Source organism: Candidatus Eisenbacteria bacterium, assembly GCA_026388185.1.
Taxonomy (GTDB): domain Bacteria; phylum Eisenbacteria; class RBG-16-71-46; order JAFGJU01; family JAFGJU01; genus JAPLKG01.
In genome coordinates this window covers 173,014-230,684 of record JAPLKG010000011.1, presented here as the reverse complement: position 1 = coordinate 230,684, position 57,671 = coordinate 173,014, and the positions used below count along the sequence as shown (strand labels likewise).

Genomic DNA, 57,671 nt, shown 5'->3' with positions numbered 1-57,671 from the left:
TCCCAACGTAAGCGGCCTTGTGTTCAACTACCTGGACGCGAACAACGACCCGCTTAGCCCTCTGCCACTGACAACTTTGTTGGCCGCCCAGGTCCGGTCGGTTGCGATATCAATCACGACACACGCTCGAGAGGGCGAGCAGATCACGTTGACTACTACGGCGGCACTGAGGAATTCGTAGAGGCCGTTGTTGACATTCTAAGTCATTAATCCCAGGCGGGAAACACCATGAAGCACTCACTTTCGAATAACAAGGGAATCGCCATGGTAACGGCACTTGCGTTCATTACCTGCCTCGCGCTCTTGGCGGCGATCATCATAGCTGTGGCGATCTCGGAGAAGAAAATTACTTCCAACGAGTACGCACACGGAAGGTCCTTCTATTCCGCGGACGCGGCCGGCGAGGCGGCAATTAACTGGCTGAGGGCACAGAGCTCGCCCCCTGGCATTGTCGACGAGGACGACCACGTGTTTGTTCCGGTAGGCTACTCCAACCTGAGCCAAGATCACAGATATCAATTCAGAATCACGTATCTTCGGAAAACGACCCGACCGGGTTGGGGCGCCGAATACAAGGATTTCGAATACAACATCGAAGCTGTGGGCGCAAGCAGTCAGGAAAGCGAGAGCCAAATCGTCGTTCAAGCAAGCAGACTATTCAAGGAGGGATACTGATCATGCCTTTGAAACCCCGGCCGACCACCGCCGTATTGCTCCTGGCTCTGATCGGATTTGCGCTCGTCATCTGGAGCACTCCCTACCAACCGGTGCTGGCCTCGTGCGAGTATCCGCTGTTCATCCAGACCGGCGGACTGGATGCAAACGTGCTATTCATTTTCGACAACTCCGGCAGCATGAACGAGGCCATGTTCCATCCCGACTACGATCCCAACACGAACTACTCAGGCAGGTTTTCCGGACCGACCACCTACTACGTCAGTTCCAGTGGCTCGTACAGACCCAGGGATTTCCACTACGGGTGGCCCACTACGCCGGCCGCCTATCTTGTGACCAGTGACGAGGGAGAGTCGGGACGATACATGGGGAACTACTTGAACTGGATCTTCTACCATGCTTCGACTGCACAGCGTGGCGGGATTCCCCGCATGACTCGAATACAAGTCGCAAAAGCCGCCGTGGCCGATATTATCAATGAAACAGATGGTGTCCGATTCGGCATAATGAAATTCAACTACGACACCGGTGGCACGATGGTCGCCAACATCGGAACGGCCAAGGCCACTCTGCTGACGAGGCTCTATGACATAGGGGGAACGGCTTGGACCCCGACCGCTGAATCGATGGTCACCGCGCTCGACTACTTCAAACAGAGCGGTTCGAGCGCCCCCATTCAGGCCTGGTGCCAGCACAATTTCGTGATCGTCGTCACCGACGGGTTCCCGACAATGGACAGGAACTTGCCGAGCTACATCGGCGACTACGATCACGACGGACTGGATCCTGGAAACTGTGCCAGTATAGGCGCTCCTTATGATGAATCGAACAAGTGCTCACACTATATGGACGACGTCGCGCTTTACCTTCACAACAATGACATGCGGCCAGACCTGGACGGAAACCAAAATGTAGTAACGTATACGATTGGATTTAATGTTGACGCAGGACTCCTCCAGGAGACGGCCAACGACGGAGGCGGCCTCTATTTCAACGCGAACAACCCCGAGGAGCTCGCAAACAGCCTGACAGAAACAGTGGCGGACATCGTCACCAGAATGTCTTCCGGAACAGCCGCTGCGGTGGTCTCCACTGAAAGCGCATCCAACAGGCAGGTGTACAGGGCGAAGTTCAAACCCGGCGAATGGCAGGGACATCTCGAGGCCTTCGACTTGCCGTACGACGAGAGCGATTCCCCGGTCTGGGACGCAGGGGTACAACTTCAGAGCCAGAGTGCAGACGCACGGAATATCTACACTTCGATCGACGGAACCAGCAAAATGGAATTTAGTGTCGGGAACGTGGCTCAGTTGAAGCCCTATCTGAGCACAACCACCATAGACACTGCCACCTATATTGTTCGGTACATCCGTGGAACCGATCTTTCGGGATATCGAGTTCGGGGAGGTTGGAAACTTGGGGACGTCGTGGATTCTTCTCCGGTTATCGTGGGGGCGCCCTCGTATTTCTACAATTTTCTGAGCTACAGCACCTTCAAGATCAGCAACTCTGGCAGGGACGAGGTGATATACGTCGGCGCAAACGATGGGATGCTCCACTGCATACGGACTGCAGACGGGAACGAAAAATGGGCGTACATCCCCAAGAACCAGCTTCCGAACCTAAGGGAACTCATGAACCGGCGCTACTGCCACCAGTTCTACGTAAATGGGACTTCGAAGGTGGTCGATGCATACGTGAATGGAAGTTGGAGAACGATTCTCATCGGGAGTGAAAGAGAGGGAGGCGACGGTTACTTCGCCCTTGACGTAACCGTCCCGACCCCGGAGGGCTTCTCACTCCTCTGGGACGTCTCCGTGCCCATGGTGAACGAATCGTGGGGAGTGCCGGAAGTGGCACGCTCCAGCAGTCTCGGTCAATTCGTTGCGTTCGTGGGATCCGGTCCTGATGAGACTGCCAGAGAAGGCTACCTGCTCGCCCTGAGCCTGCAGAATGGATCCACCCTGTGGTCAAGTCTTCTCAGCACCTCGACAAGCACGAACTTGGTCACGTCCCCCGTCAAAGTTGACGTGGACTCCGACGGTTATGACGATCTAATCTATGCTGGAGATCTGGCGGGTAACTTGTGGCGCATCGACCTTCGCACGACTCCCTGGTCGAAGACTGTGCTCTTTAGCTCCAGCCAACCAATTCAGGCGAAACCAATCCCTACGGTCACGGCGACGGGCAACGTTCTTCTGTACTTCGGGACGGGCAGGTTTGTGGAGCCGGCTGATCTCTCGAATACCAGTCAGCAGACTTTCTACTGCATTATCGACAATCACAGCGGCACAACGGTAACCAGGGCCAATCTGGCGGACCAGACGTCTTCCATCCATACCTTGAGCAGCACCAGTCGCGGATGGTTCATCGACCTTGTGAAGGCGTCGGGAGAGAGAGTCAGCAAGGCGTGTGTGTTGGCCGCGGGCGTCGTCTACTTCACATCATTTCAGCCCGTGTCCACGCCGTGCCTTGCCGGCGGGACGTCGTGGCTGTACAGTCTCGACTTCGAGGACGGTTCGGCGCCCGATAACGAGAATGGTACGGAAAACAACACCACGGCGGGACGTGTGAAATCCATTGGTAGCGGCATCTTCTCCGAGCCAGTGTTTGACCTGCCGAGTGAAACCATCATTCTTCAGAACACGTATGCCGAACTGACCTCGGAAGACGCCGTGGGAGTTTTCCAGCATATCGTCGTCCATTCTTGGCGTGAGGACTTTCAATAAGGAAGGAATTCAGTATGAGAAACCAACGAGTGTTCGTCTTGGTTCTGCTCGCCGCGACCGCTGCGGTCTTGACCCTCGCGGCCGGAGCGTACGCGTCAAGCAATATGCTGATGTACGGGAAAGAGAAACTGGTCGGGAAGTCGGCAGGCGCGTTTTTCTTGACCTCGGGGACGTACACCGGCAGGATTGACGGTGACATATGGCTTGACGGGAAGGAGTTCTCGATTACTCGGAGTACGACAATCTACATCATCGGCGAGGGACTGCGACAAACAGGGACGCCCGTATCGAATGTCAGCATACTCCTGAGCGGTTTCGAGGAGAACGGGATTTCGAGGGTGAAGATGGTAGTAGTTCGCCCGGACGACTCTGTGCTCAGAGAAGACTACCGGAAGGCGGCAATCCCGGAAAAAGCCATTCCAAGCGGAGTGAATCCGAACACGGGCACGCTTGCTGCGGAAACCCCCAGATGAGGCTTGTCGCCCGGTCCGTTCAGCCAGGGGCGAATCGTTCTTCGCCAGTGATCGCGCCTCATCTATGACCGGCGGAGTGTAACGTGAATAAACTCAATGGTGCCATCGCTCCTGCCTTTCCTCTGTTCCTCTGTCTCCTGTTCCTGTGCTGCTCTGGACAGGGGCAGAAGACGAGAAACGAAGAAGGGGCCAGCCCCACAACTGTGCTCGAGACCGGCAGAATCTATCCCGGACAGGCTTACGCCAACAACCACCTCGAAGTCCGGTTCAGGACCAATCCCCGAACCAAGTTGCCCGACGTCATCTACACGTGGAAACGAAATGGTGTGATCGTCCCCGGCGTGACCGGAAACTCGCTCGAGCCGGAGAATGTGCATAAAGGTGATCAGATATCGGTCGAAGTAGCCCTTCTCGACTCGACCTTTCCACGGAAGGTTTTCCGCCTCCCCGCGGTCACAATTCTCAATACCCCCCCGCAAATTCTCGAGGCGTCGCTTGCCCTGGAAGGCAGACAACTACCAAGTATTTCTGTGATGCCAAGATGCCTGGACGTAGACAACGACCAGATTGCCTACTCCTACCGTTGGTTCAAGAACGGAAGAAAAATGAACGGACAAGCGAGCGCGACGCTGAACCCCTCGGTCGTTCAAAGAGAAGATGAGATCTACGCAGAAATCATCGCGAGCGACGGAGAAACCAGTTCTCCACCTTTTAGGACTGGGCCTCTCAAACTTGAGAACCACGCGCCCAGCATCACTTCGTCTCCACCGACGTCCACGTCCGGGGCTCTACTCATTTACCAGGTCGTGTGCGAGGACGCGGACGGCGACCACATTACCTACGAGCTACTCTCCGGGCCGCCGCACATGAGCATCAACGATAAAGGGAAGATCGAATGGACCGTGCCAAGTGGGGAGGAGCGCAAGCCGACGTATGACGTCAGAATAGGGGCGACCGACGGGCACGGTGGAGAGGCCATCCAGAGCTTTACCTTTTCGATTCCGATCCCGGAACCCAAACAGTAGAGCGTCCGTCCGCAGTCTGCCTACCTCGTCTCTCCCATCGCGATTTTCTGCGCGCCCGGGGCGAGAAGGCGGCGTTGGTTCATTCGCCAAACCTCCGGTAGAACCAAGTCTTCACCAACTGGGTCAGCACTACGTAGCACGGCAGCATGATCGCCAGCAGCAGCCAGTAGAGCTGCGGCAGCGGGACAAAGCCGAGCGTGCCGGCCAGGGGCGAAACCGTCAGCCAGGCGCCCACAGCAACGATGATCAGGGAGGTGGCGATCAGCGGCCAACTCGCCCGGCTTTGGATGAACGGAATCCTACGGGTGCGAATCACGTGGATGATCAGCGTTTGGCTGAAGAGCGACTCCACGAACCAGCCGGTGTGGAACAGGGCCGGGTTGTGCCGGGCCTTGAACACGGCCAGCATGATGAAAAACGTCAGGTAATCGAAGATCGAACTGATCGGACCGATAAACAAAATGAAGCGTTGGATTTCGCCGATCGTCCATTTGCGCGGCTTGGTCAGCCAGTCAGCGTCCACCTCGTCGGTGGGGATAGCAGTCTGTGAGAAGTCGTAGAGCAGGTTGTTGGTGAGCACCTGGATTGGCAGCATGGGCAGGAAGGGCAGGAATGCGCTGGCCCCCACGACGCTGAACATATTCCCGAAGTTGGAGCTGGCCGCCATCTTGATATACTTGATAATGTTGCCGAACACGCGCCGGCCTTCCAGCACACCCTGCTCCAGGATCAGCAGGCTGTTCTCCAGCAGGATGATGTCGGACGACTCCTTGGCGATGTCCACCGCACTGTCCACCGAAATGCCCACATCGGCGGCTTTGAGGGCCGGCGCATCGTTGATGCCGTCGCCCATGAAGCCCACCACGTGCCCTTTGCTCTGGAGCGCCTTGATGATGCGCTCCTTGTGGGCCGGGGCCAGCCTGGCAAAAACGCTGGTGACGCTGGCGGCTTCGGCCAGCGCCGCCTCGCTCAGCGTCTCGACCTGCGAGCCGAGCAAGATCTGTTCGACCGGCAGGCCCACTTCCCTACAAATATACGCGGTGACGATCTCGTTATCGCCGGTCAGGATCTTAACGTCGACCTTCAGGCCGTGCAGCCGCTGCAAGGCCTCCGCGGCGGTCTCCTTGGGCGGGTCGAGGAAGGCGAGAAAACCCAGGAGGATCAGATCGGACTCATCCTTGACCGCGTAAACAGGCTCATCGGAGGAGCCGGGCATTTCTTTGTAGGCCAGGGCGACCACCCGGAAGCCTTGACCGTTCAGCTGGTCCACCATCTGCCGGCGGTGGGCATCATGCTCGGGCAGAACATCGAGAACCTTCCCGTTGATTACCACCCGGGTGCACAGACCCATCACTTCATTCACGGCGCCTTTGCAGATCAGCGTGTTCAATCCGGTTTCATCTTCCACCACCACCGACATCCGCCGCCGCACGAAGTCGAAGGGGATTTCGTCGATCTTGCGGTATTTTTCTTTCGCCTTCAGGCGTTCTTCCAGTTCCTCATGGGCAAGGATCGCCTCGTCGAGTAGATTCTTTAGTCCGGTATGGTGATAGCTGTTCAGGTAGCCGTAGTACAGCACCTTATCGCTAGGCTCGCCGCGCACGTCCAGATGCTTTTCGAGCACGATTTTGCCCTGGGTGATGGTGCCGGTCTTGTCGGTGCAGAGTACGTCCATCGCTCCGAAGTTCTGGATGGCGTTCAGGCGTTTGACGATCACTTTCTTGCGCGCCATCGCCAGGGCGCCCTTCGACAGGTTGACGGTCACGATCATGGGCAGCATCTCGGGGGTCAGCCCGACTGCCACCGCCAGGGCAAACAGAAACGCTTCCAACCAGTTGTGCTTGCTCAGCCCGTTGATCAGGAAGACCGCCGGCACCATCACGGCGATGAAACGGAGCATCAGCCAGGTGAACTTGTTGACGCCCCTGTCGAAGCTGGTGAGCTGGCGCTGTCCGACGATGCTGGCCGCCAGCGAGCCAAAGTAGGTGCGGTCTCCGGTGTGGATGACCACGGCGGTCGCGGAGCCGCTTTCCACGTTGGAGCCGAGAAAGCAGAGGTTGGGCAGATCGAGCGGGTTCTGCACGTCCGCCGGCGCAGGGTCGGCCTTGCGTTCCACCGGCAAGGCCTCGCCGGTGAGCGCCGCCTGGTTCAGGAACAGGTCCTTGGCGGCGAGCAGCCGCGCGTCGGCCGGCACCATATCACCGGCGGCCAGGTGGATGATATCGCCCGGCACCACCAGCTTGAGCGGCATTTCCACTTCCGCCCCGCCGCGCACCACCGTCGCCGTGTTGCTGACCATCGCTTCGAGCTTCTCAGCCGCGTTGTCGGCGCGTAGCTCCTGGGAGAAACGCAACACCACGCCCAGCAATACCATTACGAAAATGACCGCCATCGCCCGCAGGTCACCGGTCAGATACGACAGCACACCCAGCGCGACCAGCAGGATGACCAACGGATTCTTGACGTTATTCAGCAGGCGCCGCACGGGGGACTGGCGCTTTTCGCGGGCGATCTCGTTCGGCCCGACCTGCTTCAATCGCGCATCGGCTTCCGCCTGGCTCAAGCCTTCCAAGCGCGATGCCAGCTCCTGCAGGAGGGTCGCGGTATCGACGCGCGCCTTTGCCAACAACTGAGCGGAGATGGTGGGCCCGTTCGCGCCGGCGGGATGACCTGGACGCTGAGACGGAGTCGGCGTTGGTTTCGGAGAATCCATGCCTACCTCATCAATGCCCTGATGAACCGACTTTCCCGAAATCAATATATCCCAGCTCAACGTCCACGGCGATCAGTTGCACGTGAATCCGGTCGCCGACATCCACGCCCTCGAACTCGCGCACCACTCTTTCTTCAACAGGGATGGTAAGCAACCTTGCCCAGGTGCCTTTATCAGAAGCACCCGTGACAATGGCGTCAAACTGTTCGCCGATCCTGGATTCAAGGAGGAGCGCGGCCGCGGATTTGCCGACCTGTCGTTCGACCTTGTTGGCGGCATCATCTTCTTCGGTGAAGTGTTTGGCCAGCACGTCCAGTTCGGCATAGCTATACGGCGCAGCTCGGCCGGCAATGGCGGCCTTCAATAAGCGTTGCGTGATCAGATCGGTGTGTGGCGTCTGAGGCATGGTAGTTTCTGCCGTCGCGGTTGAGCCGCAGGCCGAGTTGCCGGCCGCACAAAAACTGCAACAAGAAAGGCGCCCGAGGAAGGGGGAACCAAGGGCGCTCTTTCTTGTTGTTTGCGGCTACTTACTGAACTCTCCTCAATTCCACCCTGCGGTTCAGGGCCCGACCTTCGGCGGTCTTGTTGTCAGCCATGGGCTTGGTCTCGCCGTAGCCCTTGAAGGTCAGATTCTCAGCCTTAACACCTTTGTAGATCAGGTAATCGCGCACTGCCTCGGCTCTACGGATAGAGAGCGCTTGGTTGTAGGCGTCCGAACCAACCCAGTCACAGTGTCCGGCGACTTCCACCTTAACATCCGGCCTCCTTTTCATACTGGCTGCCACCAGGTCAAGGAGAGAATCGGCTCTGACGGACAGTATGGATTTGTCGAATTCAAATTTCACGCCGTGGAGCACTATCGGCTTGTCCGGAGTCGGGATGTACTCGACGAAAGTCTCATAGGAAACGCTTTCCTGGCAGCGGTTCCCCTTCGAATCGGTGACCGTCAGCCGGGCCGTATAGTTCCCCGCTTTCTCGATACGTTGGCTGGGATTCTGCTCGCTGCTGGAGCGCTCCTCCCCAATATTCCAGTTGTAGGTGTAGGGCGGGCACCCTCCGCTGACCGTAGCCCCAAACTGCACCGTCAAGGGGACCGGCCCGTTGGTGGGATTGGCCGAGGCCGTGCAGGTCAATGGTGGGCAGCCGACCATTATGGAAGAGACGCTTTCCTGGCAGCGGTTCCCTTTCGAATCGGTGACCGTCAACCAGGCCGTATAGTTCCCCGCCGTCTGGTAGGTATGCCGGGGGCTCTGGTCGCTGCTGGAGACGCCATCCCCAAAATCCCAGCTGTAGGTGCCGGGCGGGCAGCCTCCACTGGCCGAACCGTCAAACTGCACCGTTAGGGAAGGACTCCCGCTCATCGGATTTCCGGAGCCCTGGCAGGACAATGGCGGGCATTCTTTCTTCCCGCCAAAATACAAGGTTAAGCCGGCATACAATTCGCCTATGCCTTTGGGCAAGTCTAATTGGCCGGGATCTGACCCCACAATGTCTCTTCCGTCCTTAAAGTTGGTCAAGAGATGGGACAGGTAACGAAACTTTGCGCCGAAGTCAAAAGACAGCCATTCGGCAGGAAAAAATTCCAGTCCCGCCCCCCCCATAAGATAGAGTTCCTGGTCTTTCATATAGTAACACTCTGAGTCAGTATCAAGGGGAGGGATGCCGGTGCCGATCAGGGAAGGGTCCGCCGAAATCAAGGTATTCCAATCCTTATCGGTCCACCTCCAGATATAAATGCCCGGGCCACCGAAGATGTAGGGAGACCAATTTTTCTCCGGCATAAAATGATATTCGACCACCGCTCCAATCACATAAGCCCGCTGCCGGGGCCCGTCGGTCACGTTGTCGAAGGTGAACCCGGCTCCGTCCTCCAGCTTGGAGCCGTCGCTCAGGTCGGCCAGGTAGGTTTGCATAATCTGCCCTTCCAGGCCAATAGCAGCCTTGCTGGTCAGGCCATACTTTAGTCCCAGGTTAACCCCTTCACCCACGGTCCAGAAGTCGGAGTGGTCGGTCAAGCCGAGCTTATAGACTAGACCGTGAAGGCCTAGTCCCAGTTTCCCGGTCTGATCCATGCCTTGCGCCGGGGCGACGGCTAACACCAACCACATAGATAACACCACTATACTTAATAAACAGGTCGTTCTCTTCATTTTCCCACCTTCTTGGTCTTGGTTTTCAAGGATACGTTCTACCATCGTTTCAGACCGCACAACTTTGTTTCTCCCTTACGGCATGGTAACCACATTGGCGTCTAAGGTAACCGCTCCATTCCGTGCAAATACTCTGCCATCCACAGTTGCGCCGGTCGCCAGCGTGACTGCGTCAAGGGCCAGTATGTTCCCCCTGAAGACCGAAGTTGTTCCAAGAGTCGCCGCGCTGCCTACCTGCCAATAGACGTTTTTGGCCTGTGCGCTGCCGGCCAGGATAACCTGTCGACCGGACGTCACGGTAAGAGCGGATGCAATCTGGAAAATGAAGAGAGCATCCGCGTTGCCTCCGGCGTCGAGAGTGAGATTCCCTGACGATATCGCAAGCGTAGAGCTGGATGCATAGGTGCCAGGGTAGATGGTTTGCCCGCCTATGTTTCCGGCCACAGTTGCAACTGGTGGTCGTCCCTGGAGGTAGAGATACGCGGTGGTCAAGCACAATTTAGCATCGTTTGCGGCAGTATCATTGATGTGTAAGGTCCCGGTGTAAGTTCCCGGAGGAAATCCAGTCATTGCAGAACCCGGACTCAACCCAACATCTCCGGTAATCGCTGTGCCACCGGTGTTGGTAATCGTCGTGCCGGCCAGAATCGCAAAATCGGCCGCGCACCCAAGGATAGTGCTGTCGCTGGGAGGAGTCCCCGGAGTTGTGAAGGTATCGGCGGAGGCCGAGCGCGTGCTTGCGTTTTGCGAACAGTCTAAGGCCTCAACGGAGTAGATATAAGTCATGCCGGGAATAAGACCGGTGTCCCGGAAGGTGGTGTCTCTGGTGTTGCCGGCCAGAACCAGCCCTCTGTAGACGTTATACGAGCACACCACCAGGTTGTCGGTCGAAGCAGTCCAGGTAACTTCGACGGTGGTTGAGTCCACTTGCGTGACCGTCACGTTGGTAGGCTCACTGGGAGGAACGGTTTCCGACTTGACGCTGTTGTCCGAGCAGCCCGCCAGCCAGCCTACCGTTCCGAAAGCCAAAAAAGATAGTGCCAAAGCGCAAAGAGCGCTACGAATTAAAGACTTCTTCATTTCTCCTCCTTCTGCCCGAGCGGGGCGCCGCATCGAAGAAATCAACCGCAGAATGATTCCTACGCTCCAAAGCATTTCTCCTTGACCTCCTTCCGTGACATGGGGACGATCCGAATCAAATGCCCCGTATTCCCCTGCCGCCTGACGAATCCGTGTCTCTTGCGCAGGATCATTTCACCACAATTTTGATCAGCGTTCCCGCGCTCACATTGTCCGCCAGTTGCATTCCGTTCAAAACGGCCTGATTTTCCAATTCGTCGTCTGCCGTACCGAATTGTTTCAAAATCGCTTTCAAACTGCCCGCTTTGGTGACGGTTTTGACGATGAGCTTCTCCGGTGTTACGTTGATTTTGGATGAGTCGTCCAGATTCTTGAACCCGCCCAATGTTCTGGAAAATGTCGGCGAGTATTGTGAGTATTGATTCCATCTGGTCATTCCGTGAAAGGCATAGACGGCTTTCCCTTTGGCTATGAAGTACGACAAGACCTGAAGTGAGTCCTGCCCGGAGATCAGACGCGCAACTACTTTCTCAGTTTGAAACCCGTTGACGACGAGCCGTCCCCTGGACTGCACAGTCGCATTGGCTTCTTGCACGAAATGATCTGCGGCCTCGGAGATCGAAGCCGAACTGTCCTGCATCAGCAGGATGACGGCGTCCTGTTTATCCGAAACGATCTGGACCTGCAAAGGCGTATTGTTGACCTGCCATCCGCTTGGGACCGGGAAGGTGAATCTCATGGTCGGATGGTAAAACGCGCCGCCTTCCACGTATCCCTGAAGCGGATCTTCGCCGAAAATGATTCCGTTGACCGCCCTCAAGTAATTATCACGCCTGATCGCATACTGGGTCAGAGTGAGTTTCTGGCGCCATTCCACTGTCTTGTTGTTGACCGCCGTCACCCGGTTCCCCGGATCGGGATGGGTCGAAAACCAATCCGGCAGACCGCCGCCCGCCGAATTGAGTCTTTCCAAAGTCTGAAAGAATGCAGCCATCCGATAGGTGTCGTAGCCCGACTTGCTGCCGTATTCGACGCCGAGATCGTCCGCCTGACGCTCGTCATCCCGGCTGAACTTGAGAAACAGCATGCTCGAGCCGAGCTGGGCCAGTCCGGCGTATTTTCGGAAGTCTTCCGAAAGGATCACGCCGACATTTAATCCGAGCTGGGCAACCTGCTGGCGGCTCATCTGCTGGGCAATGTGCCTGGCGTTCTCGTGGCCGAGTTCATGCCCGATGACCCCGGCCAGCTCGGCCTCGTCGTTCATGTAAGTCAGAATGCCTCGCGTCACGTACACGTATCCACCCGGCACGGCAAACGCGTTGACGACAGGCGTGTCCAGCACCTTGAAATGGTACTCGTTATTCGGCCGCTGCGTGTTCTTGGATATGCTCTGACCGACCCGGTTGACGTAATCCGACAACGCCGGATTCTCATAGAAACCGTATGTCTGACCCACTTCCTGATCGGCCTGTCTTCCAAGGGAAATCTCGTCCTGTTCCGTAACCAGCATGAATTGTTTCTTGCCCGTGACGGGATTAATCGCGCAGGAGAGCGGGACCAAAAGAAACATGAGGATTTTTGCGACGATGGATATGGCATTGCGGCTGGCCATCTTGTGCCCCCCTATTCTCAATGAACGGAATTGCATGCGAGATGTGTCGAAGTATGCAAAATGGCGACTCGTGACCTCATCGATTGCATCAGTCTAAATGTTCCAGCCCCGTTGTGCAAGCATTTCGCACAACGCTGAATCACTTGAGAAGCTTGCTGCATTCCCATCCGGAATGGCTCTGTGTGTGCTTTGAGCGTCCGAAGCGCGGCGGGCGGTAGAACACGTCGACCCCCTCGCTCATCCCCGGCAGCACGTAAGCAGGGTCTTCGGCGCAATCGCAGTGCTCAATGGATACCGGTTTCTTCCCTTTCAATGTGGTCAAGGCACGATCGTAGACACCGTCGACGGAGTCCAGGAATCCACGCACGCGGTCCACATCATACACGACAACGGTGATCGCCGTCTGAATATCTTCTGCCAGCCGGTCGAATGCATGCCGAGCGAACTTCTTCGCGAACGCAGACACGTCTCCGTCTGGCAAACCCACATCCAACCGCTCCAATGGATATAGATCGAAGTAAGAGAGGTGAAGATTGTCGGGAGAAGCAACGACGTATCGTGCGTACGGTGCAAGCGCGGCGACGGTGTGAGGCGTGCCGCTGAAACACGTGGAAAGGACGACGAGATCGAACTTCGTGGAATCACGCGTTATGCGTTTCAATCCGCCGGCAAGGTCATCTATCGTGAAGGTCCAATCCGAGTACGATGCATCATAACCCCCGCCCCCGAATTCAGGGATTTCGTGACCAAAGTAGAGGAACAGTCTCACCAACTGAGGTTGCTCTTCCGCGCGGAAGCGGTCATAAAGCTCCACCTCGGGATCGAAGCGCGATTGTCCCTGATCGCGCCAGTACGATTCTTCGGCGAGAAGCCGTCCGTGCCGGTAGTAATAAAATGTTCCGTCACGGACAGGAAAAAAAAGCAAGAAGTGCCTCCTGTGTCTTTCATGAAAGATGAACACCTCTGCCTGCGTGTTCCGTTCCGCGACCCTCTTCGCTCTCGCCAGAGTTTCTTGATCTGCTCTGTACGCATTGCCGCGGGTATCATGATAGAGGTAGCCACTGTCGCCGTGGATGATACACACGATTGAGTAGCGGGGGGGGAGCCCACTCTCCTCCCCAAGCAGGGTCGCACGGCGAGCAGGACGGATGGAGCTGCACGAAGACAGAAACAACGCGAGCGCCACACAGCCGACGCCCCCTAGGAGCATCGGGTACGCATGCGTGACGCTCGCCAAGAATCGGTTGGGCGGACTTTGCATACCGGCAGCCCAAAGTGATCGCTCTATGCCGAGACTACGTGATGAGGATCACAATGATTATGATCAAGAGCAGTACGACCACACTGATGGTTATCGTCTGCTCGGCCTGCTCCATGTCTTGCACGACGAAATCAGAGAACGCATTGAGTTGCTCATCGGGCACACGATCGTAGCCATTACTACCCACGAGCTCATTTTGTCTCTCTTCAAGGGTGACCCTGAAGCGATCAATCCCGACGCGATCGTCTTTCGAAATCAGCCGCGAGCTTTCAACCCTGTTCAACGCCTCGGACATATTTTGAAGTCCCTCGTTGAGGATTGCACGCTTCTGCGATGGGTCGGCCGTTGCCTTCACTTTGCAGGCAGTGTCGTTGAAATACTTTTGAAGATTGTCTTGTCCCAGCGCATTTCCCACGTGAACCAGGGCGAACATCATGACGAACGCCATGACGATCAATCGTGACGTTGTTCGTGCTGACATGGCTCCTCCTTATCGTGAAGCTGAGAAGAAATGGAGTTGAAAAGAAACCTACTGATTGCCTGCACCGCAATGACGCTTCTACACTCCTTTCAAGATATTGTCCGGCGTTCTGGCATCAGTGACGGCATTCGAAAAGAAAACTAGCAGGGATGATTTCAATAGTCAATAGCTCGTAGGCGAAATTAATTAGGTTCGCCGTTCTTGGCGGCTTACTTCTTTTTGCCCCTGAAGAGGTGCCACAACCAGCCCCCAGCGCCTTTCGCTGCCTGGCCCGTCGCCTCCCCACCTTTCTGCCCAAGCGTAGCCAAGCCCTTGGCCATCCCGCCGAGGTCGAGCCCCAGGACCCGCGCCGTCGCGAACGCCAGCCGCGTGGTGAAAGTCTCGTTCAGGGAGAATTGCGGGTCCTTGATGTTCCCTTCCAGGACGAAGTTCACCGTGATTCTGTTTTCATTCTTCATAAGAAAGGCCATTACGGCCTGTCGGGGAAGACCCATGAAGGTGCCGAGCGGGCCCTTGGCTGGGGTGAGCTCCAAGTCCGAGATCGTGATCTTCCCGGGCGCCCTCAGCCGGTTATTGCTCACGTCCGACTGCAGGTCGAGGTCGACGCTGCCCTTCTGAACCCCCATCTCGCCAACCTTGATGAGGTAGGGCTGGAGCACCAGCAGGTCCACGGACCGGAGCTGCGTCTTCACAGAGGAGTCGTTGGTGCTGCCCTCGACCCATCCCGCGACGTCGGCCTGCCCGTCCCGCCGGACGCCTTTCACCACACCTGCGAGTTCAAACCAGCTCTTCCCCTTCCGCCCCGGGGCCACCACGTTCCGCACGGTGACCCGGACCTTCTCCAGCCGGATCTTCAGGGGAGGCTCGGCTACCGTGGCATCGAAGATCTCCACCACCGCGTCCTGCAGGGTGATGTGCCCGATGGTCACCCCCGGGAAGGCAGCGCCGGGGGCCGACAGGGTCCCCGCTTGGCCCTCCCCGACCGCCCTAGCCAGCAGGCCGGGGACCACCAGAAATCTCCCGTCCTTGGTCCGGAGTGCTGAAAGATAGGGCTTGACCATGGTGATGGCGCGGATCTGGTACTGTCTGGAAAGGATGCTTCGCAGGCTGGGAACGATGGACACACGCTCTGCCCGCAACGCGTCGACCGCCGGCCACCCGCTCGGACCCTTGATCCGCAGTTCCTCCACCTTAACGCTGGACCAGCCCACCCGAATGCTCTTGATCTCGCTGTCCGGCGGCAGGGCTTCCACCACCCTGCCCTTCAGGGCACTGACAGCCACGCGAAACCCTACGATGCCGCCCACGATAAGGACGACGAGCACCAGCAGGGCGATCAGCGCCCACCGCTTTCGTTTTCTAACGTCCATCAGGATCTCCGTTCAGCTATGCAGATCGGATCGCCGCCGCGTCGGACAGTTCGCCAGAATTCGGACCGAATATCCGGTCCGGCCAGGCAACATGTGGGAACAAAGCTGAGCGGACTCTCATGTCCACTCAGCTTTGTGATTGACTACAGACCGAACAGGAACCCGACTGTGACGACAGTGAAGTTACTATCCAGGTCCTCGCTGCCTGGGATTTCCTTAAAATCGTAATTCAGGAAGACGTAGCGAACGTCGGCCGTCAATTTGAAACTTGGACCGACGGGTACTTCCACGCCACCGCCAAAATGCCAGCCAAATGCCTGCGTTGTCTCGTCGTCAAACAACGGGAGCCTGTCCTGGTCATAATCGAAAGTGGTGTTGTACCAGCCGGCGCCAATAGCCCCATACACAATGGGGAGTGGGTAAATCAAACCGGTTACCATCACCGGCCAGCTACGGACCGTCAAGAGTTCATCCGCATATGTTTCCTGACGGTAGTTGATGGACGCCTCGACACCAATAACCGGCGTCAATTTCAACCGACAGGCTGCTCCACCCATAAATTTACCCTCGTCGGCATCCTGGACTTTATAGTAGCCCACCTGCGGGCCCAGACTTATGCTCTGCGCATTCACCTGGGTAACCACCAACGTGATTAACCCCAATATCAGCAAAGTTTTCTTTCCCATAGAATTTCCTCCGTCAAGTTGTCGCCGCGTCTCTATATGCGTCGACCTTGAAGTACACGAATCACTATCACCACGAGCGCGATGACCAAGAGAACGTGAACGGCTCCGCCAAATGTGTGTGCGGTGACGAGACCAAGTAGCCAGAGAATCAGCAGAATGACCCCTACAGTCCACAGCATCTTTGTTTCACCTCCTTCTATGGCATGACGACGATCCTAATCATGTGCCCAGTACCCTCGGTCTTGTAGACGACGCCCATGCCGCCTTCGCCGAGGTTCTCGAGGATTCTGTCCCTAATGGGAATTTCGATTTCGTTTCAGCTAGAACCGATACCCCATCATGAAGGAAAATCCGTAATGCTTGAATTGGTCGACCGTTATCGTCTGTGGTGACCCGTTGATTTCGAACTCGGCGCTCTCGATGATGTTCGCAAATCCGCGCTGGTAGCGGGCATCGAAGGTGAGTACCCCATAGCTCGTTTCATAGTCCAATCCCGCGCCCGCGACAATACCAAAATCAGTATCGTTCGTGAACCTGGAGATGTCAATGTTCGTCGCCAGCCATCCTGCAGAGATCTTCAGATTTGAATCCACCACGAAACCCAAGCTCGGACCCGCGAAAATGCAGGGGCGAAGTCTCGCGCCGGGAAACGTGTACTTCACCAGCACCGGCAGCTCCAGGAAATCGATCATCGGCGTCGCGTCCACGTCAATGAATCCGTCATAGAGGTTGCCCTTGAAGCCCTTCGGTGTGTAGAGCAACTCGGGCTGGAGGCTCAAGGCGTCGTCGAAGGCGTAGTTCAGAAAGACTCCTCCGGTGAAACTGATTCTATAATCCTGCGCATCGCCCCACTGTTCGGGGATGCCGGTGACATTGGAGGTGATGACGCCTCCTTTTACTCCGACGGACACTTCACCCGCGGCCGAAGCTGCAGCGGTCCCTGCCAGGAGTACGACCACGACAATCAGTTTTTCAAGCATCTTCATGATTCGCTCCCTCCTTCAAACCTTGTGATTGGTCTCTCGCTCAGCCGGCGGGTCTCTTCAGATGATGCTGCCCGAAAGCGCGCTTCATCTTCTGAGGGCATGCTCTTGGGTCCAGACACACGGATGAGCTGCTGACTTGAGTGATCGGACGTGGCCTTGATACTACAACGGCGATCGATCTAATTCAAGTGGGGATGCTAGAGTGCGTTGAGGCGCCCCTCGCGGCGGCTACCAACGGCTTGTGGTGTCCATGCACGATAGATTATACTGCAACCGCCCTCGGACTTGAGAAGCGCACGATGCGCTTCCCGAGATCCGACTTGACGATGTTGATGGAACGGACGGCGCGTCGCCGAACGACATCGCCATGATAATCCTGACGACCATGCTGGGAACCTGAAAGGAGAGACGTTGATGAACCTCGTGACGCGTATCAATCTGTTGCTATGTCTGGTGTTGTTGGTTGCGGTTTCTGGCTGCGTGACGCTACAGGGGAGCGTGACCGATATTCTGAAGGGGGATTCAAGCGGTAGCGGAACGCTTGATGAATCCACTGTCATCGCGGGCATCAAGGAGGCGCTGCGGATCGGAACGCAGAACACCGTGCTGTCTACGTCTAAGGTGGATGGATACCTTGGGAATGCACTGATACGGATTGCCATTCCGACGCAGATGCAGTCCGTGACCTTGGCCCTGCGCACAGCGGGACTGGGTAGCCTGGTCGATGAGTTGGAGGTCGGAATGAACCGGGCTGCCGAGCTCGCGGCCGGAGAGGCCCGAGACATTTTTTGGAATGCTATCACAGGCATGACTGTCTCGGACGCGTTTGGAATCCTCAATGGAGGCGACAACGCGGCCACCGAGTATTTCCACGATCGGACCTATGCCGCTCTGCGCACGCGCTTCCACCCCATCATCCAGCAGAAGATCGAAGAGGTTGGACTCTCGCGTGTCTACAGCCGAATTGCGGACGCCTACAACAGCCTTCCCCTGGCAGGAACGCCGCGTCTGGTCGATCTCGACGAATACGTGACCGACGAGGCTCTGACTGGGCTGTTCACAGTTCTGGCAACGGAAGAGCAGAAGATCAGACAAGATCCCTTGGCCCGGACAACCGATCTGTTGCGTAAGGTCTTCGGAAGCTAAGATCTTCCGAGGCACACATCGCCCTCAGGGGAGTGCGTCGAGACCAAGCCTGCGCAGGATCTCTACAACTTTCTGCGAGCTGCGTATGCGAAATAGAAAAAGTACTTCTTCCATGACGCTTCGGTAGATCCGAACTCATTCGCTCCATGGAAGTAATCAACTAGAGTTTCCCTCATGCGAGAGATTTCTCTCAGATGCGAGGGAGTGTCGGAACATTCTAGAGAGAGATCGATCAATTCGAGGGCGCGCTCGAATGCGAGGGAGCTGTATTCGGCGTTGTTCTTCGCTCGCCATGAGAGGGCGCGTTCCACCTCCCCACCGATGTTCGCCATTCGCTCCAGGGACGATAGCTCCTTCCAGCGCCCGGCCGCGAGATCCTTGTGCTGACAGCTCATAGCCGAATCCTCTTCGCGATGACACGCATTATTCTCTCGCGCGTCTGCGCGCTCTCAACGCATCGACTTCTATTTCCTTGAGAGGGGCGCACATTAATGAGGGAATCAAATTCGACGAAATCATCGCCTTCCATCTCCGGATACAGATTGATTCCCCACAGACTCCGTTGCCTCGACCCATGCTCGATGAGCAAGGACTCCAGATCGGCATGAAGCTCTGCATCAACTGCGAGAAGCTCTCTATCCACGTCAACGACGGCCTTCACCATGTTGCCAAACATGCCCGAGGCCATGCGCCCTAGCTCGTCCCTTTCTAATTGCTCGCTGACTATCTTCACGATAAGCACTCCCTGTGCGCAATTGAAACCCCGCCCAGAGTTAAGGCCTCCTGTTCAGAGTGGAAACACCTCCGCAGATTATAAGCGAATCCTCAGCCCTCCAACCCCATCTTCTTGAGCAGTTCAGAAAATCTCGCGTCCGAACGAAGGCCGTCCCAAGCGGGGTCCATTTTCAAATAGAGGAATCCGCCCTCCCGTTTCTGATAAGCTTTTTCAAGCCATTCAAATGCTTTGTCCTTATCCCCAAGTCCACAATAGACAAGGGCAATACCCGAAGACACTGAATACGCTTGCTTCGAGAGCCCAAGCAATTCATTGAGTATTCTTGCAGCCTCACCCTTATTTCCGCTTCGTGCATAAGCGTATCCAAGCTCAGATAGTCCAAAAGGACTACTTCCAAGAAGTGCTCTTGCCTTCTGAGACTCTGCAATAGCTTCGTCGAATCTACCTTGCGCTGCATATACGGAACCCAGACAGGAATGAGCAACGGCAAAGTTTGGGTCGAGCTCGAGTGTCTTCTTGTATTGAGCGATCGCTTCGTCATATTGCCGCAGGTAGTACAGAACTTCTCCCACATTCGAGCTGATGACAAGCGAGAGTGGATCAAGCTCCTGCGCTCGTTTGATCTCCGCGAGGGCTTCATCTAACCTGCCGCGGTGGCGTAACAGATGGGAGTGCCAATGACCGGCTGTTGGGTTGCTGGGATCGAGTTCAATTGCTCGCTTAAACTCACGCTCTGCACCTGCCCAATCCCACTCAACCTCGCTCTTAATCATCCCTAAAACAGCGTGAGCTTCCCCGAGTGTGGGATCAAGCTCTAAGGCTTTTCTTGCCGCACCTTCTGCCTCCGATATCATCTCCTTCGGCGGGATTACGGCATGCTCTGGAAGGACGACATATGTCGAAGCCAACCCAGCATATGCCAGAGCATAGTTTGGGTCTTTCTCAATCGCCTGCCTGAAGTACCCAATCGCCTTCTTGAGTCCCTCCTCCGTCCTTCTGTTCCACATCCAGCGGCCTTGTAAGTACAAATTGTATGCATCAAGGTTCTTTGTGTAACGCTTCAGTAGCCTGTCCTTCTCTTCTCCAAGGAGTCTCACCTTCAGTTTCTCCACAATCGCCAGGGATATTTCGTCCTGTATGGAAAAGACGTCTTCCATCTCACGATCGTATTTCTCGGACCAAAGATGGTACCCATCAGTGACACTTACAAGCTGTGCGGTGACTCGCACACGATTCCCTGCTTTTCGAACGCTTCCTTCAAGGACGGTGCCCACGTCCAGTTGTTCACCGATCTTGCGGACGTCCAAGTTCTTGCCTTTGAACTGAAACGCGGACGTCCGAGCTACTACCCGCAGTCCCTCAACTTGTGCGAGTCCATTGATGAGCTCTTCAGCCATTCCCTCACAAAAATAGTCTTGATCGCCTTGTGGACTCATGTCCCTGAAGGGCAGGACAGCGATCGAAGGGCCAAGGTGTCTGGCCTCACCACCCTCTCCAGATTCCGCAAGTCTTAGCTTCTCCGCTATCCCTCTCAGCTCGTTGAGAATCTCACTCGCGCCCTTGTAACGCTGGTCCCGATTCTTGGCCATGGCTTTCTTGACAAGCTGTTCCAACTGGAAAGGGACGTTGCCTCGAGGACTCGACGCAGGAAGCGGCTCCTCATTCAAGATCGCGTACACCATCGCCTGCTCGTATTGACTTCTGAAAGGTAGCTGCCCGGTAAGCATTTCATAGATGAGAACACCGAGTGACCAGATGTCTGTCCGAGAATCAACGGAGTCTCCGCGGGCCTGTTCAGGCGACATGTACGCCGCAGTCCCCGCTGTGGAGCCTGTCTTTGTGAGCTTTGCCGGCCCTGCCAGCTTGGCCAGCCCGAAGTCGAGAATCTTTGCGACTCCATCTTTCGTGAGGATGACGTTCGCAGGCTTAATGTCGCGGTGCACAATGCCATGCTCGTGCGCCTTCGCCAACCCCTGCGCAACCTGAACAGCAATACCAACTGTTTCATCGACCTTGAGCGGTCCGCGCTCAATCTTCTTCTTGAGCGTCTCTCCCTCGTAGCATGCCATAGCGATAAAGAGTTGCCCCTCGTCCGTCTCGCCTATTTCATGAACGTTGCAAATGTTCGAATGGTCCAGCGCAGATGCAGCTTGTGCCTCTTGAATGAAGCGCTCCTTAGCCTCGGCATCAGGAGTCAATTCGGACGGCAGGAACTTGAGGGCAACCCTGCGCTTGAGCTTCGTGTCCTCTGCCTTGTAGACGACACCCATACCGCCTTCACCGAGCTTCTCGAGGATGCGGTAATGGGAGATGGTCTTGCCGATCATTTGGCGGTCCCTCGGTAGAACATATCGATTCGCACAGTAGTCTGAACACCAGCCTGAATGTAGAACGAGACATCATGAGGGTCAAGGAGTTTTGCGGCGGGGGAAGCTCAGTGAAAAAAAGGTAACGTGCCCTAAGGGACGATTATCGAACCTGGGCCATGACGGCGTCAGGGGCGCAGGCCGATGGAGACGTTTGTGGACGGGCTAGCCCTGTACCAGAAGTTCGTCTTTGAAAATCCTTCGGAAGAAACGGAGGTGATGGTAAGCTAGACGGCGGGCCTAACCGGAAGGCCAACTGTAAACACAATTACAGACCAGAGCAGCTTTCATCATAGAAACCCTGATGCGAAGACTCCTTGACGCCGCTGAGCCTCCGTCCTACGTTTGTCTGTGGTGAGAATGCAAGTTCTCCCATGGGTGTATCCCTCCTTTCCTACGTTTGCGAAGGATACACCCAGTTCTTTTCCCTCCAGCCACCCAATTTCCCCACAATACCGTACACAATCGCATTCAGTATTGTCTTGACAATTCCATATTTCCATGCAAAATGGAGTTATGTATTCCAGATTGATCAAACCGCCGGCTCGAAAAAGCTTCTTTCTGTTCGGTCCGCGGGGGACCGGAAAAACCACCTGGGTGAGATCCGCTTTCCCCGATTCGATCTATATTGATCTATTGGAAGCGGAGCTCTTCAATGATCTGACGGCAAATCCGCAGCGCCTCGACAACTTCATTCCTCGTGGCTTCCGGGGTTGGATCGTCATCGACGAGGTCCAGCGGGTGCCCGATCTTCTGCATGAGGTTCATCGGCTTATCGAATCCAAGAAATATCATTTTGTCCTGACAGGCTCGAGTGCGCGCAAGCTGAGAGGAAAGGGTCCAAACCTCCTCGCCGGCAGAGCATTGACGTTCTCCATGCATCCCCTGACCGTGGCGGAGCTGGGCGGCGATTTCAGTCTCGAGCATTCTCTCAGATACGGTCAATTGCCCGCGGCATACGGGGAAGCAGACCCCAAGAAATATCTCGAGGCGTATGTGAAGACATACCTCGAAGAGGAGATCCGGCAGGAAGGTCTGACGAGGAATCTCTCGGCATTTGCCCGGTTTCTTGAAGCGGCGAGTTTTTCTCAAGGATCCGTGTTGAATATCTCCTCAGTTGCGCGTGAATGTCACGTCGAGAGAAAGACCGTTGAAAGCTATTTCTCGGTCATTGAAGATCTCATGATTGCATATCGAATACCCGTTTTCTCGAGGAGAGCGAAGAGGCGCCTCGCCATCCATCCCAAGTTCTATTTCTTCGATGCCGGCATCTTCAGGACCTTGAGACCCGTGGGGCCGCTGGATTCTCCCGAAGAGGTTGAGGGAATCGCGCTTGAAACGCTTTTTCTACAGGAGATCATGGCGCTCAATAGCGCCCTCGATCTCGGCTACCGGGTTCATTATTGGCGTACCTCAAACGGTCGCGAGGTGGACTTTGTTCTGTATGGGCCGAGGGGATTACTTGCATTCGAGATCAAGAGAACGACGAGAGCGACTCCGGCCATGCTCGGCGGGCTGAAGTCCTTCCTGAGTGATTATCCGATGGCAAGCGCTCATTTTGCGTATATGGGAAGCCGACGAATGCACGAAGATAAGATTGAAATTGTGCCGGCTCAGCAAATGCTCAAGAATCTGCCGCAATTGCTGTCAGGCGAAAAATGAGCAGGCAGGCCGACCCGATCATTTTTGCAGGCCCATCTTCCTCAATAGCGCAATGAGTCGCGCGTCCGATCGCACCCTGTCGAGCATCGGATCCGTCCCATAGACAAAGGCCGCCAAATCGCGCTCCTCGCAGCTTTTTTCCAGCCAGCGAAACATGTCGTCATCCATCTGCGCGTACGCATACAGGGGAATCATGAGGGGAGGCCAAAGGTACCTCGTCTTCGATTGCTCTATGACCAGCTGCGCGGCCGCTCCCATCGCTTCCCGGTAACCCGGTTCTTGAAGGGATCGTTCCACGGCTTGCGGGACTACATCGTACCCAAGAAAGGCGAACGCCTTCCGGCACTCATCCAGGGCTTCTTCATACATTTTCTTCTCTGTGAAGGTGCGCCACAGGTGGAAATGCGGGTACAAGGAATCCGGCTCTATCTGCAGAGCCTTCTTGCAATGTTCGATCGCTTCGTCATACCGCCGTGCGGCGTACAGTACATACGCCATGTTTGCATTGGTGATGCCGGAAAGGGGATCGAGATTGAGAGCGCGCTTCGCCTCCACCACGGCTTCCTCCGGACGGCCCAAAGCAGAGAGGTAGTTGGCATAGGGATAGTGCGCTTCGGCACAATTCTGGTTGAGCTCGATGGCTCGCTTGAATCGCCTTTCAGCGGCGGGCCAGTCCCAATCGTAGCTCAAAGAGATAAATCCCAAGATTGCGTGCGCTTCGGCAAGCTCGCCATCCAGGTCAAGCGCCTTCAAAGCTTCTGTTTTAGCCCTGGGGATGCTTTCTCTCGAAGGAGCAAACCCTAAATTTGCAAGTGCAACATAGGCTTCGGCCATTCCGAAATAGGCCAGAGCATATCTTTGATCTTCTTGGATTGCCTCGCAAAAGCAATCGAGACTCTTCTTGATGCTCTCTTCGGTGAGCTTGTGGTGCATGTGGAATCGGCCTTGTAGGTAGAGGTCATACGCTTCCAGGCTATCCGTGTAACGCTTCACGAGTTTTTGCTTTTCTTCTCCCAAAAGCTTGACCTTCAGCTTGTCCACAATCGCCAGGGAAATCTCGTCCTGGACAGTAAATACATTGTCCAATTCACGGTCATATTTCTCGGACCAGATGTGATAGCCGTCGGCGACGTTGATCAGCTGCGCGGTGATCCGTATTCGATTGCCCGCCTTGCGAACGCTTCCTTCGAGAACGGTTGCAACATTCAGAAGGCGGCCGATTTCGCGAATATCAAGATCCTTCCCCCGAAATCGGAAGGCGGATGTGCGGGCGGTCACATGCAGGCTCTCGAGCTTGCTCAATGCATTGATGAGCTCTTCCGATAGCCCGTCGCTGAAATACTCATTCTCCGGATCGGGGCTCATGTTGACGAATGGCAGCACGGCAATCGACGGCGAAGCCCGTTTGGTTCCGAGGTGAAATACCTCGCGTTCGGCCTCATAAGGATGCGGTAGTGGGAGATCGTCTTACCAATCACGAGGTGTCCTCTGCAACGGAACCCAATAGTGAAAAGGGGGAAACTGTCACACAGATATGAAGATCGGCCTGAGTGTAGGACTAGTGGATGTACCGGTCAAGCAGTATTGCGCGGAGAGAAGGGAGGGTAACGTCCCCAAGGGGATTTGAACCCCTGTTGCCGCCTTGAAAGAGCGGTGTCCTAACCGATTAGACGATGGGGACGCAGAAGAAAGGCTTCGTCGCCGAAGCCTCCGTCAATCTAGCAGAATCGCACCGCGCCTGTCAACCTTCACCCGTCGGCGCTACGCACCCCAAGCCCGCTCGGTCACACCGCCGAGACCGGGGCCGCTACGCCCGGGCCTACGGCGCCGAGCGCCAGGCACCACCACCCCGCTTGGTCACGACAGCGACGTTCCCCTTTCCCACGACCGCTTCGACCTCGGCAACCGATTCCTCGCCGATGTGCACCTTGAGCTTCCTCAAGGAGTCGATCTCAATGCCCGCTTCCTCACGCGCCCCGTCGGCAGACGCCTCCTCGTCCCCGCCAAAGCTCAACTCAGTCTGTCTCCACCCCACTCTCACGTCCGAGCTACCGGGCCAGGAGAGAATCACATTCTTGAGTTTCGAATAGTTCTTGAAGCCATCGGGAAGTCTCAGCTCCAGCACGCCGCCTGAATAGAATCGCTCGCGAGCCGCTTCCAGGGGCTCGAGCGCCTGGCAGAATATCTTCGTGCTCTCCTTCTTCTCGATCGTTCCACTCACTACGAGCGCTTCGTCCCTTGCCCAGTTCATGGAGAGTGATGCCCCTTTCGCATTTTCAGTGGCCCTTCCTGCCCTGGCAAAGACCGACGGGAAGACCACGACTTCCATCGAGCCGGTTTCATCACGGAGAGTGAGAAAGGCCATGAGGCGTGACTGCTTCGTCCTGACTCTTCTGTACTCCACCATGAAGCCTGCCACGGAGACACGTTCCTTGTCGGCGGCCTCCAGAGCCTCGTTGACCGTCATTATGCCCATCTGCTTCAGCAAAGTTTCTCTCTCGTGCAAAGGATGCTGGATGATGAACAAATCTGTGGCGTCACGCTCCATGGCACGTAGCTCCGCCTTTGAAGACTCGGACATCTCCGGGATGGAAACGCACTCGCCCGCTCTTTTCGTTTCCTTGAGACCGAGTTCGACCTGTTCTTCACCCTCGACAATTGGCGACGAGGTCTCGCCTGCCTCCGTCGGAGCACCCCCCTCAACTTCAGCCCTCTGGGTCGTCGTCCCTTCACTCACGGCCCTGACGATCTGACCCAACACGGCAAGCATCTGCAACCGCTCGAGACCGGTGAAATCGAAGGCTCCAGCCCGCACCAGACTCTCGATGCCCTGCCTGTTGATCTTCCCGTGCATTCTTGAAGAGAAATCGGTCAACGAGTCGAAATTCCCGGAGCCTTTCCTCACGGAAACGATTGCTCTCGCGCCCGTCTCACCGACGTGCTTGACGATGGCGAGACCGGCCCTGATGGCGTCGCCTTCGACGGTAAATTCGACTTCACTTTCGTTCACGTCACAGAGAAGAAAACTCACATTTCTCTCTCTGGCCACGGCCATGTAGTTTCTCATACGATCCACGAAACCCAAGTTGCTGTTGAGTAGAGCCGTAACGTATTCCATCGGAAAGTGCGTCATCATGAAAGCGCAGCGGTAAGTGGTCAGGGCGTACGCCACGCTGTGCGACTTGTTGAAACCGTAGCCGCCGAAGTGGAGGAGAAGATTGAAAATTCGGTCCGCGTCTTCGCTTTCCACCCCCTTGTCCATGGCCCCAGTCACAAACCTCTGCCTCATCGAGACAAGCTCTGCCGGGCTGCGCCGCGAGACCGCGCCGCGCAGCCCGTCTGCCTCTTCCATCGAGAAGCCCGAGATGACCTTCGCCACTTCCATCACCTGTTCCTGGTAAAGAATCACGCCGAAGGTTTCGCTGAGGACGGCCTCCAGCATCGCATGAGGGTAACTCACGGGCTCACGGCCGTGCCTCCTCGCGATGTACTTGTCTACGAGGCCACCTCCGATCGGACCGGGCCTGTAGAGCGAGAGGGCGGCTACTATGTCCTCATACCTGTCCGGCTTGAGCCGCTTCAGAAGGTCTTGAATGCCCGTGCTTTCCAACTGGAACACGCCCAGAGTCTTTCCTTCGGCAAGGAGCGAGTACGTCGCTTTGTCGTCGAGAGGGATCGAAGAGACTTCGAGCTCTGTCCCTCTGTGCCTTCTCACGAGTGCCACCGCCTCGTACAGCGCGGTCAGGAATCTGAGGCCGAGGAGGTCGATCTTGAGAAGACCCAGCTCGTCGACGGGATCCTTTGTCACTTGAGCAATCACTTCTCCGCTGGGAAGCTTCTGCAGGGCAACGTAGTCGGTGAGGGGCGCATCCGTGATGAGAATGCCTGCCGCGTGGACCGACGGATGGCGCGGAAGTCCCTCGATTTGCCTGGCGCGATCAACAAGAACTTTGACTCTCTCGTCGCCCGTGTACATCTTCGCAAAGGAAACCGACTCCCTCAAAGCGAGGTCGATCGTCATGGACATCGCGCCCGGGATTGCGCTCGCAACGCGGTCGACCAGTTCCTCTTGGACTGCGAGGGCTCTTCCGGCGTCCCGTATTGCGCTCCTGGCCGCCATCGTATCTAGCGTGGCGATGTGAGCCACGTGGTCGTGACCGTATTTCCTCGTCACGTACTCCACCACCCTGTCCCGGTCTTTGTGACTTATGTCCACGTCGATGTCGGGTAGCCCCTGGCGCGCGTGCGTGAGAAACCGCTCGAAAACCAGGTTGAACTTGATCGGGTCCACGTCGGTTATGCCAAGACAATACGAGATGAGGCTCCCGACTGAAGAGCCTCTACCGGGTCCGACCGGAATACCCTGCGAGCGGGCGAAGCGCACCATGTCCCACACCACGAGGAAGTAGCCCGAGAGTCCCTTGTCCGAAACGACGGTGAGCTCTCTTTCCAGGCGCGCTCTCGCTGGAGAAAGCGTCTCGGCCGTGAAGCGACGCGCAAGCCCTTCTTCGCACTTGGCTCGCAAGTAGCTTCTGACTGTGTGACCAGGTGAGACTTTGATTCCGGGGAGATGAACGCCACCGAGGCCGATGTCCAGGTCGCACCTCTCTGCCAGTTCGCGCGTGAGGCTCAGCGCCTCGGGCACGTCCTTGAAAAGCTCCCGCATTTCCCCGGGACTTTTCAAGTAGAATTCGTGCGGGCCCAGACGAATTAGCGATGGGTTGTCCAAATGAGTTGCGGCCTGTATGGCGAGCAGAGTGTCGTGAGCCTCGGCATCCTCCGGCCCCAGATAGTGAACGTCGTTCGCGGCAACCAGCGGCATGCCTTGCGATGCAGACTGTGCCGCCAGAAAGTCGTTGAGACTGTCCTCCTCGGGAATGCCGTGCCTCGCGATTTCCAGAAACCAATTGCCCGCGCCGAAAAGCTCGCCGTATTGGGATATGAGACGAGAAGCGGCTCTTGGCCCCTGACGCAGGAACGCGCACGCGATCTCGCAACGCGGGCACCCGCTCAGGGCAATCAGCCCCTTCTTGCGATGTGAAATCTCCTGCGGTGTGACGCGCCCCTTGAGATCGTCGTCCCTCGTGAGCGCCTTCGTAAGTAACTTTAATAGATTCCTGTATCCCTCTTTATTTTCAGCAAGTAAGACCAGGTGGAACGAATCCTTCCTGGGCGACTTCCCGCTCGCCATGAGGCCTTCGACGTTCAACTCACAGCCTATGATGGGCTTGATTCCTCTGGCCCGCGCTTCCTTGACAAAAGGAACAACACCGAACAGAGACATGTGGTCCGTCATCGCGACGGCACGCATGCCCTTCTGCACTACAGACTCCATCAGGGGCTCGATGCGGCACATGCTGTCAAGAAGGCTGTATTCCGTGTGGAGGTGTAAGTGCACGAAGTCCTGGTGTGCGAGTTTCTGTTCCGCGCTCAATTGTGTCCCTTGGATACGGTTTCTGCAGCGGGCCGGACCCGCGTTGGACTAACCTGCCTCCCGCTGGTATAATGCTTTGCTTGAGGAGGTGGCTCTTTTGCCGCTTGTTTACCCATCTTACCTTAACCTGCTTGAGGGTGGAAGCCTAAAAGCTCGCGCCCGGGATGCGATGGAGATCCTGCGGAAGTGCGCCCTTTGCCCCAGGAGGTGCGGTGTCGACAGAACACGGGACGTGATCGGGAAGTGCCGTGCGACCCGGACCGTGATGGTCTCGAGCCACAACGATCACCACGGCGAGGAACCCCCCATCTCGGGCCAGAGAGGCTCCGGCGCGATCTTCCTCACCAACTGCGATCTCGAGTGCATCTACTGCCAGAACTATCCCATAAGCCAGCTGGGTCACGGAAACGAAGCCTCCGAACGCGAGCTTGCGAGGATGATGCTCTCTCTCCAGGAACGGGGATGTCATAACATCAACTTCGTGACCCCCACCCACTACATGCCGCAGATACTGTCCGCGTTGGCGGTGGCTGCCGAACAAGGACTCCGGCTCCCCGTCGTATACAACACGAGCGGGTATGAGCTGGTCGAGGTCTTGAGGCTACTCGACGGGATCGTCGACGTCTACATGCCGGACATGAGATACGCCAGCGACGAGATGGCTCTCAAGTACTCGAATGCTCCCGGCTATGCGACCCACAACCGAGAGGCCGTCAAGGAAATGCACAGACAGGTTGGGGACCTGCAGATTGACGACAACGGGGTTGCCGTCAGGGGGATAGTCATCAGGCTTCTCGTTCTTCCCGGCTCGATAAGCGGCACCGAAGAGACGCTGGAGTTCATTGCGGAGGAGATTTCCCGCGGCAGTTTCATTAGCCTGATGGCTCAGTATTTTCCGGCGCACAAGGCCGGCCTTCACCCCCCGCTTGACAGGAAGATCACGCGAGACGAATATGCAAAGGCGTTGAAGAAGATGCACGAACTGGGATTGACTGAAGGCTGGGCTCAGCGGCTGGTCTAGCGCCGCAATGCGGACCCTACCCGCGCCCTCACTCAGGCTTCCCGGGACTGCGACGCAAGGCCTGCCTCTTCTCCCTCCACTCTTCCATCCTCTCCTTTATCACAGACTCGAAGCCCGTGTCGCCTGGACGATAGTATTGCCTGCCCGTCAGAGCCTCCGGGAAGTACTCTTGGTCCACCACCTTGTCGGGAGAATCGTGAGGGTACTTGTAATCCTTGCCGTATCCGAGCTCTTTCATGAGTCCGGTCGGAGCATTCCGTATTTGCAGAGGAACGGGGGGATTCTCGCCTTCCGCTACGTCTTTCTGGACTTTCTGATACGCTTCGTAGACGGCGTTACTCTTCGGGGCCGTTGCCAGGTAGATGACCGTCTGGGCCAGAGCAGTATTGCCCTCCGGCATTCCGATGAAATGAACGGCCTCTTTGGCCGCGACGGCCACGAGCAGGGCTTGGGGATCGGCGTTCCCCACGTCCTCGGAGGCGAAACGCACCAGACGACGCGCGACGTACAGAGGGTCTTCTCCCGCTTCGAGCATCCGGGCGAGCCAATAGAGGGACGCGTCGGGGTCGCCGCCTCTCATGCTCTTGTGAAGCGCCGAGATGATGTTGTAGTGCTCCTCCCCTTCCTTGTCATAAAGAAGGGACCGTTTCTGCATGGCGTCCTGGGCCGCGGCCAGCGTGATCGTGCGCCGTCCCCCCGCATCCGGTGCGGTGGTCAGAACGGCCAGCTCAAGGGCGTTCAAGGCAACTCTTGCGTCTCCGTTTGCGGTGCCTGCAAGAAAACTGATTGCGTCTCGTTCCACGACCGGGAAGAAGGAGGCAAGCCCTCGCTCTTGGTCAATCGTCGCCCTCTCGAGCACAAGTTCGAGCTCCGGAGTACTGAGCGGACGGAGGACAAACACTTTCGAGCGAGAAAGAAGCGCCGAGATGACCTCGAAAGACGGATTCTCAGTCGTTGCGCCTATCAACACGATGGTCCCGTTTTCCACGTGAGGAAGAAAAGCGTCCTGTTGAGCCTTGTTGAACCTGTGGATCTCGTCAACGAAAAGAATCGTCCTTCGTCCCGAGCGCTTTCTCTCCACAGTGGACCTTGCAATGACCTCCCGAATCTCCTTCACACCGGAAGTCACCGCGCTGAATGCCGCGAAGTGAGAATCGGTCATGTTGGCTATGATGCGGGCGAGCGTCGTCTTGCCGGTCCCCGGAGGCCCCCAGAATATGACCGACTGGATTTCGTCATTCTCGATGGCCTTCCTGAGCACCTTGCCGGGCCCGACTATGTGCTCCTGACCGACGAATTCCTCCAGGGAGCGAGGCCTCATCCTGTCGGCGAGAGGCGCGCCGGCCTGCTTCGGCGGGGTCGTTTCGGAAGAAAAAAGCTCCATGAATCACGCCTTCCCCAACGTCGTCACGTAGATTTCTCTTCTGCGTGGGCCGTCGAATTCGCAGAAGAAGATGCTCTGCCAAGTGCCGAGCGCAGGGGCCCCGTCTTTGATGGGAACGGTGCGGGAGACTCCCACGATCGTGGATTTGATGTGAGCGGCGGAGTTCCCTTCGGCGTGCGAGTAGCCGCCCTCAAAAGGCACGAGGCGGTTCAGCATGTTGATGACGTCGGCCTTCACGGAAGGGTCTGCTCCCTCGTTTACTGTGACGGCCGCCGTGGTGTGCGGCACGTAGATCGTGCATGTTCCTTCTTCCACGCCGGATTTGCGCACGCATTCGGCGACCTGCCTCGTGACGTCTATCATTTCCGTCCTTGAATGAGTGCTCACGTCTATGACGTCCATTGTCGTTCTTCCTTCTCCCCGGTTCAGGCGAACCCTCGACCGGCATTCCACTCTGCGGCCTTCATTTATCATAACCGGAGGGAAATGCTGCCAGCCAGTTCCAGGCGCTCTCAACGATTTCGCGGAGAGACGTATGCTGGGGGACCCATCCCAGCTCGCTCTTGGCCCTCTCCGGGCTCGCAACCAGCTTGGCGGGATCTCCCATTCTGCGCCCGACGCTTCTCTTAGAAATCGCGACTCCGGTCACCTTGCTGGCGACCGAAATGACCTCCTCGACGGAATATCCTTCGCCGTTACCGAGGTTAAAAATCCCGTGTTTGCCTCGCACGAGTGCGTCCATCCCGAGGACGTGCGCCTCGGCCAGATCAAGCACGTGGACGTAGTCCCTCACGCATGTGCCATCTGGAGTCGGATAGTCGGTACCGAAGATCTCTACCGCCTCCCGCTGTCCCTTCGCCGTCTTGAGCACGAGCGGAACAAGATGTGTCTCCGGGTCGTGGAGCTCGCCGTGGCTCTCAGTTGCGCCTGCGGCGTTGAAGTAACGGAAGGAAATGTAGTTGAGCCCATGCGCGACCCTAAACCAGTGCAGCATTCTCTCAAAGCCCAGCTTGCACTCTCCGTAGGGGTTCACTGGTCTTGTCGGCGCGTCTTCTGTGATCGGCACGGCATCGGGCTCTCCATACACGGACGCGGAAGACGAGAACACGATCCGTTTGGTGCCAAAGCGCATCATTGCAGTAAGAAGATTGAGCCCGCATACCAGCTCACTCCAGTAGTACTTTTCGGGAGCGCGCAACGACTCTTCCACAAGGCTAGGGCTCGCCAGATGCATGACGCAATTGAACGCGTTCTCGCTGAAGAGCCCTTCAACCTCGCTCGCGTCTGCGAGATCTCCCGCAACGAATCGGGCCGAAGAATGGACCGCGTCCTTGTGCCCGGTTGAAAGGTTGTCAAAAACAACGACTGAATGCCCTTTCTTCACGAGGATCTCTACCAGCACGCTACCTATGTAGCCTGCTCCGCCGGTGACCAAAACGTTCATGAGCACCTCCGTACCTGTCTCAAGGCTCTCCGCACAAAGCCACCAGGCTGTAGTGTGCCACAGGGCCTCCGATACTTCAAGGGCAACTAGGAAAAGAGCATTTTTGCAGTTGACAACATTTTTGCCGCTCTGCTAACCTTAGTCCAGTAGAGCGAAGCGGAGTTCCCTGCCTGGGGCGTGACCTTTCAGCGCTTAAGCCTAACTTGTAAAGCGGGCTATCTTCGCAAGAAGAGGTTTTGGGGCTGCCGAAAGAACGCTTGGGCGGGGAACTTCCGTGTTTTGGGCTCAGTTACGAGGAGAAGACGTTGACAGAACGCACCGAGAAGCTAGTCGTTCTTTTTCTGGCAATGGGTTTCCTGCTGTTTCTCATTTTCTGCTCCTGCAAGAATGAGAACCTGATCGACCCGCTTGATATTCTTGACTCTCACAATCCCGAAACGTGGCGCCAAGTTAGGGACTGCGAGGGGTTGACGGCGAGCAGTCAGGCACGGTTGGTCCCTCCACCGGTCGAAGGAACGGTTGACATTTGTACCGGTCCGAACCCCACCTCGGGTTCCATCTGCTTCCAGTACGTCCTGCCTTCCGAGATGAACGTGTCGCTTGCAATCTACTCGGAGAAGGGCGAGAAGGTGACCACGATAGTCAGGGAGCGGCAGACCGCGAACACGTACGTGTATGTGTGGGATCTTGCGGACGATAATGGAATCCAAGTCGCCAACGGCACCTATCGAGCCTACTTCATGGCAGGAGACTATGTGACTCATGGTGACATCGTTGTCCAGCGCTAGAAGGCGACCGCCCGCTTTGTTGGCCGGTCTCTTCCTCTTGATGTTTGGTCTGGGCGCGGCCACGGCGGCTCACGCCCTTGACGTTGCCGCGGGGGTTGCATTTCCGCGTGGTTTCTACGAACACGCCCTCGGGGTTCGAGGGGAATTCGTTTCTCGTGTGGACTTTCTCCCCGCCTATCTTAGTCCCGTCGTGAGGCTGTCCGGATACGGCGCCACGAGGGACGGCGTTAGTCTTGTAGTGGGTTCCGCGTCGCCTCTGCTGAAGGCCGTGGCACCGGGAACAGCTTCAACCGCGCTCGGCTTTACCCCTTACATCGCCTTGGGGCCCAGCTTCAGTTATCTCTACTCTTGGGCCGACCTCGAGGATTTCGGAACTGAATCCAATTCCGATTTTTCCGCCACGCTGAGTATCTTTGTGGGTGTCGAATTCTTTTCTAACTCCAAAATCAGCATCTTCGGCGAGGCCCGCCAGACAATCCCCAGCGAATTCACTTTCGACTACGTGATGGTCGGCCTGAAGTTCCGCGGCTCGAGACTCCCAGGTATCGGCTGAGATATTTCCCGGTGTACGAGCCTTCCGCCTCGGCAATTTCCTCGGGCGTCCCGCAAGCCACGACATACCCGCCTTCGTCTCCTCCCTCCGGTCCCAAGTCAATGCAGTGATCCGCGGAGGCAATGAGTTCGACGTTGTGCTCGACCACGACCACCGTGTTTCCCCTGTCGACCAGTTTGTGCAGGACTTCGACGAGGTTCTTGACGTCCGCCGGATGCAATCCGACCGTAGGTTCGTCGAGAACGTAAAGCACATCTCTCGCGCCGGACTCAAGTAGTTCCGCCGCTATCTTGAGTCTCTGAGCCTCGCCTCCGGAAAGAGCGTTGGCAGGCTGGCCGAGTGTCAAGTAGCCCAGGCCCACCGTCTTGAGAATCCAGAGCTTCTCGCAGGCAGCGGGGTGGCCGGAGAAAAACGATATCGCCTCGTCAACGGTGAGATCGAGCACCTGACTTATGTTCTTCCCCCGATACTCTATGTCCAGGATCGCCTGCTTGTATCTCGCGCCTCCACAACTGTCACAAGTCACGAACACGTCCGCAAGGAAATACATCTCCACCTTCGTGCTTCCGACGCCCTGACAAGTCTCGCATCTGCCGCCCGGAACGTTGAAGGAGAAAGTGCCTGGTGTGTATTTCCTTCTTCTTGATTCTATGGACGAGGCAAAGATCTCTCTGATGGGGCCGAACGCGTTCGCGTAGGTGACCGGATTCGAGCGGGGCGTCTTCCCGATCGGAGTCTGATCCACGAGTCGTACGTCGCTTATCAGGCGTCCGCCTTCAAGCTTGGCATGAGCGCCTGCCTTGAGAACGCTTCTTCCCTTCTCAAATGCAAGTTGCCTGTAAAGTATGTCCGATACCAGCGTGCTCTTACCCGAGCCGGACACTCCCGTCACACAAACAAAGAGCCCGACCGGAATCTCTATCGTCAGATCTTTGAGATTGTGCTCTCTGGCGCCTCTGATAACTATTGCGTGCGCGCCCGGCTTTCTGCGTCGTCCGGTGACGTGGACTTTTTCTTTTCCGCTGAGGTATCGACCGGTGAGGGACTCGTCGTTGTCCAGAAGCCCCGGCAGGTCTCCCTGGTACACCAACTCCCCTCCTCTCTTGCCCGCGAGCGGACCGAGGTCGACAATCCAGTCTGACGCGCGAACAACGTCTCTGTCATGCTCGACGACTACGACCGTGTTGCCGGTGCGGCTCAGATGCTTGAGGACGGAAACAAGTCTCTCGCCGTCTCTTGCATGAAGCCCCGTCGTGGGCTCATCCAGAACGTAGAGAGAATCCACGAGTCCGGAACCCAGCGCATTGCCTATCTCAATTCTTCTCAGCTCTCCTCCCGAGAGAGTCCTGGAAAGCCTGTCCAGCGTGATGTAGCTCAGGCCGACCTCCTTGAGAAAATGCAGCCGGGACCTGATCTCGGATAGTATCCGACCTGCCACCTGTTCCTCGTAGGGAGTCAAGGGGAGGGACGAGAAGAATTCCACTGCTCTGCCCACGTCCATTGACGCGACTGCTGCGATGTCCCGGCCACCCACCCTGACATTCAGGGCCTCTCGCCTCAGTCGCACTCCGTTACACTCTTCACACACGACGGGTCGCTGGAACCTCTTCACAAGAAAACGTGCGTTGCTCTTGTAGCTCTTCTTCTTGAGCCTCTCGAGAAAAGGCATCACGCCGGCGAAACCTTTCGTGCCGTGAAGCAGGACGTTCCTCTGTTCTTCACTCAGCTTCTTGAAAGGAACGTCGAGGGGCACTTCGATCTTCCGGCGGAGCTTCTTGAATTCCCACAGGAAATGGGGCTTCCATTGCCCCGCCCACGGAGCGATTGCGCCCTCGGAAAGGCTCTTGTTTCCGTCAGGCACCACGAGCTCTGGGTCGAACTCGAGAACGTTGCCGAATCCGCGACAGCGCTTGCATGCACCGTACGGGCTGTTGAAAGAGAAAAGCAACGGCGTCGACTCCGGGTATTCCCGCCCGCAGACGTTGCATCTGAAACTCCTGTCGAATCTGAGGATTCCGTTCTCTTCCGTGACGACGGCGGCCTTGCCGCCGCCTTTCTCAAAGGCGGTGGTCATCGAATCGGCGAGCCTCTCGGCGTTTTGATCGTCTACTCGGATGCGGTCGACGAGCACCAGAACGTCGCGCAGTCTTCGAACGTCCGCCGGCCTGAGATCTTCCAGCTCGAAGACCTTCCCGCCGGAATGGACGCGCAGGAAACCGGAGGCCTTGAGATGCCGGGCAATCTTGGAGAATTCTCTGGATTCAAAACGACCAAGAGGAAATGCAATGAGGACGACTTGCGCCTTGTGGTTCAAGATCGTGTCGACGGCGGTCTGAACCGTGTGGGACACCACTTCGATTCCGCACTCGCCGCAGTAGGTCTTGCCGATTCTCGCGAAGAGGAGCCTCAAGTAGTCGTAGGTCTCCGTTGCAGTGCCCACGGTGGAACGCGCGCTTCTTGGGGCTTCCGACCCGCCTATCGCGACGGCGGGTCTCAATCCCTCGATCGAGTCTACTTCGGGTCGGGACATCCTTTCCAGAAACTGTCTCGTGTAGCTCGACACGGATTCGACGTACCGGCGCTGCCCCTCCGCGTAAAGAGTGTCAAATGCCAGCGTCGATTTCCCGGAACCGCTGACGCCGGTAATCGCGGTTATCTTGCCGATCGGAATCGCGACGTCGATGCACTTGAGATTGTGCTGACGTGCACCCTTTATTCTTATCCACTCTTCCATTTGGCCAGCGATATTCAGACTGCGCGGTATCGATTGCCTCCACGAGCACGAGCTGAGACAAGAGTAGCAGAAACCGCGAGGCGACTAAATGAAAATGCCAGCGCGGGAGAATCCCACGCTGACATCTTCAGAGAATTCACCAAGTCAAAGACTCGCTATTTCTTCTTGCCCTTCTTCGCGACCTTCTTCTTGGCTTTCTTCTTTGCTGCCATACTTCTCACCCCCTCGTTGCGTTGTATAAGAACTCGTGTTCTTCTACGCCGTCGTTTTTTGTGGCTCTTAAGCCACTGATGCCACAACTACAAAATCCTGTCAACATAAAAGATGAAAATTTCGAAAAAACTTTCTTCTCCGACGTCTCTCACGTCGTCCGGGAATTTCGGTAATCGGTCTTGGTCGGTCGTTCAAGGCAAATGTGTGAGGCGCGCGACGCCGGATTCAGTTCGCCGTCAGCGTCATCTTGATCTTTCTGATTCCGTAGCGGTGCACATCGGTCACTTCGAAGATGGCGGGGCCGCGAGTGACTTGTTCGCCTGTCTGCGGAAGCTTGCCGAGTACCTTGAGTATGAAGCCGCCCAGGGTCTCGTAGCCCTCTTTGGGCAGGCCGAGCTTGAAGTGTTCGTTGAGGTCGTCGATCGAGGTTCTCGCGTCGATCACGTACTCGTTGTCCCCCACCGCTCGAATCTGTTCCACGACGGCGTCGTGCTCGTCGACGAGTTCGCCCATTATTTCTCCTATGATGTCCTCGACGGTGACGATCCCGGCGCACGTGCCGAGTTCGTCCACGACCAGGGCGATGGGTACTCTCGCCCGGAGCATCTCTATCAACAGTCTGTCAAGCCTCTTTATCTCCGGCACGACAGGGATGGGTCTGACGAACCTCGACATGCCGTCTCCGCGATCCTCGTCGTAGAGAACATCGAAAACGTTGATGAAGCCTACGACCTCGTCCACCCTCTCCCTGTAGACGGGGATTCGAGTATGTCCCCTGCTCCTCACCAGCTCTCCGAGTTCTCCTACTCCGGCCTTCTCTTCTATCGAGGCCACCTCGCGCAAAGGAATCATCACGTCTCTGGCCACGGTCTTGCTGAAATTCAACACCCCCTGCAGCATGTCGCGCTCTCTCAGTCGCAGTGCGCCCCTTTCCGCACTCTCTCTCACTATGCTCTTCAATTCCTCCCTGGTTACAAAAGGGCTTCTCTTTGTCGCACCAGTGAAGGTGAAGAGTGATCTCACGAAGAAGGACGTGAGCCGCACAAAAGGCGTCAGCACGAAGGTGGCGGCGGAGAGGGGACGACACACGCTCAGCATCGCAGTGTCCGCCCTGAGTCTGAAATACGACTTCGGAATGACTTCCGCAAAGACGACCAGGATTGGAGTCACGATGAGTGTCGAGAAAATCGCCGACGCGGCTCCGAAGTTGCGGGCGAGAAGAACCGTCGCAACCGCCGCAGCGATGATGTTGAACAGGTTCGTGCCTATGAGCGTCGCGGCAAGGACTCCCTCCTGCTGCACCAGAAGCTTCGAGAGCCTCTCGGCCCTCTTGTCTCCTGAGCGGATCATGTGCCTGAGGCGAATCCGGTTCAGTGAGACCACGCCGGTCTCGCTCCCGGAGAAAAAGGCGCTCAGGCACACACAGGCGGCTATGACGATGAGTCCCGCGAGCGTCGAAGGTGACATGCCTTGAACTCTCCCCCCGCTACAATCTCTTGACCCTGCACCGGGTCACCCTGTTTCTCTTGACGTCCAGAACTTCAAACCTGTAACCCGAGTGCTCGAAGCCGGCCCCCTTGGAGGGCAGCTCGCCGAGCCTCTCGAAGATGAACCCGCTCAACGTGACTGCTCCGGTGTCCGCCAGTCTCAGGCCGAGCTCTTCACGGACCAGATCAAGACTGGCGCGGCCGTCTGCAAGAATTCCGCCATCCGCGAGGCGACGCACGGGAACCTGGTCGGCCTCGAATTCGTCGTAGATCTCCCCCACGATCTCTTCAAGGATGTCTTCCTTCGTGATCAGACCCAGCGTCTCTCCGTGTTCGTTCACCACTATTGTCATCAGCGTGCCCTTCCCCTGCATCTCGTGGAGAAGTCCCTCGAGCTTCCTGCACGAGGGAACGAACAGGACGGGCTTTATGAGCCGTTCGATGGGCCTGTCGGGCCAAAGGAAGAACTCCTTCGTACTGACAAAGCCTACGACGTTGTCTATGTTTTTCCTGCAGACAGGAATCCTGCTGTGCTTGGCCTTGCGCATGAGACGCGCGACGTCCTCCCTGCTCGCATCGTGCGGAACAGCCACGATGTCCACCCTGGGAGTCATTATCTCTTCCGCGCGTGTTTCGGCGAATTCCAGAATGTTCATGGCGATTCGCCTCTCTTCCCTGGTGAAACCCTCGACCTCATCCACCTCGTGCATCAGCATTCTGAGTTCGCCGAGTCCCACGGCCGGTCTTTGCTCAAGCTCATTCCGGCCCACCAGGCCCAGCGAAGAGAGAACGAAATTGGAGAAGGAGGCGACTCCATGAGTAACGGGTCCGAAGAATCCCATGACAACGCTCAGGGGGCCGATGAGAACCCTGGCAATCGGCAGAGGGAAGCTGACGGCGATGGTCTTGGGCACGATTTCCCCAAAGATGAGGACCAGGACGGCATCAACGACTATCGCTACGCCGAGCCCTCTCGGACCCATCAGCATTCCAAATATCGCCGTCGCGATGGCGGCGCTCGCCACGTTCACGAGCGTGTTGCCGACGATTATGGTGGTGAGGACGTGGCTGGGTTTCTCCATCGCACGAACGATGCGCCGGCCGGTTCGTCCCCCGGCATCGGCGAGCGCACTCAGCTCCACGGTCCTTATCGAAAACAGCGAAGTCTCGGACGCAGAGAAAAAAGCGGAGAAAGCCAACAGGATTCCAAACAGAACGAGTAAGAAGAAGGACATACGAAAGTCTCTCCCACCTCCGAGGCCGAGTTTATCGGCAATGCCTTCGAACGTCAATGGACAACCGGAAGCCGGAACCGCAAGAAGCGTCGATGTCACGGACGATTTCGCGTCTCATGCTTCTTGCATTTATCCACCGGGAATGGTAATCTTCACATTAACATCTTTGGAACCCATTTGTGAGGAGGATTCTTCATGTTTCTTTTCGAACGACTCAGAAAGAGTATGAAAATAGTGCTCTGGATTACCATTTTCGCTTTCGTCGGATTCATATTTCTCATCTGGGGAATGGACGTTCAGCGTAGCTCGGGCCCCAACCCGGGGACGATCGGCAGCGTGAACCGCCAGCGAATACAGACCACTTCTTACCAGCAAGCCCTGCAGGATTCCTACGCGCAATACGAGAAGCAGACCGGCAAGAAGGTGTCGGAAAATGAGGAAGGAACAATCCGAAGCTCGACTTGGGACAGGCTGGTAAATGAGATCCTCATCAATCAGGAATTGAAACGCCGAAAGATCTCCGCCTCCGATGCGGAGGTCGAATACTACATCCGGCTCAGTCCCCCTCCCGAAGTGGCAGAAAGTCCTGCGTTCCAAACCGACGGAAAGTTCGACCCGATGAAGTACAAGCAGATTCTGCAGAATCCTCAATATGACCTCACGGGTCTCGAGACCCTGGTGAGGTCCACCATCCCGATCAGGAAACTCGAAGAGCTTGTGGCGTCCTCTGCCAAGGTGAGTAACAACGAGCTCAGATCGTACTTTGAGGCCGGCACCGGGAAGGCGAATTTCAGTTACGTCTTGGCGAGGCCCGGAGCCTTCCAGATCAACCCTGACAACATATCTGAACAGGAACTCAGAACCTTTTACGGCGCCAATACCGACCAATTTCGAGTCCCCGACGCGGCCAAGATGCAATATCTCGTCGTGCCAAAGACGCCTTCGGCCCGTGACGAAGGTGATGCCCTGGCAGAGGTAAACGATCTTTGGAGAGAAGCACGCGCAGGCACGGACTTCGCACAGCTTGCGACTGACTACTCGGAGGGTCCAGAGGCCAGCAATGGTGGAGACATAGGGAGACTCGTGCCGAGAGAATCGATGCCGAGCGAACAGGCCGACGTTGCATTCTCTCTGAAGCCGGGCGAGATCTCTTCCCCGTTCAGGGACAAGAGGGGATTCAACATAATAAAGCTGGAGGAGAAAAAGACTGAGGGAGGGGTCGTGAAAGTAAGGTTCAGGCGCATCCTCATGCCTGTAGACCCCAGTAATGAGACGCTGTCCGAGATTCGCACCAAGGTCACCGACGTATCGGCCGCGGCATCGAAGATGTCTCTCAAAGATGCGGCCAAGCAGGCGGGATGGGAAGTGAAGGAAACCGGCGTCTTCTACAAAGGAAACCTGTCTCCAATCCTTCCTACCGAGGAATCAACAAAGGATTTCGCCTTCAAGAACAAAGTGGGAACAGTAAGCAACCCGGTGGAGACTGACAGAGCTTGGTACATTCTGGAAGTGACCGAGAAGATCCCTTCGCACGTCCCTCAATTCGAAGAAGCGCTTCCCAGGGTCAAGAAGGTCGCGGCGATGAGGAAACAGGAGGAATTGGCCCGGCAGGCGCTTCAAGCGGTCGCTTCGAAGCTCTCCCAGGGGCTGACTCTCGAGCAGGCTGCTACTGCAGCTTCGCTTGCCGTGACCCGCGCAAACGACATCACCAGGAATGACCCGGTGCCAGAGATCGGCAGGGAGCCAGCGTTGATCGGAGCGGCATTTGCTCTCGAGCCCGGTCAGTCCAGTCCTGTGTTGCAGGGCAACGCCGGCTTCTTCATAGTGAGATTGGACCACCGCACTGCGCTTGACGAAGTCGCGTTTGAAAGCCAGAGACTCGCCATGAAGGCGCAGATTCTTGAGCAGAAGAGAATGATCGCTGTTTCACTGTGGCTGGATCAGATGCGCAAATCCGCGCGCATACAAGACTTTCGATCACAAGTGCTCGGGTTCTAGCAGACCCGGCCTCCTCCGCGGCTCTTGACGTCCCGGCGCCCTCTGGCGTCGCTGGGCTTGCCGCACTCGCCCACCTGCTCCGGCTCTCATCCCGCGGGAGAGGAAGGCTTGTTCTCGTCTTTGTCCGGCTCCTTATCCTCGTCCCCGGACTCGAGTTCCTTTGCGGCCTTCTTGAACTCCCTGATTCCTTTGCCGAAGGACTTCATCACCTCTGGAATTCTCTTCGCTCCGAAAAGAAGGAGCACTACGAGAAGGATGACCAGAATTTCCCTGAAGCCGACATTAGGCACTGCAGTTACCTCCGTCGCCCGAACAAAACGAGTCTCGGGCAGCCTACCTTCCCATGCTGAACCACTTGAGAAGGTGAGCCAACAAAAGGACAAAAAGAACGCTCACAACGTTTGCCTTCACAGAGAAACCCAACGTGATCGAAAACACAATCAGATTCAACGTGGCAGGCGGAAAAACGTAGGTGAAGCCAAGAACGAAAACTCGCTTCACAGGAGAGTCCGGGAGAAAATACCCCAGAACTTCACCCACGGCACTGCCCAGGACAAGCCCGACTATCAGGACCAGCGTCAGATAGCCAAGTTTTCTACCGTTCAACGACGAGAGCCTCCAGTGTTTACTTGTTGAGCGCTATCCCTTTCCCTCGTCTCCACTCTCGCACGGGTTCGAGATTCGCCCAATCCGAGCCGACCACGACCACCACGTCACTAGCAGAAGCGGCGATTCTCTGCACTATCACCCTCTCACATCGAAGCGCCTTCCCCACTTTGACGGCCTTGTCTATGAGACCACACCTGTCAATCACGAGCGTGTGTTCGTAGTCGAAAGCGTCGGCGTTCCCTGTTCCCACTATGTCAAACCCGGCGTCTCTCAAGCATGACCCCACCTCCTCGGCAACGCCCTCCGTCCCGCAGCCGTTCTGGACCTCTATCCTTATGTCAAATGAGGGATTCTCCGCCCACGTCACTTTCTTCTTCTCGGAAGGCCTCAGGAGAGGATAGCTAAGAGCAACGACCAGGATCACCACTCCTGCCGCACAAACGTGGCCCAATCTCAGGGGACCAAACATGCCTCTAAGAGGTGCGTTCTTTTTTCGACCCATGCCGTTGCCGTATCGAACCCTTTCGAGAAGGAGATACTATTTCATCGAGGGCGGCCTTCAACTTCGCGTAGGTGTCCACGAGGGATTCCGGGAGAACCTTCGTGCCCGAGACAGTGGACATGAAATTCGTGTCGCCCGACCACCTCGGCACCACGTGCACGTGCAGATGCCCCAGCACCCCTGCGCCGGCACATCTGCCGAGGTTCAGGCCGACGTTGAACCCCTGTGCGCGGTATGCCTTCCTCAAGATGCGCTCACACAACGATAGCTGCCTCATGAGGTCACACGATTCGCCCTCCGTCAGCCCCGACACCGTGCCGACGTGACGCTTGGGGGCAATCATCAGGTGACCGCAATTGTACGGAAAAGCATTCAGCATGACCAAGCATTTCTCGGACACGGTGAGCACCAGGTTGCTCTTTCCCGGTCTGGCGTCAACCTTCCCGCAGAAGAGGCATTCCTTGCACTTCGCAGATTCGATGTATTTCATACGCCAACCAGCCCAGAGCAGCTCGCTCATGAAAACCTCAACCGCCTGCGCCCAAATCCTTGAGTATTTTCTCGCCCTCTTTCAACTGCTCGACCGTGTTGATGCCCAGGATCTCTCTCCAATCGGGCGCCGGGAATGTGCCTAGCTTCATTCCCTTGGAGTGCATGATTGTCACCACGTCTGTGAGATAGAGTTCGTCTTGCAGATTGTTGTTCCTCAGAAGCTCGATGCAGGATACCAGACTCGGCAGCCGGAAGCAATACATACCCGAGTTCACTTCCGTGGTGCACCTCTGCTCCTCGGTGCAGTCCACGTCCTCGACTATGGCGAGCATGACCCCCGAGGCGTCTCTCACGATTCTGCCGTACCCTTTGGGGTCCTTCACCGCGGCCGTAAGCACCGTGCAATCGCGCCCGGAGGAAACGTGTTGAGTCACCAGAGACTTGAGGGTCGACGGGCGCAGAAACGGAGAATCTCCACTCAACACCGCCACCGCCCCGTCTGTCTCGCGGATCTGCCTCAGGGCAAGCTGAACGGCATGCCCGGTCCCACATTGTTCGTCCTGCTCGACGAATTCCACGGGATAACCCTTCAACACGTCCCTCACCACGTCCTTCTGGAATCCGATCACGACCACGTTACGGTCGAATCCGACTTCCAGAACTGAGTCCATCACGTAATGGATGAGGGGGCGGCCCACAATATTGTGAAGAACCTTGGCCAGGTTGGATTTCATCCTTGTGCCCTGGCCGGCGGCGAGAACTATCGCTATGGTGTTGGGACTCGACATCGGGAATCAAACCTTGAGTCTTATGTTGTCTATGAGCCTCGTGGTTCCGACTCTCGCAGCTATGGCTATCAGCACGTCGCCGCGGATGTTCTTGATCGGAGTCAACTCACTGGAGTCCACGACGGCCACGTAGTCGACGTCCGAAATCCCACCCAGCGAAAGCGCCGTCTTGACCCGCGCTAGAATCCGCGCCGCGTTTCTCTCGCCGTCGCGTACGAGCTTCCTGGCAAGAAGAAGCGCCCCGGGTATCGCCAGAGCCAGCACTCTTTCTTCGGGGCTGAGGTAGCTGTTCCTAGAGCTCATTGCAAGCCCGCCCCTCTCGCGTACCGTGGGGCACGCTACGACTCTCACGTCGGCGTTCAGATCTCTCAGCATCCTACCCAGAATGATCGCCTGCTGCGCGTCCTTCTGCCCCACGACGAGCGCGTGAGGTCGCACGATATTGACGAGCTTCAGCACCACGGTGCAGACCCCGGCAAAATGCCCGGGCCTGAAGGCGCCACACAGCACCCTGTCCATTTGTTCGACGTTCACTCGCGTAAGGAACCCTTCGGGGTACATCTGCCGTCTCGGCGGAACGAAGAGCACGTCGCAGCCTTCGGCTCTGGCCAGGGTCGTGTCCCGGTGAATGTTTCGCGGGTAGGCTCTGAAATCTTCACGAGGTCCGAACTGGAGAGGATTTACAAAAATACTCATCACGACGGCGTCGGCTTCTTTGCGCGCTCTCCTCACGAGGCTCAAATGCCCTTCGTGGAGAAAACCCATGGTCGGCACGAACGCGATTGTTTTTCCGCGAGCCCTCGCCTTGTCGGACCAGAGCCTCATGGAACGGACGCCTTGTATCAGCTTCATGGTTCTCTTCGGTTATTCCCCGTAGCTGTATTCGAGCGTGGGAAACTTGCCTTCCTTGACCTCCGTCACGTAGCGAGTGAAGGCATCTTGGATGAGCTCGCCGGCTTCTGCATACCTCTTGACGAACTTCGGGGCGTACCTGGAGAAGAGGCCGATGACGTCGTGCAGCACAAGCACCTGACCGTCGCAGTGTGGGCCTGCCCCGATTCCGATTGTGGGGACAGAAACCTCCGCCGTAATCTTCTGCGCAAGTCTCCACGGGATTCCTTCAAGAACGATTGCAAAGCAGCCGGCTTCCTCCAGCGCCTTGGCGTCCTCGAGCACCAGTTCTGCGTCCTCGGACTTCTTGCCCTGGACTCTGTATCCGCCGAACTTGAGGATTGATTGTGGCGTCAACCCCACGTGGCCCATGACGGGAATGGAGGCCCGCACCATCCACTCGATCGCCTCGGCCATCCGCTTTCCCCCTTCGAGCTTGACGGCGTCCACGCCCGCTTCCTTCACGAATCTCCCGGCGTTTCTGACGGCCTGATACTTGCTCTCCTGAAAAGACATGAACGGCATGTCCCCGACGACGAGAGCCTTGGGGCAAGCTCTCGTCACGGCCGAGGCATGATGGAGCATCTCGGCCATGGTCACGCGCAGAGTGTTCTCATAACCAAGCACTACCATTCCCAGGCTATCGCCTACCAGAATGACGTCCACACCGGCGTCGTCGGCCAACCTTGCCGTCGGGAAATCGTAGGCAGTGAGGGCGGCTATCTTCTCGCCGTCCTGCTTCATCCTGGCTATAGAGACGGCCGTCGCCTTTTTCCTCTCGCTTTTCTCGCCCCCGCCCGTCTCGCTTCTGCGGTCCTTTTTTCCGCTCTCGCTCGTCTCACTCTTCACCTTTACCTCCGATCGGCGTGTAGTAAAGGACCCCGGACTTGTGCTCTTCGATTCTCTTAGAGAACTCGTCTATGTATTCGGGATTACTGACGAAGTCTATCTCGGAAGTATTCACGATCAAGACCGGGGCGTCGGTATAATGAAAGAAAAAGTAGTTGTAGGCCTCGTTCAGAGTCCGGATGTAATCGGCCTCCATCTCCTTCTCGCACGGTCTGGCCCTCTTCTGTATCCGCTTCATGAGCACTTCCGTGGACGCCTGTAGATAAATCACAATGTCGGGCTTCGCGATGTCCTGCTCCAGGATTGAAGCAATACGGTCGTAGAGAGAAAATTCCCTGTCGTCGAGGTTTATGTTGGCGAATATCCTGTCCTTCTGAAAAATGTAATCGCTCACCGTCTTCTTGAAAAACATGTCTCTCTGAAGAAGCTCGCGCTGTTGCTGGTAGCGGCTCAGGAGAAAATAGACCTGCACCTGGAAAGCGAGCCGCTTTCGCTCCTTGTAGAAATCCTCAAGAAAGGGGTTCGTTTCCGCTTCCTCGAGGACGAGCCTTGCGGCAAGCCTCTCGGAAAGGATCGTGGCGAGACTGGTCTTCCCTACTCCGATCACGCCTTCGATGGCGATGTAGTTCTTCTCAAGGGCGGTCAAAGCCAGAATCTTCCTTTTCGTTTGACCGAACAGTGGGGCTTCAGTTTCTTCAAGAGCTTTCTGACTGGCTCCTTTGTGCGAGGATGCACAAGGTCTGGCTCTATTTCAAGAAGAGGGATGAGAACAAAGGCCCTCTTCTCCATTTCCGGGTGCGGAATGACAAGTTCGTCCTCTTCTATCACGCTCTTTCCGTAGAGTAAGACGTCGAGGTCTATGGCTCTCGGCCCCCACCTGACGGTCCTCACGCGACCCATTCTCTTCTCGATCAGCATCAGGTTCCAGAGAAGTCTCCGGGGCGAGAGTTCTGTTTCAAGAAGAGCGACGGCGTTGACGAAATTTGGCTGCTCCACGTCCCCGACGGGCTCGGAGTCGTAAAGCGAGGAAACCGTTATGAGCTTGGTGAAAGGAAGAACGGCAATCTCATCGACGGCTCGTCTGATGTTCTTTTCTCTCTCTCCGAGATTGCTGCCTATTCCGACGAACGCTTTCACGTTCCCCCGCTCCTCTCGAGTTCCACCTCGACGTTGCTCAGGCTTGCAGAAAAGGGCACGTTGGGCTTGCGAACTCTGACCACGACCTTCCGAACGCTGAATCTGGCGAGAAGCTCACCGGCCACGGTCTCCGCAAGGGCCTCCAGAAGCTTATACGAACGCTCCTCCACGACTTCCTTCACGAGATCGTAAACCTTGGTATAGTCCAGCGCATCACTGAGAGAGTCGCGCGAAGCACAAGCGGCAAAGTCGCCGTGAAGCTCCACGTCCAGTTCCAGCCTCTGGCCGAGTCGTCTCTCGGCCTGGAGGACACCATGATGCCCGAAGAATGATAAACCTGTAAGTCTCAGCTTGTCCACAGATTCAAACTGGCGATTTTCGCGAGTCCTTCGGCGATTTCTTCCTCGGGACGCGTCAACGCGATCCTGAACCAGCCTTCACCGTTGTTTCCAAAACCTGAGCCCGGCGCCACGGAGACGTTGGCCTCCTCCAGCAGCCGGACTGCAAACTCCATCGAAGTCATGCCCCGAGGCACCCTGGCCCACACGTAGAAGGTACCCTTGGAGCGGAAGAAACGACAGCCCAGTCCTGCCAGCCGCTCAAACGCGAGCCCACGCCTTCTTTCATACGCGCGCAGATTCTCATCATGACTGAGCGACAGAGCCGCGAGGGCGGCATCCTGGATGGCCCCAAAAACGCTCGAGTCCAAGTTCACCTTCACCTGGCCCAGAGCTTCCAGGATTTCCCTGTTACCGACGGCGAAGCCTATCCTCCAACCTGTCATGTTGAAGGTCTTGGAAAAGGAGTGAATCTCTACCGCGCAGTCCTTCGCTCCTTCGGACTCGAGAATGCTCGGAGAACGAAACCCGTCAAACGTGATTTCGTTGTAGGCCGCGTCGTTGCATATCATGCTCCCTCTCGAGCGGGCAAGGCTAACTATCTTGTCGAAGAAGTCCCTCCCTGCCACGGCGCCCGTAGGGTTGTTTGGATAGTTCAAGAAGATGAGTTTGGCTCTCCCCAGAGAATCAAGCTCTTCGACGCGCGGCAGGAAATCATCCTCTTCCCTCAGGCCGAAGCACCGTACCTCTCCGCCGGCCATCATTGACGTGTTTGAATAGACCGGATATCCAGGGTCGGGCACCAGAACCGTGTCGCCGGGGTCCAGAAGCGCAAGAGGAAGATGCCCGAGTCCTTCCTTGGAGCCGATGAGCAACAGGATCTCGACATCCGGGTCGAGCTCCACACCGTATCTGTGATGGAACCAGGAAGCAAGAGCCCGTCGCAATCTCGGGTGTCCCCTGTACCCGGGATAGCGATGGTTCGAGGCGTCGGTGACCGCCTCGCGCATCCTCTCAACGATTTCCGGAGGTGTAGGCAGATCCGGATCACCCACTGCCAGGTCGACGACTTTCGCCCCCCGCGCCGTCATCCTCTGCTTGGCCTTGTCCAGCTCGTCAAAGAGATAAGGGGGGAGCCTGTCCAGTCGCCTGGAGTGTCTCATCTGCGTCATCTCAGTGCATGCCGTGCCCGTGAGGGCCGGGAGGCATGTCTTCCTCCTCTTCCGGCTTGTCAGCCACAAGAGCGTTCGTCGTGAGAAGAAGACCGCTTATGCTGGCCGCATTCTGGAGAGCGACGCGCGCAACCTTGGCAGGGTCCACAATGCCGGCCTTGACCAAGTCTTCGTACTCGTTGGTCTGTGCGTTAAACCCAACGTTCGCCTCGAGCGTCTTGATCTTCGCTACGACTACAGAGCCCTCCTTACCGGCATTGAAGGCGATGAGCTTGGCCGGCTCCTCCATGGCCTTCGCGACGATGTCCTTCCCTATCTTCTCGTCACCTTCGAGCTTGAGCCTCTCTACGGCACCGAGAGCCCTCAGGAACGCGACCCCACCACCTGGCACGATGCCCTCTTCCAGCGCAGAACGCGTGGCAGACAGCGCGTCTTCCACCCTCGCCTTCTTCTCCTTCATCTCCACTTCCGTGGCCGCGCCGACGCCTATCACCGCAACCCCGCCGGAGAGCTTAGCGAGTCTTTCCTGGAGTTTCTCCTTATCGTAACTCGAGGTCGAGTCCTCGATCTGCTTTCTTAGTTGGGCGATTCTGGCCTGCACCTCGGCCTTTTTCCCCGCTCCGCCGACGATCGTCGTGTTTTCCTTGTCGACGGTAATGCTCTTGGCCTTGCCCAGGTCGCCCGTCGTCGCGTTCTCCAGCTTGAAGCCCGTCTCTTCCGATATGACTCTCCCTCCGGTCAATATCGCCACGTCCTCGAGCATGGCTTTTCTCCTGTCGCCGTAGCCGGGAGCCTTCACTGCCGCGCCGGAAAGCACTCCCCTGAGCTTGTTGACCACGAGAGTGGCCAGTGCTTCGCCTTCGACGTCTTCGGCAATGATGAGCACCGGCTTACCCAGTTGGGCAACCTTCTCCAGTACCGGCAGAAGTTCGTGTATGGAGCTGATTTTCTTGTCACAGATGAGGATGACAGGATCCTGAAGCACCACTCTCATTCTCTCTGGCTCCGTCACGAAGTAGGGCGAGATGTAGCCGCGGTCAAACTGAAGACCTTCCGTAAACTCGAGCGTTGTCTCCATGCTATTTGCTTCTTCGACCGTAATCACGCCGTCCTTGCCGACCTTCTCCATCGCGTCTGCAATGAGCTTGCCGATCTCCTTATCGTTATTCGCGGAGATGGTGGCAACTTGTTCAACTTCGTCACGGCCGGCCACGGTCTTGCTTGATTTCTTCAGACTCTGCACCGCGGCCTCTACGGCCTTGTCGATTCCACGCTTGATGCGCATGGGATTGCCACCCGCCGTAACGTTCTTGAGACCTTCCCTGAGTATGGATTGGGCCAGCACGGTGGCCGTGGTGGTGCCGTCACCGGCGTCATCGTGCGTCTTTGTGGCGACCTCGCGAAGAAGCTGCGCGCCCATGTTCTCGAAGGGCTCTTCGAGCTCGACTTCTTTGGCGATTGTCACGCCGTCGTTTGTTATTATGGGCATCCCGAACTTCTTCTCAAGGACAACGTTTCTCCCCTTCGGCCCCAGGGTGACCTTCACTGTGTTTGCCAGCTTGTCGACGCCGCGCCTGAGTCCCTCGCGGGCGGCAGAATCGAATACCAAAATCTTCGGCATTGAAACAACCCCTCCTCTTACTGAGTCAGTCTTGCTGGACCAGTCCCACCGACCCAACTCTCCCAACTCAATCCTATCAACTCGATATGGCTAGAACCTCGGTAGATCGCATCCGCTGCGGTGATGGAACGAAGTCCGAAATCAAGCAACAGGCTAAGCGTGTAGCCCAATTGCCATTAACGACTCGAAAGAGTGTACCAAAACAAGTGGCGGAACGTCCAGCTATTTCCTGCGCCTCTTATCCTTTCCGGAGGCGCGATGCCGTTCAAAGATCACCCGCAGCCCCTCGAGCACGAGCGCGTCGTCAACGTGGGTTATGTACTTGCACTGAGGAGCGATGAGCGATGAATAGCCACCCGTGGCCACAACCGGCGGTCTCGCGCCGAGCTCCTCGAAAATACGCGCAAGTATGCCGTCGACCACTGCCGCCGCTCCAAAGACAATCCCGGCCTGTAAACTCTCTTCCGTAGATTGTCCGATCACGGACTGCGGTCTCCTCAGCTCGACTCTCGGAAGTCTGGCCGCCCGCCTGAAAAGCTCCTCGGCCGCCGTCCCGACACCCGGGGCTATTGCGCCGCCCACGTAATCTCCCGATTCCGAGACGACGTCAAACGTGGTGGCAGTTCCCATGTCCACGACTATCACGGGCCGTCCGAAGCGCTCGACGGCTCCGGCGGCGGTGGCAAGCCTGTCGCTTCCGACCGACAAGTGATCCCTGTAGAGGATTCTCAGGCCCGTGTCCAGCGAGCTATCCACAATGAGAGGCGCCTTGCGGAAGAGTGTCGCGGCCATGTCGGCGAAACCCTGCGTCAGGGGAGGGACGACGGAACAGATGACGCAATCGCAGTCACCGGACAGGGTCACGCCGTGCGACCCGCAGTGACCGGCGACGATCAAGCAGAGTTCGTCGCCGGTGCGATTCTGCGTCACTATGCGCCACCGAAACAGGATTTTGCCGGCCTCAAAAACTCCAAATTCTGTGGTCGAATTCCCGACATCAATCGCGAGTAACATCGTCTTCGCTCTCCCTTTCGCGTTCCTTGCGCCTCTTCACGAGCACGGAGATAAGTATGCTGAGGAAATAGAGCCCGCAGAGCGGAAATGCCACCACGAGCTGACTGGGTCCGTCCCCGGGAGTCACGACGGCTCCGACTATGAAGATTATCACCACCGCGTATCGCCACTTCCGTTTCAGAAAGCCGGGCGTGATGACACCCAACCACGTCAGGACGCCCACTACGAGAGGAAATTGGAAAACCACGCCGAGGGCGATAGAAATCTGCATCACCATCAAAAAATAGCTGTTTATGGAGATCATCGGCTGGATCCGGGACGTGCCGAACGCCAGGAGAAGCTTCACAATGGCGGGAACAAGCATGAAGTACGAAAAGGCCACCCCACCGTAGAAGAAAAGGGTGGAACAGACCGCAAAAGGAAGCATCAGCGATCTCTCTCGCCTGAGAAGTCCCGGGACCACGAACCGCCACACTCTATAGAAGACAAAGGGAAGAGAGATCAGGAGGCCCAGAACGACGGTCAGCTCGAACCTCGCGGCGAACGCCTCGGCAGTGTTGATGAAGACCGCCTTACCTATTGGCGTGACCATGAGATCGATGGCCCTGCCGGAAAAAAACCAGCAGGCGGTGGACGCAATCGCAATTGCGATGAGGGAGTCTATTATCACCCTTCTGAGTTCGTCCAGGTGCTCCAAGAAGGGCATCTGCTTTTCTTTTGAATCCGCCTTCCTTCCGTCATTCATCGAATTCGCTTTTCTTCAAAAGATTCTTCAGCTCCTCCATGAACTGATTTATGTCCTTGAAGTGCCTGTACACCGAGGCGAATCTCACGTACGCCACCTCGTCAAGATTGGAGAGAGCCTGCATGACGCTTTCACCTATGTCGATGCTCGTGACCTCGCTACGCATCTGCTTCTGCAGCGAGGACTCGACACTGTCCACCACCTCGTCGATCGTCACGGGCGAAATGGGCCTTTTTTCGCACGCCTTCAGGATTCCGGCCTTGATCTTCTCGCGCCTGAAGGGCTCCCTTCTCCCGTCTTTCTTGATGACCATGAGCGGCGTGTTCTCGATATATTCGTAAGTCGTGAACCTCTTGCCGCATTTGAGACACTCTCTCCTTCTTCTCACGGCCGTGTCATCTTTTGTTGCTCTCGAGTCAACGACCTTGTCTTCACCGTGTCCGCACGCAGGGCATTTCATGGCTCCTCGCTTTCCTATGAAACAAGCTCAACGTCACCGGCCATAAAACCGCGGTGTATACCCGAATCCAGTCTGAGCACCAGGGCGCCGTTGTCGTCGATGTTGAAGAAGATGCCCTCGACGGCCTCCCGGCGACCCTTTATTCTCACTCTCTTCCCGAAGAGCGGGCACATCGAACGCCACTCGTCGATGCACGATGTTATGCCCTCGAGGCAGAACTCGCGGTATTGCTTCTCAAGATGCTCAATCGTCGCCGCAACGAGCTTCTTCCTGTCCGCACTCTTCCCCGTGGCAATCAGTATGGAAGTCGCGCTCTCCCTAATGTCGGCAGGAAAGTCCTCCGGTGTCTGATTCACGTTCATGCCGATTCCGCAGACGATAAAATCCACACTCCCACGCGAGGCCTTCATCTCGGTAAGTATGCCACAGAGTTTTCGCCCCTTCACCATTATGTCGTTCGGCCATTTGAGCGAGGCACGCACGCGATAGAGAGACCGTACGGCCTTCGCCACGGCCACCGAGGCACAAAGCGTGAGCCCTGGCGCCGCCTCGGGTTTGACCTCCGGCCTCAGGACCACGGACATCCAGACCCCCAGCCCCGGCGGAGAATGCCACTTCCGGCTCAGCCTTCCCCTCCCGGCGGTTTGCTGCTCGGCCACGATAACCGTTCCTTCGGGTGCGCCCCTCTCCGCCTCGTCCCACGCCACATCGTTCGTGGACGAGACTGACTCGAGAAAGATCACTCGCTTTGTCATTTTCTCATTTCCACGTTCTCAACGAGAAGGTTCATGTCTATTGACTTGAATGAGTGCGTCAGCGCACCGACAGAGATGTAATCGACGCCGGTCATGGCGATGTCTTTGACATTGTCGAGGTTGACCCCGCCCGAGACTTCAATCTCGGGTCGCTTCATCTTCTCTCCTCCCCCGGCCTTGAGCCTCAGCTCTTGCCAGTGGTTCTCCACGATTTCGATGCACTTACCAATCTGGACGAGACTCATGTTGTCCAGAAGAATCCTGTCCACCCTGCACTCGCAGGCTTCCTTCACCTCCTCGAAGGTTCCGGCCTCCACTTCCACGGGTATGTCTATCTTCGCCGCGCGTATGCCCTCAACGGCGGCGCGGATGCTGCCCGCGGCCTTTATGTGGTTGTCCTTGACGAGGAACATGTCGTAAAGGCCGAATCGATGGTTCACCCCGCCACCGACCCACACGGCGTACTTCTCCAGCATGCGCATGAGCGGCGTCGTCTTCCTGGTGTCAGTAATCTTGGCCTTCGTTCCTCTCGCTCTTCTGACAAACCTGTCCGTGAGAGTGGCCACGCCGGAGAGTCTCTGAAGGTAATTTAGGGCGACCCTCTCTCCGGCGAGGATGGCTCTTGCGCTCCCCTTGATCGTACAGATGCGCTTTCCCGTAGAGAGAGTTTCCCTGTCCTTCACGTGGGTCACTAACTCCATCTTCGGATCAAGCTCTCGGAACACGATCATGGCCACCTGCAAACCCGCGAGAACGCCGCCTTCCTTGGCGAAGATGGCGGCCGTGGCCAGCAACTCCTCCGGGACTACGGCGGACGTAGTGATGTCACCGCCACCTATGTCCTCCGCAAGAGCATACTTCACCCAATGGCCGGCGATCGGTTCGAGATCGATGGAGGCGAGCTTGTTCTCAGACTTCATCTCGCGCTCTTTGTCTTTACCCTCGCGTTTTTGCCCCACGTGCTTCTCCCCGTGTGTCTGGCCTCGCGGTCCTGCCCCGCGCCGTACCCGGTATCTCCACTCCAGCGCCCTTGCGCCGCGCCGTACCACGTGTCTCCGTCATGATCTCCTCGAGCTTGTCCCTCAGGCTCGCCGCCTTCTCGAATTCAAGCCTTCTTGCCGCCACCAGCATCTCCCTCTCCAAGAGCTCAACCAGGACCTCCCTGTCCATCTTCCCAAACACGGATGAATCGAAACTCGGCGGCTCCGCCGTCTTGACCGAGGCGTCGGCAACGGACGTGGCTCTCATCACCTCTTCCAGGGACTTCACGATGGTCTTGGGAGTGATGCCGTGAACTCTGTTGTACTCCATCTGTTTCTTGCGCCTTCTGTTTGTTTCTTCGATGGCTCTTATCATGGAACCGGTCATTTTGTCCGCATAGAGTATCACGTCTCCAAACACGTTTCTCGCGGCTCTGCCGGCGGTCTGTATGAGGGAGCGCTCGGAGCGCAGGAAACCCTCCTTGTCGGCGTCGAGCACGGCCACGAGAGACACTTCCGGCAGATCCAGTCCTTCTCGGAGGAGGTTTATTCCGACGAGCACGTCGAACTCTGCAAGCCTCAGCCCTCTCAAGATCTCCACGCGCTCGATAGTGTCGATGTCCGAGTGAATGTAGCGCACTTTCACGCCCATTTCCCGGAGGTACTCGGTCAGATCCTCTGACATACGCTTGGTGAGCGTGGTGACGAGCACCCTCTCCTTTCTCGCAACGCGCTTTCTTATCTCTTCGAGCAGATCGTCCACCTGGTTGTCTACAGGTTTCACGGTGATGCCGGGATCGACGAGACCGGTGGGTCTGATGACCTGCTCCGCGACCACACCGCCACATTTCTCAAGCTCGTAGTCGGCAGGCGTCGCGGAGACAAAGATCGCCTGCCCGACGATGCTCTCGAATTCGTCGAACCTCAAGGGCCTGTTGTCGAGGGCCGAGGGAAGCCTGAAGCCGTACTCGACCAGGGTTTCCTTCCTGGAACGGTCGCCTTGGTACATCCCGCCTATCTGAGGAACCGTTACGTGCGATTCGTCGATCACGAGGAGGAACCTTCCCCTGAAATAATCCAGCAACGTGTAGGGCCTTTGACCCGGGGCCCTCCCACTCAGGTGTCTTGAATAATTCTCTATACCGGGACAATAACCGACTTCTCTCAGCATCTCAATATCGTACTCGGTCCTCGTCCTGAGCCTCTGGGCCTCGAGAAGCTTCCCGCCTCTCTCGAATTCCGCGAGACGTTCGGCGAGTTCCTCCTTTATCGAGCCAATCGCTTTTTCCACGTTCGAGTACGCAGTGGCAAAATGTGAGGCGGGATAAATGGCCGCCCTCTCCTGCCTGCGGATCACGTTTCCGGTGAGCGGGTCTATCTCGGAGATTCTGGCGATTTCGTCGCCGAAAAACTCGACCCGGACGGCCGTCTCCTCGTACGCAGGCCATACATCCACGACCTCTCCCCTCACCCTGAACGTGCTGCGTTTGAAGTCGACGTCGTTGCGACTGTACTGTATTTCGACGAGCTTCCGGAGGACGGCCTGCCTTCCTATCTCCTCTCCGACTCGCACGAGAACCACGAGGCTCATGAATTCCTCGGGGCTTCCCAGACCGTATATGCAGGACACGCTGCTTACAACAATGCAATCCTCTCTCTCCAGGAGAGCGCTCGTCGCGTTGAGACGCAACCTGTCGATGTCTTCGTTGATGGAGGCGTCCTTCTCGATGTACGTGTTTGTGGCAGGAACGTACGCCTCCGGCTGATAGTAGTCGTAGTAGCTTACGAAGTAGCCGACGGCGTTTTCTGGAAAGAAAGAGCGGAATTCCCCGTAGAGTTGCGCCGCGAGGGTCTTGTTGTGGGAAATGACCAGGGTGGGCAGGCCCACGTTGGCCACAACATTTGCGATCGTGAAAGTCTTACCGGAGCCGGTCACGCCCAACAGCGTCTGATACTTGCGATCCGACAGGATCCCTTCCGTGAGTTCCTTTATGGCCTGAGGCTGGTCTCCCCGCGGCTCGTAGGGCGCGACAAGCTTGAAGGGCGAACCGGTATTTTTTAGAAGCCTCCGTCTTGCCATACAAACCACACCCGGGGCAAGCGTCGTCGGACCAACGGCCTGCTAATAACCTATCCTGGCCGTGTAGGTGAGAACGACCTCCTGCCCGGCGAGAACCTTTGCCGTGAACTCTATCGTGTTGGCGTCTTTCTTCACAAACGGGAGGGAGTTTGCGATCATGCTCCACTGACCCCAGATGTGCTCCACCACTATTATATCTACGGCCTCTTCCTTGTGATTGCGAAGCTTTATGCGCGTGGTCTCCTCTCGAAGAGTCCGTGTGATCTGCCGGACAGACTCCGTCGCCCTCTCCCCCACCACGTCGAAGGCGTTGCCGACGTAGACTCTCACCTTCTCGCCCTTGGGCGTGTGCTCTATCGCGTCTTCCCCGACAAACTCGAGAGCCTTATCGACGTCCTCCTTGTAAACGCGCACCTTTCCCTTGGGAAGCGGTATGCCGAGCCCCGCGGCCTCGCTGTTCACGAATTCCAGAGTAATCCTCACTTGGTCGGGATAGTTCGCTCCGTCATACGTGAAGACCTTCTTTACGGCCGTCTTCGTTTCGGGAAAGAGGGATATTTGCTTGATTTCGTTGTCCTTCACGGTCGTCGGCTTTTCGACGCTGTAGAGGTGATATTCGAAGAAAGCTCTCTCGGTGACGGGAGCAGCCATCTGCGACCCCAACTCGTCCGTCTTGTAGAGAGTCCTGGGGAGCTGCGTGACCACTCTGTGAATATTGCCTGCCACCAGCTTGAGCTTGGCGTTCTCGTAGGTCGCGCCCGAGTTGTTCTCGACCGAGACCCATCCGGCAACTCCCAGGTTCTCGTCCTTAAGGTCGGAGACGGCAACGTACTCGGCGTGCCAGTTCAGGCCGTCGGTGAGATAGCTCACCTCCACCTCGTTAGCGCCCGCCGATTCGGAGAGAATCTTCCAGACCAGCGTGGGTTTGGTTATGAGGCCGCCTGGCAAGGCAGGGAAGCTCACGTCCCGGACGTTTTCTCTCGACACGACCGTCACGGGTCCCTGCTTCTCTTCCGGGCCCAGGACCAGATTCTGCGCGTCGAAGCTCAACAGCGTGCCCTCAAACACCTTCTCGTCTTTCGTGAAGACGGTGATGCGATTGTCCACGTACTTTTGCAGAATTTTCGCGGCGCTGACCAGGTCGTACTCGTAGTTCTGCTCCAGGATGCTCACGGACTTGGGGTTTGTCTTCGAGACGAAATGAACGGAGGTCGGGTCGATTCTGGCCGCGACGTCCCTGAACTCCACCTGGCTCTCGCCCCTGGGGAAGCTCATCTTGCGAAGCTCCTTCACGAGGGCGATGTTCTCATTGTAGACCGTGACCGCGACCTCTCCCATCACGAGAGAGCCGGCGCACAGAAAGAAACAACATGCCGCCAGCGCGGCAACACCCGTGCTCAGTCTCATGGCTTCACCTCCACGGAAAAGTTAGGCTCCCAGCGCTTCCAGATTCTTCTGTAGCTTGTCGGTCAACTCCTCGAACGTCGTGAGCTTTTGGCGCTCCCTCTCAACCACTTCAGGCTTTGCCTTGGCCACAAAGTCTCTGTTGTCGAGCTTCTTGAGCGTGAGCTCAAGGTCTCCACGCGCCTTCTGGAGTTCCCTGCCGAGTCTCCGTTTCTCCACCTCTACGTCGATGAGACCCTCCAGAGGCATGTAGATTTCCATGCCCTCCGTGATGGAACTCGCGGCGAGTTTGGGTTTCGTGACCGACGAAGAGATCTCGGCACGGTCAACCTTGCAGAGGAACTTGAGGCTGGCTTCGTTCTTCTTGAGAATCTCAAGGCAGCTACCTTCGG

At 56.8% G+C, this 57,671-nt stretch carries 53 protein-coding genes and 1 tRNA gene (2 of these 54 only partly in view); 11 read left to right on the top strand and 43 right to left on the bottom strand.

Features of this window, described 5'->3' with window-relative positions; genetic code table 11:
• The 5 genes from NTX17_06650 to NTX17_06630 all read left to right on the top strand — a co-directional run.
• A protein-coding gene (locus NTX17_06650; protein ID MCX5801050.1) for a prepilin-type N-terminal cleavage/methylation domain-containing protein crosses the window boundary here: on the top strand, positions 1-181 show its 3' end. Its footprint begins 404 nt before the window's first position; 181 of the gene's 585 nt are visible here — the last part of the coding sequence; its start codon lies beyond the left edge, outside the window; the stop codon is at positions 179-181.
• 47 nt (positions 182-228) lie between these two features.
• On the top strand, positions 229-675 hold the full coding sequence (locus tag NTX17_06645; protein MCX5801049.1) for a hypothetical protein: 447 nt from the start codon (positions 229-231) through the stop codon (positions 673-675).
• A 2-nt stretch (positions 676-677) separates the two neighbouring features.
• Positions 678-3,404, top strand: a complete 2,727-nt coding sequence (locus tag NTX17_06640) for a PilC/PilY family type IV pilus protein (GenBank protein MCX5801048.1) — start codon at positions 678-680, stop codon at positions 3,402-3,404.
• Between the two features lie 14 nt (positions 3,405-3,418).
• Positions 3,419-3,877: a hypothetical protein gene (locus NTX17_06635; GenBank protein ID MCX5801047.1), complete on the top strand. Its 459-nt coding sequence runs from the start codon at positions 3,419-3,421 to the stop codon at positions 3,875-3,877.
• 83 nt (positions 3,878-3,960) lie between these two features.
• The gene (locus NTX17_06630) at positions 3,961-4,902 is read left to right on the top strand and encodes a putative Ig domain-containing protein (protein ID MCX5801046.1); all 942 of its coding nucleotides are present in this window, start codon (positions 3,961-3,963) and stop codon (positions 4,900-4,902) included.
• 79 nt (positions 4,903-4,981) lie between these two features.
• Here the strand turns inward: NTX17_06630 and mgtA are convergent, their stop codons facing one another.
• The 11 genes from mgtA to NTX17_06575 form a co-directional block, all read right to left on the bottom strand.
• Entirely contained in the window at positions 4,982-7,615 is a 2,634-nt protein-coding gene (gene mgtA / locus NTX17_06625; GenBank protein MCX5801045.1) for a magnesium-translocating P-type ATPase, read from the bottom strand.
• A 10-nt stretch (positions 7,616-7,625) separates the two neighbouring features.
• Positions 7,626-8,021, bottom strand: a complete 396-nt coding sequence (locus NTX17_06620) for a hypothetical protein (GenBank protein ID MCX5801044.1) — start codon at positions 8,019-8,021, stop codon at positions 7,626-7,628.
• Positions 8,022-8,142: 121 nt separating this feature from the next.
• The gene (locus NTX17_06615) at positions 8,143-9,765 is read right to left on the bottom strand and encodes a PKD domain-containing protein (GenBank protein ID MCX5801043.1); all 1,623 of its coding nucleotides are present in this window, start codon (positions 9,763-9,765) and stop codon (positions 8,143-8,145) included.
• A 75-nt stretch (positions 9,766-9,840) separates the two neighbouring features.
• Positions 9,841-10,845 (bottom strand): ice-binding family protein, encoded by a 1,005-nt coding sequence (locus NTX17_06610; GenBank protein ID MCX5801042.1) that lies wholly within the window; start codon positions 10,843-10,845, stop codon positions 9,841-9,843.
• 169 nt (positions 10,846-11,014) lie between these two features.
• Positions 11,015-12,457 (bottom strand): M48 family metalloprotease, encoded by a 1,443-nt coding sequence (locus NTX17_06605; protein MCX5801041.1) that lies wholly within the window; start codon positions 12,455-12,457, stop codon positions 11,015-11,017.
• Positions 12,458-12,596: 139 nt separating this feature from the next.
• Complete coding sequence (locus NTX17_06600; GenBank protein ID MCX5801040.1) at positions 12,597-13,382, bottom strand: hypothetical protein; 786 nt, start codon at positions 13,380-13,382, stop codon at positions 12,597-12,599.
• Between the two features lie 370 nt (positions 13,383-13,752).
• A complete protein-coding gene (locus tag NTX17_06595) occupies positions 13,753-14,199 on the bottom strand; it encodes a hypothetical protein (protein MCX5801039.1) in 447 nt (148 codons plus the stop codon).
• A 209-nt stretch (positions 14,200-14,408) separates the two neighbouring features.
• The gene (locus NTX17_06590; GenBank protein ID MCX5801038.1) at positions 14,409-15,569 is read right to left on the bottom strand and encodes a DUF748 domain-containing protein; all 1,161 of its coding nucleotides are present in this window, start codon (positions 15,567-15,569) and stop codon (positions 14,409-14,411) included.
• 143 nt (positions 15,570-15,712) lie between these two features.
• The gene (locus tag NTX17_06585) at positions 15,713-16,255 is read right to left on the bottom strand and encodes an outer membrane beta-barrel protein (GenBank protein ID MCX5801037.1); all 543 of its coding nucleotides are present in this window, start codon (positions 16,253-16,255) and stop codon (positions 15,713-15,715) included.
• Positions 16,256-16,287: 32 nt separating this feature from the next.
• A complete protein-coding gene (locus NTX17_06580; GenBank protein MCX5801036.1) occupies positions 16,288-16,434 on the bottom strand; it encodes a lmo0937 family membrane protein in 147 nt (48 codons plus the stop codon).
• A gap of 141 nt (positions 16,435-16,575) precedes the next feature.
• The gene (locus NTX17_06575; protein MCX5801035.1) at positions 16,576-17,241 is read right to left on the bottom strand and encodes a porin family protein; all 666 of its coding nucleotides are present in this window, start codon (positions 17,239-17,241) and stop codon (positions 16,576-16,578) included.
• A 414-nt stretch (positions 17,242-17,655) separates the two neighbouring features.
• Between NTX17_06575 and NTX17_06570 the strand changes: the two genes are divergently transcribed.
• Positions 17,656-18,387 carry a DUF4197 domain-containing protein gene (locus NTX17_06570; protein ID MCX5801034.1) on the top strand — a complete coding sequence of 244 codons (732 nt, stop codon included), beginning with the start codon at positions 17,656-17,658 and terminating at the stop codon, positions 18,385-18,387.
• 62 nt (positions 18,388-18,449) lie between these two features.
• Here the strand turns inward: NTX17_06570 and NTX17_06565 are convergent, their stop codons facing one another.
• From NTX17_06565 to NTX17_06555, 3 genes are all read right to left on the bottom strand, one after another.
• A complete protein-coding gene (locus NTX17_06565; GenBank protein MCX5801033.1) occupies positions 18,450-18,782 on the bottom strand; it encodes a hypothetical protein in 333 nt (110 codons plus the stop codon).
• Complete coding sequence (locus NTX17_06560; GenBank protein ID MCX5801032.1) at positions 18,779-19,120, bottom strand: DUF5674 family protein; 342 nt, start codon at positions 19,118-19,120, stop codon at positions 18,779-18,781. Before NTX17_06560 ends, NTX17_06565 begins: the two co-directional genes overlap by 4 nt.
• A gap of 92 nt (positions 19,121-19,212) precedes the next feature.
• Entirely contained in the window at positions 19,213-21,450 is a 2,238-nt protein-coding gene (locus NTX17_06555) for a protein kinase (protein MCX5801031.1), read from the bottom strand.
• 555 nt (positions 21,451-22,005) lie between these two features.
• On the opposite strand from NTX17_06555, the gene NTX17_06550 reads away from it, so the two are divergent.
• The gene (locus NTX17_06550; GenBank protein ID MCX5801030.1) at positions 22,006-23,151 is read left to right on the top strand and encodes an ATP-binding protein; all 1,146 of its coding nucleotides are present in this window, start codon (positions 22,006-22,008) and stop codon (positions 23,149-23,151) included.
• An 18-nt stretch (positions 23,152-23,169) separates the two neighbouring features.
• Here NTX17_06550 and NTX17_06545 read toward each other — a convergent pair whose 3' ends face one another.
• From NTX17_06545 to dnaE, 3 genes are all read right to left on the bottom strand, one after another.
• Entirely contained in the window at positions 23,170-24,534 is a 1,365-nt protein-coding gene (locus NTX17_06545; GenBank protein ID MCX5801029.1) for a tetratricopeptide repeat protein, read from the bottom strand.
• A 225-nt stretch (positions 24,535-24,759) separates the two neighbouring features.
• A tRNA-Glu gene (locus tag NTX17_06540) sits at positions 24,760-24,832 on the bottom strand.
• A gap of 138 nt (positions 24,833-24,970) precedes the next feature.
• Entirely contained in the window at positions 24,971-28,585 is a 3,615-nt protein-coding gene (gene dnaE / locus NTX17_06535) for a DNA polymerase III subunit alpha (GenBank protein ID MCX5801028.1), read from the bottom strand.
• Positions 28,586-28,682: 97 nt separating this feature from the next.
• Between dnaE and NTX17_06530 the strand changes: the two genes are divergently transcribed.
• The gene (locus NTX17_06530) at positions 28,683-29,606 is read left to right on the top strand and encodes a radical SAM protein (protein MCX5801027.1); all 924 of its coding nucleotides are present in this window, start codon (positions 28,683-28,685) and stop codon (positions 29,604-29,606) included.
• 28 nt (positions 29,607-29,634) lie between these two features.
• Here NTX17_06530 and NTX17_06525 read toward each other — a convergent pair whose 3' ends face one another.
• The 3 genes from NTX17_06525 to galE all read right to left on the bottom strand — a co-directional run bounded on the left by NTX17_06525 (position 29,635) and on the right by galE (position 32,434).
• Positions 29,635-30,990, bottom strand: coding sequence for a replication-associated recombination protein A (locus tag NTX17_06525; protein MCX5801026.1), 1,356 nt, complete (start codon positions 30,988-30,990; stop codon positions 29,635-29,637).
• 3 nt (positions 30,991-30,993) lie between these two features.
• Positions 30,994-31,392 carry a secondary thiamine-phosphate synthase enzyme YjbQ gene (locus tag NTX17_06520; protein MCX5801025.1) on the bottom strand — a complete coding sequence of 133 codons (399 nt, stop codon included), beginning with the start codon at positions 31,390-31,392 and terminating at the stop codon, positions 30,994-30,996.
• Positions 31,393-31,453: 61 nt separating this feature from the next.
• Entirely contained in the window at positions 31,454-32,434 is a 981-nt protein-coding gene (galE, locus tag NTX17_06515; GenBank protein ID MCX5801024.1) for a UDP-glucose 4-epimerase GalE, read from the bottom strand.
• Positions 32,435-32,739: 305 nt separating this feature from the next.
• Between galE and NTX17_06510 the strand changes: the two genes are divergently transcribed.
• Complete coding sequence (locus NTX17_06510; protein MCX5801023.1) at positions 32,740-33,222, top strand: hypothetical protein; 483 nt, start codon at positions 32,740-32,742, stop codon at positions 33,220-33,222.
• A complete protein-coding gene (locus NTX17_06505) occupies positions 33,197-33,775 on the top strand; it encodes a hypothetical protein (GenBank protein ID MCX5801022.1) in 579 nt (192 codons plus the stop codon). Before NTX17_06510 ends, NTX17_06505 begins: the two co-directional genes overlap by 26 nt.
• Here NTX17_06505 and uvrA read toward each other — a convergent pair.
• The 3 genes from uvrA to NTX17_06490 form a co-directional block, all read right to left on the bottom strand.
• Positions 33,711-36,509: an excinuclease ABC subunit UvrA gene (gene uvrA / locus NTX17_06500; protein ID MCX5801021.1), complete on the bottom strand. Its 2,799-nt coding sequence runs from the start codon at positions 36,507-36,509 to the stop codon at positions 33,711-33,713. The two genes, NTX17_06505 and uvrA, sit on opposite strands and share 65 nt — an antisense overlap.
• A gap of 438 nt (positions 36,510-36,947) precedes the next feature.
• Positions 36,948-38,189, bottom strand: a complete 1,242-nt coding sequence (locus tag NTX17_06495; GenBank protein MCX5801020.1) for a hemolysin family protein — start codon at positions 38,187-38,189, stop codon at positions 36,948-36,950.
• A 19-nt stretch (positions 38,190-38,208) separates the two neighbouring features.
• The gene (locus NTX17_06490) at positions 38,209-39,444 is read right to left on the bottom strand and encodes a hemolysin family protein (GenBank protein ID MCX5801019.1); all 1,236 of its coding nucleotides are present in this window, start codon (positions 39,442-39,444) and stop codon (positions 38,209-38,211) included.
• A 195-nt stretch (positions 39,445-39,639) separates the two neighbouring features.
• Here NTX17_06490 and NTX17_06485 point away from each other — a divergent pair, with 195 nt between their 5' ends.
• Positions 39,640-41,442 carry a peptidyl-prolyl cis-trans isomerase gene (locus NTX17_06485; GenBank protein ID MCX5801018.1) on the top strand — a complete coding sequence of 601 codons (1,803 nt, stop codon included), beginning with the start codon at positions 39,640-39,642 and terminating at the stop codon, positions 41,440-41,442.
• Between the two features lie 86 nt (positions 41,443-41,528).
• Here the strand turns inward: NTX17_06485 and tatA are convergent, their stop codons facing one another.
• From tatA to NTX17_06385, 20 genes are all read right to left on the bottom strand, one after another.
• On the bottom strand, positions 41,529-41,732 hold the full coding sequence (tatA, locus tag NTX17_06480) for a twin-arginine translocase TatA/TatE family subunit (protein MCX5801017.1): 204 nt from the start codon (positions 41,730-41,732) through the stop codon (positions 41,529-41,531).
• A 43-nt stretch (positions 41,733-41,775) separates the two neighbouring features.
• Complete coding sequence (locus tag NTX17_06475; protein ID MCX5801016.1) at positions 41,776-42,048, bottom strand: DUF4321 domain-containing protein; 273 nt, start codon at positions 42,046-42,048, stop codon at positions 41,776-41,778.
• A 19-nt stretch (positions 42,049-42,067) separates the two neighbouring features.
• Complete coding sequence (locus NTX17_06470) at positions 42,068-42,520, bottom strand: LytR C-terminal domain-containing protein (GenBank protein ID MCX5801015.1); 453 nt, start codon at positions 42,518-42,520, stop codon at positions 42,068-42,070.
• A gap of 4 nt (positions 42,521-42,524) precedes the next feature.
• Positions 42,525-43,073: an HIT domain-containing protein gene (locus NTX17_06465; GenBank protein MCX5801014.1), complete on the bottom strand. Its 549-nt coding sequence runs from the start codon at positions 43,071-43,073 to the stop codon at positions 42,525-42,527.
• A gap of 7 nt (positions 43,074-43,080) precedes the next feature.
• The gene (locus NTX17_06460; protein MCX5801013.1) at positions 43,081-43,833 is read right to left on the bottom strand and encodes an NTP transferase domain-containing protein; all 753 of its coding nucleotides are present in this window, start codon (positions 43,831-43,833) and stop codon (positions 43,081-43,083) included.
• Positions 43,834-43,839: 6 nt separating this feature from the next.
• Positions 43,840-44,685, bottom strand: a complete 846-nt coding sequence (gene panC / locus NTX17_06455; protein MCX5801012.1) for a pantoate--beta-alanine ligase — start codon at positions 44,683-44,685, stop codon at positions 43,840-43,842.
• A 12-nt stretch (positions 44,686-44,697) separates the two neighbouring features.
• Positions 44,698-45,573, bottom strand: a complete 876-nt coding sequence (gene panB / locus NTX17_06450; protein MCX5801011.1) for a 3-methyl-2-oxobutanoate hydroxymethyltransferase — start codon at positions 45,571-45,573, stop codon at positions 44,698-44,700.
• Positions 45,563-46,219 carry a deoxynucleoside kinase gene (locus tag NTX17_06445; GenBank protein MCX5801010.1) on the bottom strand — a complete coding sequence of 219 codons (657 nt, stop codon included), beginning with the start codon at positions 46,217-46,219 and terminating at the stop codon, positions 45,563-45,565. Before NTX17_06445 ends, panB begins: the two co-directional genes overlap by 11 nt.
• Positions 46,216-46,710: a 2-amino-4-hydroxy-6-hydroxymethyldihydropteridine diphosphokinase gene (gene folK / locus NTX17_06440; GenBank protein ID MCX5801009.1), complete on the bottom strand. Its 495-nt coding sequence runs from the start codon at positions 46,708-46,710 to the stop codon at positions 46,216-46,218. Before folK ends, NTX17_06445 begins: the two co-directional genes overlap by 4 nt.
• A complete protein-coding gene (folB, locus tag NTX17_06435; protein MCX5801008.1) occupies positions 46,707-47,069 on the bottom strand; it encodes a dihydroneopterin aldolase in 363 nt (120 codons plus the stop codon). The genes folK and folB overlap by 4 nt, the downstream gene beginning before the upstream one ends.
• Positions 47,057-48,211 (bottom strand): aminotransferase class I/II-fold pyridoxal phosphate-dependent enzyme, encoded by a 1,155-nt coding sequence (locus NTX17_06430; protein ID MCX5801007.1) that lies wholly within the window; start codon positions 48,209-48,211, stop codon positions 47,057-47,059. Before NTX17_06430 ends, folB begins: the two co-directional genes overlap by 13 nt.
• Before the next feature lie 10 nt (positions 48,212-48,221).
• Positions 48,222-49,841, bottom strand: coding sequence for a chaperonin GroEL (gene groL, locus NTX17_06425; GenBank protein MCX5801006.1), 1,620 nt, complete (start codon positions 49,839-49,841; stop codon positions 48,222-48,224).
• 222 nt (positions 49,842-50,063) lie between these two features.
• Positions 50,064-50,855, bottom strand: coding sequence for a type III pantothenate kinase (locus NTX17_06420; GenBank protein ID MCX5801005.1), 792 nt, complete (start codon positions 50,853-50,855; stop codon positions 50,064-50,066).
• A complete protein-coding gene (gene tatC / locus NTX17_06415) occupies positions 50,839-51,600 on the bottom strand; it encodes a twin-arginine translocase subunit TatC (GenBank protein ID MCX5801004.1) in 762 nt (253 codons plus the stop codon). Before tatC ends, NTX17_06420 begins: the two co-directional genes overlap by 17 nt.
• Positions 51,593-52,060 (bottom strand): transcriptional regulator NrdR, encoded by a 468-nt coding sequence (nrdR, locus tag NTX17_06410; protein ID MCX5801003.1) that lies wholly within the window; start codon positions 52,058-52,060, stop codon positions 51,593-51,595. The genes tatC and nrdR overlap by 8 nt, the downstream gene beginning before the upstream one ends.
• A 14-nt stretch (positions 52,061-52,074) precedes the next feature.
• Positions 52,075-52,815: a biotin--[acetyl-CoA-carboxylase] ligase gene (locus NTX17_06405; GenBank protein ID MCX5801002.1), complete on the bottom strand. Its 741-nt coding sequence runs from the start codon at positions 52,813-52,815 to the stop codon at positions 52,075-52,077.
• Entirely contained in the window at positions 52,812-53,735 is a 924-nt protein-coding gene (gene nadC, locus NTX17_06400; GenBank protein ID MCX5801001.1) for a carboxylating nicotinate-nucleotide diphosphorylase, read from the bottom strand. The genes NTX17_06405 and nadC overlap by 4 nt, the downstream gene beginning before the upstream one ends.
• A gap of 16 nt (positions 53,736-53,751) precedes the next feature.
• Positions 53,752-55,875 carry an excinuclease ABC subunit UvrB gene (uvrB, locus tag NTX17_06395; protein MCX5801000.1) on the bottom strand — a complete coding sequence of 708 codons (2,124 nt, stop codon included), beginning with the start codon at positions 55,873-55,875 and terminating at the stop codon, positions 53,752-53,754.
• Positions 55,876-55,917: 42 nt separating this feature from the next.
• Positions 55,918-57,282: a DUF4139 domain-containing protein gene (locus NTX17_06390; GenBank protein ID MCX5800999.1), complete on the bottom strand. Its 1,365-nt coding sequence runs from the start codon at positions 57,280-57,282 to the stop codon at positions 55,918-55,920.
• A 21-nt stretch (positions 57,283-57,303) separates the two neighbouring features.
• A protein-coding gene (locus NTX17_06385; protein MCX5800998.1) for a valine--tRNA ligase crosses the window boundary here: on the bottom strand, positions 57,304-57,671 show its 3' portion. It continues 2,299 nt past the right edge of the window; only the last 368 of its 2,667 coding nucleotides appear in the window; its start codon lies off the right edge, out of view; its stop codon occupies positions 57,304-57,306.

Excerpts from the sequence above, each read along its gene's own strand:
- NTX17_06390 (MCX5800999.1), bottom strand. The coding sequence starts at position 57,282 with ATGAGACTGAGCACGGGTGTTGCCGCGCTGGCGGCATGTTGTTTCTTT.
- NTX17_06585 (MCX5801037.1), bottom strand. The coding sequence starts at position 16,255 with ATGGGAAAGAAAACTTTGCTGATATTGGGGTTAATCACGTTGGTGGTT.
- nrdR (MCX5801003.1), bottom strand. The coding sequence starts at position 52,060 with ATGAAATGCCCTGCGTGCGGACACGGTGAAGACAAGGTCGTTGACTCG.
- NTX17_06555 (MCX5801031.1), bottom strand. The coding sequence starts at position 21,450 with ATGATCGGCAAGACCATCTCCCATTACCGCATCCTCGAGAAGCTCGGT.
- NTX17_06405 (MCX5801002.1), bottom strand. The coding sequence starts at position 52,815 with ATGACAAAGCGAGTGATCTTTCTCGAGTCAGTCTCGTCCACGAACGAT.
- NTX17_06420 (MCX5801005.1), bottom strand. The coding sequence starts at position 50,855 with ATGTTACTCGCGATTGATGTCGGGAATTCGACCACAGAATTTGGAGTT.
- uvrA (MCX5801021.1), bottom strand. The coding sequence starts at position 36,509 with ATGGAAGAGTGGATAAGAATAAAGGGTGCACGTCAGCACAATCTCAAG.
- NTX17_06590 (MCX5801038.1), bottom strand. The coding sequence starts at position 15,569 with ATGGACGTTAGAAAACGAAAGCGGTGGGCGCTGATCGCCCTGCTGGTG.
- NTX17_06580 (MCX5801036.1), bottom strand. The coding sequence starts at position 16,434 with ATGCTGTGGACTGTAGGGGTCATTCTGCTGATTCTCTGGCTACTTGGT.
- NTX17_06430 (MCX5801007.1), bottom strand. The coding sequence starts at position 48,211 with ATGAGACACTCCAGGCGACTGGACAGGCTCCCCCCTTATCTCTTTGAC.
- NTX17_06465 (MCX5801014.1), bottom strand. The coding sequence starts at position 43,073 with ATGAGCGAGCTGCTCTGGGCTGGTTGGCGTATGAAATACATCGAATCT.
- NTX17_06565 (MCX5801033.1), bottom strand. The coding sequence starts at position 18,782 with ATGAGCTGTCAGCACAAGGATCTCGCGGCCGGGCGCTGGAAGGAGCTA.
- NTX17_06495 (MCX5801020.1), bottom strand. The coding sequence starts at position 38,189 with ATGTCACCTTCGACGCTCGCGGGACTCATCGTCATAGCCGCCTGTGTG.
- groL (MCX5801006.1), bottom strand. The coding sequence starts at position 49,841 with ATGCCGAAGATTTTGGTATTCGATTCTGCCGCCCGCGAGGGACTCAGG.
- NTX17_06620 (MCX5801044.1), bottom strand. The coding sequence starts at position 8,021 with ATGCCTCAGACGCCACACACCGATCTGATCACGCAACGCTTATTGAAG.
- NTX17_06525 (MCX5801026.1), bottom strand. The coding sequence starts at position 30,990 with ATGGAGCTTTTTTCTTCCGAAACGACCCCGCCGAAGCAGGCCGGCGCG.
- NTX17_06615 (MCX5801043.1), bottom strand. The coding sequence starts at position 9,765 with ATGAAGAGAACGACCTGTTTATTAAGTATAGTGGTGTTATCTATGTGG.
- NTX17_06645 (MCX5801049.1), top strand. The coding sequence starts at position 229 with ATGAAGCACTCACTTTCGAATAACAAGGGAATCGCCATGGTAACGGCA.
- NTX17_06595 (MCX5801039.1), bottom strand. The coding sequence starts at position 14,199 with ATGTCAGCACGAACAACGTCACGATTGATCGTCATGGCGTTCGTCATG.
- NTX17_06605 (MCX5801041.1), bottom strand. The coding sequence starts at position 12,457 with ATGGCCAGCCGCAATGCCATATCCATCGTCGCAAAAATCCTCATGTTT.
- NTX17_06635 (MCX5801047.1), top strand. The coding sequence starts at position 3,419 with ATGAGAAACCAACGAGTGTTCGTCTTGGTTCTGCTCGCCGCGACCGCT.
- NTX17_06505 (MCX5801022.1), top strand. The coding sequence starts at position 33,197 with ATGGTGACATCGTTGTCCAGCGCTAGAAGGCGACCGCCCGCTTTGTTG.
- NTX17_06470 (MCX5801015.1), bottom strand. The coding sequence starts at position 42,520 with ATGTTTGGTCCCCTGAGATTGGGCCACGTTTGTGCGGCAGGAGTGGTG.
- NTX17_06485 (MCX5801018.1), top strand. The coding sequence starts at position 39,640 with ATGTTTCTTTTCGAACGACTCAGAAAGAGTATGAAAATAGTGCTCTGG.
- nadC (MCX5801001.1), bottom strand. The coding sequence starts at position 53,735 with ATGAAGTCTGAGAACAAGCTCGCCTCCATCGATCTCGAACCGATCGCC.
- NTX17_06640 (MCX5801048.1), top strand. The coding sequence starts at position 678 with ATGCCTTTGAAACCCCGGCCGACCACCGCCGTATTGCTCCTGGCTCTG.
- NTX17_06570 (MCX5801034.1), top strand. The coding sequence starts at position 17,656 with ATGAACCTCGTGACGCGTATCAATCTGTTGCTATGTCTGGTGTTGTTG.
- tatC (MCX5801004.1), bottom strand. The coding sequence starts at position 51,600 with ATGAATGACGGAAGGAAGGCGGATTCAAAAGAAAAGCAGATGCCCTTC.
- panC (MCX5801012.1), bottom strand. The coding sequence starts at position 44,685 with ATGAAGCTGATACAAGGCGTCCGTTCCATGAGGCTCTGGTCCGACAAG.
- NTX17_06575 (MCX5801035.1), bottom strand. The coding sequence starts at position 17,241 with ATGAAGATGCTTGAAAAACTGATTGTCGTGGTCGTACTCCTGGCAGGG.
- NTX17_06520 (MCX5801025.1), bottom strand. The coding sequence starts at position 31,392 with ATGGACGTCATAGACGTGAGCACTCATTCAAGGACGGAAATGATAGAC.
- galE (MCX5801024.1), bottom strand. The coding sequence starts at position 32,434 with ATGAACGTTTTGGTCACCGGCGGAGCAGGCTACATAGGTAGCGTGCTG.
- NTX17_06490 (MCX5801019.1), bottom strand. The coding sequence starts at position 39,444 with ATGTCCTTCTTCTTACTCGTTCTGTTTGGAATCCTGTTGGCTTTCTCC.
- mgtA (MCX5801045.1), bottom strand. The coding sequence starts at position 7,615 with ATGGATTCTCCGAAACCAACGCCGACTCCGTCTCAGCGTCCAGGTCAT.
- NTX17_06610 (MCX5801042.1), bottom strand. The coding sequence starts at position 10,845 with ATGAAGAAGTCTTTAATTCGTAGCGCTCTTTGCGCTTTGGCACTATCT.
- NTX17_06460 (MCX5801013.1), bottom strand. The coding sequence starts at position 43,833 with ATGTCGAGTCCCAACACCATAGCGATAGTTCTCGCCGCCGGCCAGGGC.
- uvrB (MCX5801000.1), bottom strand. The coding sequence starts at position 55,875 with ATGGCAAGACGGAGGCTTCTAAAAAATACCGGTTCGCCCTTCAAGCTT.
- NTX17_06550 (MCX5801030.1), top strand. The coding sequence starts at position 22,006 with ATGTATTCCAGATTGATCAAACCGCCGGCTCGAAAAAGCTTCTTTCTG.